Source organism: Fibrobacter sp. UBA2449, from assembly GCF_002342555.1.
Lineage (GTDB): Bacteria > Fibrobacterota > Fibrobacteria > Fibrobacterales > Fibrobacteraceae > Fibrobacter.
Genome location: NZ_DDQF01000006.1, coordinates 66,324 through 123,994 on the forward strand (window position 1 = coordinate 66,324; position 57,671 = coordinate 123,994).

Below are 57,671 nucleotides of genomic sequence, written 5' to 3' on the forward strand. Positions count from 1 at the left end.
CGTGCGGAAACGGTAGCCGCCCGCCTGTTCCACAATCTCGAACGGAGAATTAATCTTGTTCAGCGAATCGTTCGCAGCAATGAGCGCATCCGACACGGTACGGGCATCCAGAAAGTCGCCCAGAATCTCGCGCAACTTCTTGAGCGTCACAATGTCGGGCGACGCGAACACGATAGCCTGGATAATGCGGGCAAGGTCTTCGCTGCTTTCCACTTTCGGAAGTTCTTCTTCGACTTCCTCGGCCTCTTCTACATTCTGCGGGTTTTCACTCATATTCGGTAAGATAGTAAAAAAACACGCCGGATTTTCATTTTCTCGGGCGTTCCCGCCCATATATGTGCGGTCGGGCTATATTTTAGGGGCAATCCGTGGCGTTCCGTCCCCGGATCGCCTCCTAAAACGGCGCCACAGCGCCGCCCCAAGGGGTCACTATCCCTAACGCATTGTTTACTTTATCTGTAAACGCAGGTTTCCATCTCAAAACGTCATCCTGAGCGTAGCGAAGGATCCAGCCCCCAAATGTCATCCTGAGCGAAACGAAGTGGAGTCGAAGGATCCAGACCTGCTTCTTGATAGTTAGTTTGCTTCGAGGGACATTTCGCACGCAAACACATTCACTTCGTTCGAGTGTTTGCTTAGCAAAACGCCCTCTCTCCGCAAAGAAACACGAGTGTGTCTCCGGAGCAAGACTGTTTATCGCAGGAACGTTTCGAAGCGGGTACTGCGAAAGCCTCGTGGCTGTTAGACACTTCGGCTTTCGCGAATTGCGGGTCCGCATTAAACTGCAGGAAGATGCTCTGAAAATTTGTGGTTATTCTTCTAGCTTAGTACAGCGGACGGAGAAACCATGCAATTTAGAGGCCCTACTTTCGATAAGATAATCCAAATGAGCATCAGCAGCATCTGCTGCTGCTTTCGTATCAGGATTAGCAGCATCTTCCACTGGATAATACCAATATGTCCCTTCATTTATACCAGAAAGACTACGATCCCAAACATATCCGGCTCCGACGAGGGAATAGCCGCTATAGTTATAGCCACCGAATCTTATGGCCCGAACGTCTTCGATTCCATGCTTATTGTTGTCCGCATGGAGCACAACATAAAAATCGTCCCGAGTCAAAAGCCGCCAGCCATCCGGACAAATTCCCTGGTGGTTAGGCTGGATCAAATCGGCGCAGCTTTCGGTATTGCAGCGGCTCGGCAGCTGCATCATCTCGGCCCACTGGTAGAGGCCACCGTAGCGGTCGCAATTTGTGGTATCCCTATCGTAGCAGTAACGCTCGATTAACGTATCGTTTGCCTGATCTTTTGTAATACCAACCATCTTGCCGATATTGAGGTTTTCTGCCATTACGGTCACAGAAGCGGCCTCGCCTTTTTTGTTTTTCCCGTTTATCGTAATGTAGTAGTAGCTTCGACCATTGCGTTCATCAACAAAGGTCTTGTAATCGCTCTCTTTAATACGCATCGCATCACCCAAATCAGCCATATGGTCATACGGGACATAGCCGCTGCTACTGGGAACACTTGAACTCGACTGCGGAGTGACGCTGGAGGAGGAGTTCACACTACTGCTGGACGCAACATCCTTACTGGAAGACGAAACAACAGAACTACTAGATTTTACACTCGATGAAGACGACTCCGCAGAACTACTGCTGGAAGATTTTTCGCTCGAACTAGAAGCAATCTTGTCACTAGACGAACTTTCCACTTTTTCGCTTGACGACGATTCGTCTTTTTCCTCACTAGAAGAGGATTTCGCGCTGCTGCTCGTCATGGCGGACTCCGATCCGCCATCTCCCTGCTCCTTACTCGAACTGCTGCTCTTGTCATTCTGGAGGCTCGAAGAGCCGATAGAATCCATAGAACTGCTACTGGATGACGATGTCGTCTCATCGCAGTCTTCGCAAATGGACGAAGATGAATCCTCGTCACGCGGGGCGAAACTGCTGTCGTCATCGCCGCATGCCGCGAGGAATATGCCGAGAACAATCGACATGGAGACATTTCGGCTCCACTTCGCTACGTTCATGACACGTTCATTCATTTTCTCACTCCTTGTCTTTTCGGATGGAACTACCCAACCAGGCTATTGAGTTTCATGCTAAGCATGTCACTTGCAATTATGTCAATATCGCGCTTAAAATCGGCATATGTCAGTTTGCATTTCCATTTGATATTATCAAATGCAGTCTGCGTTATCCCCTGCATTATTTGAGAGACGTCCAACGGCTCTACACCTAATTCCTTTTCACGGACTTCTTCAAAAATTTGACTCCATTCAAATTTTTCATTCAAGCATATTCGATGGATATCCACGATGTCTTTTGCCGACATCCTAAAAATTGCAGTAACTTTGTTCGATAGTATATTCCGGACGGAATCAGTTCTATAGAACAGCGCAGTATCGCATATTTCGCCATAGTGGGCAGCAACGTCATTTACAAAATCAAGTTTCAACCCCATCTGATAATCAGGATGTTTCAGAACGAGAGTCCTGAAATCCGGCGACTTGACAAAACCCGTTTCAGTACTCCAACTATACCCTTCTTCTTTAAGGGCTTTCAAAACAATATCAACATATTGATTAAAAGCGCTGTCGCTGTTGACAAAGAAATCCAAATCATCCGAATAACGGTGGTGATAATATGCCCGGCTAAGGGCGGTTCCACCGGTCAGATACAAAGGTACGTCTGAGTTTTTCACAATACTCAGAACCCCATCTTGGAGCTTGTACAGGTTCTCCTCGTAGAATTCCGAATGCGAAATCGTATTTTTGTCTGAAGTCGCCATTGCGAAGCCCCCTTCGTACCTTTTCCGTATAAAGTTTGGCACAATTTTCAGCCCCATTCCACAACACAATCAGGTTGTGCCAAGGCACGCGTTCAAGAGTCCTCAAAAACAGGGATTCTCGCGAAAAATCACCAACCGAGGAAACGTCTCCTTCCACCAAAGGGAGGAGTTCTTCGGCCTTCACGCTGGAATCCCAGCAGAGGGGTTCAAGAATGCTGATTTTCGATACAGGCTGAACCATGACGATAATATAATATTTTTTTCGGACATCAATCCGACAAAGCACAAAACATCCCGCTAGAACTGGAAATAAAGGAACGGGTTGTAGCTCTGGGTAAAGAGCGCGAGCGTCGCAAGCACAAAGAGTCCGAGCGCGACGGCGGCCTTCCAGGGCTTCACCTCGTTGCACCAGTCGAAACTGCGGAATTTCCAGAACGAAAGCAGGGCCGCCACCGCCATGAACACGATGCACGTGGGCGTGAAGATTTCGGCCGTAAGGATGGCGTCGGCGCCGCTCACCGGCATGAGTCCGAGCATCGCCTTCCACATGCGCCACGCCTCGCCAATGCTATCGGCACGGAACAGCACCCAGCCGAACAGCACAATCACTTGCGTAATGAGAATCTGCACCACGCGGGGCGCCTTGTAGTAGAGCGCATTCTTGTTGTTTGCACGTTCCACAATCATGAAGAAGGCATGGAAAAGGCCCCAGCAAACGAACGTCCAGTTCGCGCCGTGCCACACGCCGCTCAGGAACATGACCATGAACAAATTAAAATACAGGCGTTTCTTGCCCACGCGGTTTCCACCGAGGGCGATGTAGAGGTAATCGCGGAACCAACTCGTGAGCGAAATGTGCCACTTTTTCCAGAAATCCGTGATGCTCACCGCGCGGTAAGGGCCGTTGAAGTTGCGCGGGAAATGGAACCCGAGCATCAGGCCGAGGCCAATCGCCATGTTGCTGTACGCCGAAAAATCGAAGTAAATCTGGAACATGTACGCAAGGCTACCCCACCACGTATTGAGCACGCCCGGAGCGTCCGCAGCAAACACGCGGTCGGCGATGATACCCACCTGGTTCGCAAGGAAAATCTTCTCCGCAAAGCCGAAACTGAAGAACATGATGCCGCGAACGAAGTTCTCGAGCGTGTGCGTGCGTGTCGCAAGTTCCTCGGCCACCGTATTGTAACGCACGATCGGGCCCGCCACGAGCTGCGGGAACAGCGCCACGTAGCAGGCGAACGTCACGAAGTCCTTGACCGGAGGGGCCGTGCCACGCCACACGTCAATCGCGTAGCTCATGGACTGGAACGTATAGAACGAGATACCCACCGGCAACAGCACAGTCATCACCGAGAAAGGCTCGCAGCCGAGCTTTGCCACCACATCGTTGATGACGCCCATGCCGAACATATAGTACTTGAAGAACCCGAGCGCGCCGAGGTTCACGACAATCGCCGCAAGGAGCGCCAGGTTACGCTGCCGCTTGCTAGCGCCAGGCGCAGAGATGAACCGCCCGCTCACGTAAACCACGAGCGTCGAGCCGAACATCAGGAATACGAGCCACGGTTCGAGCCAGCCGTAAAAGATGTAACTGAAAATCGTGATGAAGAAGTTCAGGCCGGAATGCTTGACCCCGGCACGGAACAGCACGAAATACCCGACCAAAAAAGTCGGCAAAAAGTAGAACAGGAAAATCTGGGAAGAGAAGACCACAGCCTACTCGTTCACTTCAATCGCGAGATAGCGCGGGGATTCGTCGTCAAAATACTCGTCTTCCACGGCGCCGTCCCAGTTGCCCTCGAGCGGCACAATCTTGAGCGTGTGCTTGGCCTTCGCCTTGAACTCGCCCACGTTGCCCTTGCTCTTGTCGGCCATCTTGTCCTTGACCTTGCCGCGGGCGATAAGCGGGTTGTACACGCCCACGAGGATTTCCTTCGCGTCGAGCTTGCCAGAGACCACCTTCTGCACCTTGTACTTGAACACGTACACGTAGCTGTAGAGGTCGTTGCTCGGCATCTTGCCCGGGATTTCGGTCAGGCGGGCTTCGACAGTGACGGGGTCAGCCGCGAGCGTGAAGGCAGCCGCAGCGAGAATAGCGATAAAAAACTTCTTGAACATAGGATGAAATATACAAAAAGGAGGGCCGCGACTAAACCAGGGAAGACAAGAATGATAGCGGGGATGACAAGAAAAGAAAACAAAGAACCCCGCTCTTTCGAACGGGGTTCTAAGCTGCTTCACTTGGACTCGAACCAAGGACAACGCGATTAACAGTCGCGGGCTCTACCAACTGAGCTATGAAGCATCGTCTGTTAGACGCCCCCAAATATAGATTTTACTCGTCCGTTGTCAAGGGGATTTTTTGGAAAAAATCATAAATTTTTGCGTTTTTTACGCATAAGGGCGATTTCGGCGGCATAACCGGGGAGTTCGTTCGGGGTTTCGAGGTAGAAAGGCAGGTCGCGGAGCGCCGGATGGTTCACCACGCGCACCAGCGCATCCAGCCCGATAAAGCCAGCACCGATGACCTCGTGGCGGTCCTTGTGGCTTGCCAGCGGGTTCTTGCTGTCGTTCAGGTGCACCGCACGCAGCCTCCCTAGCCCGATAACCTTGTCGAACTGTTCCAGCACCCAGTCCAGGCGGTTCACGATATCGTAGCCGCCATCATGCACGTGGCAGGTATCGAGGCATACCCCGACCTTGTCCGAGAGTTCCACCCGGTCGATAATCGCGCGCAATTCCTCGAAGGTACGGCCAACCTCGCTCCCCTTCCCCGCCATCGTCTCGAGGAGCACAAGCGTCTTCAGGTCCGGGCGCAGAATCGCGTTCAGGTGTTCCGCAATCAGTTCGATGCCCCTTTCGGCCCCCTGCTTCACGTGGCTCCCGGGGTGGAAGTTGTACATCGCTCCCGGAAAGTGGTCCATGCGCCACAGGTCATCCTTCATCACGTCGCGGGCATAGTCGCGCAACCCCGGGTCCGCCGCACACGGGTTCAGCGTGTAGGGTGCATGCGCAAGCGCGGGCCCGAACTTGTTTTCGCGCATCAGGTCCACTAGCGCCGCCGCGTCTTGCTTATCGAAAGGCTTCGCGGCACCGCCGCGCGGGTTGCGGGTAAAAAACTGGAATACGTTGGCCCCTATGGAGAGGGCATCCTCGCCCATCGCCTTGAAGCCTGCAGCACTAGAAAGATGACAACCGATATAGAACGTCACAAACGAATCCTCATGGAGCGGGTTTCGCTTCCGGCCTTGACCATCAGCACGAACACGCCGCCACGACCGAAAACGGAAAGGGAGAGGCTGTTCATGCCCGGCTGCACCTTGCCAAACGCACGCGACAGCATACGGCCCTGCAAGTCGAGTAGGCGAACCTCGGACCTAGACCCGGCAAGTGTTCCCGGAGCTTCGAAAGCGACGTCCAGACTACCAGCAGACCGCACGAAGCGGATTTTCCCGATAGAGCTTGCGGCAACGGCGGGCAACGCCGACTTCGGGACAACACGGAATTCGGCTTTAGCCACCCTGGAAGAAAGTTCCAGCTTCACCGGATGGCCCGCTGCGCACACGCGCTCCATGCCATCAACAACAAGTACCGCGCTATAGCCCATCGCTTCAAGTTCTGCCAGGCCTTCCACGCCGAGCAACGCCGATTGCGGTTTCGCCGACGAAACCGCGAGCGTCCAAGAGACGCTCCCGCCGGCAGGCATGGCCGATGCAGCCCGAACACTCTTCGCAAGTGCACGCGTGCTGTCATTCCCACCCGAAATAGAAAGGTTAACCCCCGGCGCCATCCCTGCCGGCGGCTCGGCGACATCCACGCTACGGCTACCGACCCCGACAACATTCCAGGCATCCTCGCTGCCGTCCTCGCCCTTCAGCGTCAAGCGCACGCTCCACGAACCGCGAGCCGCCTTCCGGAGCGACTTTTCGAGCGAGACAACCGCCACATGCTCGACATGTCCGTAAGTCGCCACGGGCTCCTTGCCGAATACCGGCTCCGTCGACACCGCCCGGACGCTTTCGCTATCGCTATGGACCCAGAACGCGCCAAACGGAGGCAACACGGAAACAGGGTCATAGTCACGCTTATCCGCATTCCACACCCACAGGGGGCTTTCCGCGCCCTCCGCATTCTCAAAATCGGAAGCATCGCCGGTCGAAAGCGCCCACGGATAAGGGTTCGCGACCATGTTCCAGCCGTAGAATTCATGTTCCAACTTCCAACGCAGGGAATCTGCAACGGAATCCGGAGCCTTCATCGGAAGCTCGAGTTCCGACTTCGAATAGGCCCAGAAGCCATCGACCGCCTCCACGGCATCATCCAGCGCATACGGCACATACTGCCAGTAATCGCAGACCTTCGCGCGCTCGTCCCAACGGTAGGCCGTCAGGCCGGCCACACCCTTCACGGAGTCCTTCTCGACAGAACCGAGCGCCACCATCGTCCAGGAATTCGCCATCAGGGTTACGCCGCCCGCAACATTCCATTCCGTCGTCTCGAAGGTGTTCGTATCGAGCGTGACGACCGCCCTGTAGTTCCCCTTCGGAATATCCCGGAAGACGAAAATGTCGAGGGAATCTTCCGGAGTCCTCACGACAAGCGTATCGACAACGGCGGAATCCGCCCCATTGACAAGCGAAAGCTTCATCACGACAGGCGACGGAGTCTCGTTGCGGATGCGGATATCGACCTTCGCAATATTGCCCGATGCGTAGACCTCGATGGATTCGCAGCGCACAACCTGGATCAATGTATCAAGCGCATCGGTTTCTTCGGGAACCACTTCAACTGTGTCGACGCCACCGTCATACGCATCAAACTTCGGGAGCGACACAAGCCACGGAAGGCCATCGTTCCTGTTTTCGTCCCATTCCCAAACCGGGGCTTCACGTTCTTCGGCCCCATTCAGCACATCCCTGAAAATAGCAGAATCCATTACGACCAGGACCTTCTCTCCGCGATATTGCAGGATAAATTCATCCGAAGGCTCCGTAGCAACCACCTCGATCAGTTTCTGCTTTACCTGTGACGCTTCCCGCGCACGTCCCGTAAAATCGACCGCATAGACCGCGTTGACATAGGCACGCTTGTTTGCCGCAGCCGTCACGCCGAAAATCAAGGGCTGACGCTGGCACTTGAAACCATCCAGGTCGAAACCGCCACGATAATAGGCGTCCTGCATCAGGAAATCCGCATTCTTCACCGTGCTGTCGTCACGGCCGAGAATACCCGCCAGATTCATGTATTCCTGCCCCGTCGTGAGCAGCGTATCGCGAAGCACCATGGCTCCTCTAGCGAACACCTCCCGAATCTTGACAGAAGGAACCCTGCCAACATTTCCAACCAGGCCCCCGATGGCAAAAGATCCCGTATCAGCCGGCTGGAAGCGGACATCCATCAACGTATCGCGCTTGCCGACCGCATACGAGCGCTCAATAACGAGGGAATCCGCAGTATCCGTCTCCCCGAGCAGGCCGCCTAAAGAAAGACGCCCGGGAACACTCGTCGCCATCACCCTACCCGCGAAGAAAGAGGAATCCACCAGCAGGAATCCCTTGGAAGCAAACCCCACGAGACCTCCCGCCTTCCACGCCGTCACCGTATCGATAGACGACCTCTGCACCGCAAGTTGCAGGCTCCCGGAATACGACGAAGACCTCACGGCCAGTTTCGCATTCTCGGAAAAACCGACCAGACCTCCCAAGTACAAGGGGGACCGGGCATCATAAAGCTGGTTATGCATCTGCATCCCGATTTTTCCCGATGCCTGCACATTCCTGATTCCGACCGCCAGGGCATCCATGCGGCCGACGAGGCTTCCCGCCGCACCGCTGAAGGTGAAACCGCGCATTTCCGGAGCGGATTTGACATTTTCGATAACGGCAGAGAAGTATCCCGATTCGCTGTGGATGTCGCCTACGAATCCGCCCGCATAGATGCGCTGCACGTGGTTCGCAAATCCGAAGTCCATTTTTCCGTCATACCCGACATTCATAACCGATACCAGCGGGCGCGCCTTCTCGTCGTCAACAAAGGCATTGCCCAGGATACCGCCCACGTCCAGGAACGGAACAAGCAGGCTATCGGTGCCTATATCCACATTGACCGAGCCGCCGTTTACCCAGAAGGTATCGGAATTGACAGCCTTCCATTGCCCGACAAGGCCGCCCACATAAAATACGGTTGCAAAGAAATGGTCCGTATCGAACAGTGTCGAAGAAGACGCCTTGATGCGTCCGTTCACTACCGCATCCGCGGCAAGGAATCCGCCGGACGCAATCTTCCCCGCGACGCCTCCTATATTCACGGCTTCCGTATTCGCATCGAAATCCCCGGCGATAGAAATATCCACATTAAGCGTATCCATGACAAACTGGGTCATGTTGTTCGCCATGCCGACAACGCCACCGAACAGGGCCGTATTGGCATCCACCTCACCGTCAATGCGCCCCTGCTCCATCGAAAGCGAAATGCTCGAGAGCATCACCGTAAGCGAATCCTGTACATAGCCGAGGAGACCGCCCACCGCCTTCTTCGAGCTGCTGTTCACAACAAAATCGCGAACCACGACATTGGAAAGGACCGCCTTACCCCTCTCGGGTCCCTCTTCGGGCGGCGAAACGATACCGACAAGGCCTCCCGCAAACGACGACGCGGAATCGACATTCACCCGGACATTCTCGAACAGCACGTTTTCGAGACGCAGGTTTCCATCGACGCGGCCGGCAAGCAAGCCAAAATACTTTGCGCCCTTGGCATCCGCACGGATATTCCTGAACCTCAAGTTTCGCACAACCAGCTCATGTTCAGCCACATTGAACATGCCGTAGGAATCGGCCATCGCCGTATTTTCCATGCAGATATTGGATATCGTGTGCACCTCGTCGCCCTTAAGGATAAAGGAGCCCGCAAAGTTGACCGCATCGAACGCAGGGACGCACCCCGAATCCGGAGCGGACTCGTCAAATTCGATATCCGAAGTGACGGTTACCTGAAGCGTGTCGTATTCTGCACACAGCACTTTACATTCCAGAATCTCCAGATTAAGCATCCACCAATCATCCGCGGAAGCAACATTCATGTCGCACCGTTTCCCAGATTCGGAACAAACCGTCGCAGCACACCATCCGTTAACGGCAAAAAACGAAAGTATCAGAAACAACAAAAAACGATTCATACCACACATCTCATTGCGCAAAAAAATCAGAACGCATAATTCACCGTCGCCGTGCCGTAGAGGTCAAAGTATTCATCCGAAAGCAGGTCCGGGCGATGGCTGTAGAGCGCCCCGATTGTCCACGAGGATGTCAAGTTCTTCAAGTGCGTAAACCCGAGCGTCAGGGAACCGCCCACATCCATTTCTACTTCGCGCACATGGGCAGAACCCTCGTCGCGGTTCAGGAACTCCTGGCGGAACAAGCCCGTCAGCGACAGGTCCATAAACTTATCCACAATCGGCATCTGCAGGCTTTCCGCGATGCGCCATTCGAAATCGTCCATATTGTCGCGTTCATAGACCTTATAGCGCGGCACCACCGAGAGGCGGTTGCGCACCTTGCCCACAGCAGTCAGGAGCGAAACAGGATAGCTCTGTTCAAAATAGTCGCCACCATGGAAGTAATAGCCGAGAATTCCGAAAGTCTCGTCGCTAAAATTGAAATCGGAGATTAGTTTATCCTGTTCGAATCCAGAATAATCCCGCCGAATGCACCACACTCCACCGACATTCAAGGTGTTGTAGGGTAGCGAGAGGCTAAGGCCCAAGTTAAACGTGTGCTTCGCGATGTTCTCTTCGAACTGCGTCGCCAGGTAAGGCTTTTGGGCAAGTGCATAGTATTTCACCCACCGTGCGGAATCCACCTTCAGCGTATCGTCGCCATCGACGACATCAATGGTCGCCCCGCCGCGTTTCGCAAACCACAGGTCGGAGTAGATTCCCGATGCCGCAGAATAATTCGCATAGAGCCTCTGGTCCGTACTTCTCGTCCTATAGTTGAAGGCATAGCCCGCAACGATTTTCAACCGGCCCGCCACATCAAAATTATTCGCGATTTTCGCGGTATGATCGTAAAGCGTTCGGCTATCATCCTGCTCATGCTTTTTAAGCCAGTCGTCGTCCGCGCCAGGCAAGAGGCCAAGAGCACTCCCTTCCGCAAAGCCGAACACGTTGTAATCTTCCCCATGCGCCGCATTTTCAATTTCAAGCTTGTACTCGGCATTCAGTTTCCAGAAATCCATCACTTTCTGGTTCAACGACACAAACCACTCGCGGGAGTTCTGCAGCAAGTCGGGAGAGCCCGCACTAAAGTAATCTGGGCCAACGAACCGCATGTGGGCATCGACAACCGTATTTTTGAACGCCCAGTGCATGGACGCGAGCCACGCAAAATTCTCGCCGTTCCAATTCTTGATATCGGCATGCGAATCCTCGTCGTCCTTGTAACCAGACAACACGCGTTTCGCGCGTTCCAGGTACGCCTTGAGAGCAGAACGCATCTCCGCCTCGGTCATCATCGCGTTTTCGCCAAAGATTTCTTCCAGTTCGCCACGCGAAAGCAGTTCCACAAGCGTCTGGTTGTTCATGAGCCTGCGGAGCTTCGCATAGTTCGACACGTCAAGCCCGGCATCGGAAAACACCTTGTTCACAGCGCGCTGCATCAGGACTCCCGACGTGTCGGCACCGCCAACTGCAAACTGCGCATTCAACGTCAAGTCGCCCGGGAACATCTTCCATTCCGCATCGGCAAAGAAGGCCCTCGACGATGTCGCCGGCACCGCCGTATTCACGTTAGCGCTGGAACCGTCTCGCAGAAGCGGATCTTCGAGTTCATCCTTGTTCCCGATAAAGCCAAACGTCGCATTGAACCTCCGATTCAGATTCCAACGGACTTTCCCGCCCACAATGAGCTGCTGCGGCTCCGCCTCGCCATCCTCGATGTAGTCCTTGTAGACATCCTTGTTGCGCTCGCCCACGAGTTTCGGAGCGCGCGTCTCGCCACCAAAAGCGCTCAGCATGAACATCGGAATCCCGGCAGAATTGCGCAACAGGTTGAAGTCATAGCTCGCACCCAGCAGGTCGATTCCCGCAAGGTAGGTTTCCCCACCCAGGAGGTACATGTCGCCAAGCGCAATCCGCTGCAGGCTGTCCCGGTAAACGGCAAGGACATTCTCGGGGTTGAAATAGTTCCAGCGGTCCATCGAAAGGTTCGTAGACATTTCAAACAGCTTTCCGTCCGTCGATCGCACCTGCATATAGGCATTTGCGTTTGCAAAGAGCCCCGGCACCTGGAAGAGATTCGGATATTCGTCGCCGTTCTCGTCTTTCTCCGTCCAGACCGCATGATAGCCTAGCGTCATTGCAACGTTTCCGCTCATCGCCCATTGGACTGGGGCTGCCGATTCCGCATGGTGGCTCTTCGAATAGGCTTCCGCTTCTGGATTCTCGGGTGCATCGGGAAGATTCTTCATCACCATTGCGAAATCCTGGGAAAAGTCGCTGTCGTTACCGCTTACCGCATTCTTGAGCTCATCCGAAGGACTGTCGCTCTGCACAAGACCGACCTGGTTTCCCTCGATACTGAGCCTGCTAAAATTCAGGCTGTTCCAGTCCTGCGACACCAGGCCGACCTCGTTACCGCTGATGTTCGACTGGTCGAATTTGAGTTTCGCGCCTTCCTGCAAGACTGCACCAAACTTGTTTCCAAACAGCGAAGCTCCTTCGATTTCGGCCTTCACCCCCGAAGCAAGCCAAAGCGCAACGCCCGCATTGTAATTGAAAGCGCCACCGTTCACCTGCACGGAAGCATCCTTCGCAAAAAAACCGACCCGCCCCGCATTCAAGATATCCACTTCGCTCATGGAAACCGAGCCGCGCTCCACCGCAAGTCCGATTTCCGCACCGTCGATTTGCAGGTACGAAAGGTTCGCCTTGTGATTGCCCGTCACCGAGATTCCGTTCCAGGAGCCACCGTCGACACCGCGGAACACGACCGGGCTATCGGCCTTGCCCATCACCGAAAGCGAACCGCCACGCACATCGAGCCCAGCCCCCTGCCTGAATTCAATCACAGCGCCCGCCTCGACCACGAGTCCCTTGCCCTCGCCCACGACTATCGTCTCGCTTACCGTATAGGGCGACTTGTCCACCGTCAGGAATCCGGAGGTTTCCCCCTTCAACTCCGAAGGCGCAGCAACCGCAAAGACGGATGCCGCAAAGGCAATAACTCTAACAAACCAACTTCCGAACGACATTAGCGAACCTCGAACCGCTTAACCGCCTTGGCCTTGAATCCGCTCTTATGAATCACTTCGATATCGAACTTGTTCTTTGCTCCACGGACAAGCTCGACGGGAATGTCGTAATCCAGCGACTGGATTTGCGACAGGGTCTCCTGCAAGATGACCTTGCCGTTCTGGCGCACCGTTACCCTGTAAAGGAACTGCGGGTCGTTCTCCGGGTTCTTGATCTTGAACTGGAGCGTCTTGCCGATGCGGTCCGCGATTCCCATCGGAGGAGGGGGCACCAGCAGATTCTCGTTCGGTTCTCCGAACACTTCGACAACAAAACGCTGCACCGGATAGCAGCCCATCGATTTCTTTGCCGTAGCGACATTCTTCGCAAGGTCCGTCGCCGTATAGACGTATTCGTGAACGCCAGGGACAAGCTTGACAGTCTTCTGACCATTCTTGGACAACGTCTCTTCCGAAGTCGCAGAGCCGTCCACCGAGAGCGCAAGGAGGGCCTCATCGCCCTGCATTCCGCCAACCGAGAGCTGCGCCTTGCACGCAACGGAATCATACGAGACGAACTGAATCTGCGGAGCCACCTGGTTCACGCCCGCACACGAAGCATTCACGCCGACCGCGACCTTCTTCGTATCCTTGGCCTTCGCCGAAGTAAACACGACCTGTGCCTCGGTCTCGGTCCAGAGTCCATTCGCATCGTTCACGGGAATATTCTGCACAAATGCATGCGGAGCGCCATCCGCCACCGCCACAAGATTAGACGACGTAAAGGTCTTGCCAAGTTTAACCACGAGCTTCGCGTTCGGGTCGGCCGTGCGGTAGTTTCCACTGACGGTAAGGCCAGCCTCGCACACTTCTGCACTCTCCGCATCCAGCGTGAATCCGTTCTCGGGCAAACTTTCCACCGCGGCCTTCTTCATCTCTTCCTGCACAGAAGCATCCGCCGCCTTCACATCCTTCACCATCTCGTCGAGCGCCTTGCCCGACTTCATGATTGCCACGAGGCGGCGCGCCAGTTTCGGGTTACCCGAAGAAGCTAGCTTGAGCGTCACGAGCGAATCCTTTCCGAAAATCGTCTCGCCCGCACCGATAGAAGATGCCGGACCGTCCTCGCCCGTTTGCACATCCAGCTTACCCGTCGAAAGACTCGCAAAAAAATTCTCGCCGCCACCCACGAAGCCATCCGTTCCACGAATGGATGCCGTGTGAACCCCCGTCTTGAAGCGGAACTTGGACTGTTTCTTCTGCTTCTTGATGGCGAACTTGACGAAGCCGTCTTCCACGTTCAGACGCGTATCGAAGGAGCCCTTGCCGTCGGGTTCCAAGAGGCGTTCAATTTCGACTTCCGCATTCTCCGCGATAGACACGGTACTCCCGTCCGGAAGCCCGAAGATAATTTCGGACTCGGCTCCCGTGCGGAGACGGTCAGTCTGGAAAATGGAAGCCCCCACGACAAGCGGAGACCACTTGACTTGCTTTGCCTTCTGCCTCTCGCATTCGCCAAGGGCGGCGCGCACCTTGCCCGCAACAGATGCAGAGAAGGCCAGAGAGGGGATTAGAAAGAGGACCGGAAGCAGGCGGAACGGAGAAGTTTTCATAAGACTCCTTTTGGGGCGTTCGACTTGTTAAAAATAAACCTTTTTTTGCAAAAAAGCACATGCCGCATTTTACAAAGAAGCCTTTTGCAACCCTTTTTTGACACCCCATCCTGCCATCGCCAAAGCATATTTGGAACACCATGCAGTTGACACTTTCCATAAAAATAAATAACCCCTTGAGTATCAAGGGGTTACAAAAATTTCATCGCCAGGGGCGCGCTATTTCTGGTCCGGGCGCTTGTAGCCGAAGCTCTTCAGCAGGTCTTCCTTGACAGAGCGGGTCGCACCCTTCTTGTTGGAAGCCTTGTCCGGTTCATACTTGCCACTGCCCCTCGTCGTTTCGGCGAACGGCGGCACGGAGCAACGCAGCGTGGACTTCAGCTCGACTTCCGTCTTGTAGACATATGCACCCGTCGCATACAGACGACCCGATTCCGTGCGGACATTGCCGTCACGATCCGGCTTCATTTCGAAGTACATCGTGAGGAGGCCCGCATCGTTCACGTAGTCGGGGTTGTCCAGATCCTGCGTGAAGGAGTAGTAATCCACAAACTGGCCGAGGCTAGTGTAAATCCAGATCTTCACGTACATCTTCGTCCTGAAGAGGTTCGCGCGGCTGATATCGGATCCCACGTTCTCGGCGAATTCAGCGTCGCAATACTGGTCCATGTATTCATCGACCGTAATCTTCACGCTGTTTGCGGCATCGACGCCTTCCAGCGGAACCAGGCCATCCTTGCCGACAAGGTCGTCAAGCGTAGCAAGGCCGCCAATCGCGTTCACGGTCGGCACCTTGGTATCAATGCCAAGAGTCGGGCCCAAGTGTCCAGCAAGTCCCGGGTAAGGTTCGTCGCCACTGCCGGGCTTAGATTCGAAATCTCCGCCCACCTGGGTTTCCACTTCCTTATCCGTCTTCGTATTGTAAATGGTAACGGCGAACGTCTCGCCTTCCTCAGGCTCGTTGGACGCATAGTACTCTTCCGTCTTCTCGCGGGTCACCACTGTCACCGGCTGTTCCACAGCGATGTCCACGTCCTTCGCGTTCTTCATGATAACGATAATCGTATCGGACGCCTGGTTGCCGGCCTTGTCGCGGTAGAAGCGCACGATGGCGTTCGCGCCCTTCTCCAGGGCCTGCGTAATGAGGGTGTCCTGCACTTCGCCATTCACCATCCACTTCACGTCCACAAAGTTCGTGTACACCACTTCGCCATCGACAGGCGCAACAATTTCCACGACCGGCGAAACCTGGTCAACCACGATAAACAGGGAGCGGGTCGCAGAGTTGCCGTACTTGTTCGTGTAGGTATAGCTCACTTCGTAGCCGAGGTTGCCATCCTCGTTCTTCACGAGGTTGCCTTCGGCATCGACACCATAGGCAACCGTCATGATATTGCCGTTCGCATCCACGTAATCGTAGGTGACCGTAAAGACAACCGGATTCTCGGACTTGCCATCCTTAGAGTCCTTATTATCCTTGCCTCCCTTTCCAGATTCCTTGCCGCCATCCTTGGAATCCTTGCCGGATTCCTGCTTGGCGTAGCCGCCCGTAGTCTGGACAACCTCGCCCGTCACGGCATCGGCCAAGTACGAGATGCGGACTTCGCGCCCTTCCACCTCGGTCGTGTAGGTGACAGTCATCGTCTTGATTCCGTCGGCATTCTCGATAATGTTGCCCTCGGAATCCGTGTAGTAGGTGACCGTCACATCCTTGCCGTTGACCTTTTCCGTGTAGGTCACGGCGGTAGAATTGCCGTTGACCGGGGTATAGGTCACGCCCGTCGCATGTTCGTTCAGGGTCACACTGGCATCCACAAGTCCACCGAGCGTTTTCTTGAACGTGTTGGACGGGATGTCGACAGCCTCGAGTTCAACCTTCACCGTGAACGATTCGCTCGTGTGGGTAACCGTATCCGTCACCGTCACGAGAATATCGTTCTTCGGATTGTTCACGTAGAACGTGGTATCCTTGGCAGCAGCCTCTTCCACGATGGTGAAGATGTTGGTCTTCGCGTTCGCATCCGAAGCCTTCGAGACCGTCACGACCGGGGTTGCCGTGCTGAAGTATATGACCAAGGTATCCACGCCCGGGAAGTCCTTCGTCGGATCCTGGAAGGTGCGGACAATGATATTCTCGCCTTCGTGGAGCTCGAGATCGCAATCCGGTCCCATGAGCTTGCCGTCAGCCTTCCATTCGATGCACACGTCCGGAGTGTTCACGTAAAGCGTATCGGGGTTGATGACGACCGTATCGCGGGTTTCGGCACGGGTGATTTCCACTTCGGAACTTTCGACTACGTTGCCGACCTTGATGGTCACGGTGGCCGTATCCCTGAATTCGCCGTCGAACACTTCGACAACGAGCGTGTATTCACTCTTCTTCTCGTAATCCAGCGAATCGATCAGCGTCACGACTCCCGTCGTGGGATCGACTTTGAATACGGACGAATCACCACCGACAACCGTGTAGACGAGTTCGCTATACTTGGGATCGTCATCCGGATCAGTCGCCTTGATCGTGTCGACAGGAGTTCCGATCGGCGTGTCTTCGCTAACCGTAATGGTTTCGTCGTCAATCGTCGGCGCTTCGTTCACGTCGGTAATCTTCACGACAATCGTCTTGGTTTCGGAAGCATCCTTCGTGTCGGTCACCTTCACCTTGATCGGGAGTTCCTTGTTCTTTTCGTAGTCAAGTTCCTTGCAGTTGTCGGTCTTCACCGTAACGACACCGCTCTCCGAGACATCGAAGCAGCCGCTCTTGTCTTCGACGAGCGTGAAAGTCAGCACGGTATCATAGAGGTCAAGGTCCTTAGCCTCGATAGTATCGATGACAGTGCCCTTCTCGACGTTCTCTTCGACGACCACGGAATCCGTCACGATCCACGGATCTTCGTTGACATCAAGCAGCGTGATGTGGATAGTGTCGGTTTCGACAAGTTCCGGCATCAGCGTATCCATCAGCGAAATGTAGATGGTGTACTCCGTCGGGTCTGTTTCGAAGTTGAACGTCTTGTTCGCAACCAGGTCGCCATTCGGCAACAGCGTGAACAGCGTATCGGCTCCATCGGCACCGCCCGTCAGCTCGAACTTGTCGTGGATGTAGTTTTCAGGCTTGCTGATTCCCGAAATGGCCATCGTGTCGACATCTTCGCCATGTTCCACATGTCCCACGACAACGCCGGGCTCGTTATGTTCCTTGAATTCGAACGGCCAGGATTCGAAGGTTGGCGGTTCGTTGATGTCAATCACCTCGATAACGCGCTTGAGCGTATCGGCAAGGCCATTCACGTCTGTCACGACAATCGAAACTTCATGCTTCGGATTAATCGTCTCGTAATCGAGCTTGGCGCTATCCTTCACAGTGACGACAACCTTGGTCTTCGCGCCCGTGGTATCCAAAGCGATCGAGAACAGGGAATCGGCACCCGAATTCTTGTCATCCAAAAGTGTCGGAATAAGATGCGTCACTTCGCCGAAATCTTCATCAGCAACGACATAGCTCACAACAACGGTTCCTGTCGGCACGTTCTCTTCGACACCCACGGTAAGGGTCTTCTTACCCTCCGGATCGACACCACGACCTGTGGTATCGCAGTTCGCAATGCACTTGTCGTCGGAATCGTCATCGCCGTCATCATCGTCATCCACGATAATCTTCGGATTTTCATCTTCGTTGGAAAGCTTGATCGTGACCGATGCCGTAGCGGATTTCTCACCATCGGAAACCTTCACATGGAATGTGAACACGGAATCCTTTTCATAGTTCAGCCTGTCGCTATCGGCAACCTTGATGACATTGGAATCCAAATAGAACGGGACGTCATTCTCGAGAATCGTGTACGTGAGTGTGCTGAACGCCTTGTTCAGCACGTCAGGATCCGTAGCGTCGAGTTCGCCCACCACAGAATTGTTCGGGAGGTTTTCGGCGATGGTCTTGGTGAAGTCCTTAACCACAGGAGCCTCGTTCACATCCTGCACCTTGATGATACGCACGATGGAATCCTGGAGGCCGTCCGGGTCCGTAATGAAGACCGTCACTTCATGTTCGAGCTTGACCTTCTCGTAATCGAGCTTCGAGCCATCCTTCACATACACGACCACTTTCGTCTTGCCGCCTTCCGTCTTCATGCCAACCTTGAAGAGGGAATCGACACCCGTATTGTTGTCGTCCTTCAGACTCGGCGTCAAGTTGCCCACGTCGCCAACGTCCTCGTCCGCAACCGCATAGGCAAACACGACCACGTTGGTTGCGCTATTTTCATCGATGCCCACCGTAAGGGTCTTCTTGGAAACCGGGTCGTGTCCGCGGCCAGTCGTATCGCAGTTCGCGATGCAATCCTCGTCGGTATCATCGTCACCGTCATCATCGTCATCGACGACAATCTTCGGAGTCTCGTTCACATCCTTAAGGTTGATGGTGACAAGGGCTGTATCGACCAAGCACATCTCGGTGTAGTTGCCCGTCGAGGGATTCTTCTCGCAGTTCTTCACTTCCACGTTAAAGACAAACGTCGGAGTCGTCTCGAAGTCGAGCTTCGTAGAATCGCCTACCCTAACCTTGTTCGAATCCATGTAGAACGGCATGTTTTCGGTAATGATCGCGTAATCCAGATGGCCGAAATCAGCCACATGCTTCGTATCGGGATCCGTCGCGGAAAGTTCTGTCACGACGGCATCCTTCGCAAGATTTTCGGGCTGCTCCGCGGTCTTGTTCGCAATCGTCGGGGCTTCGTTCACGTCCTTGATATTGATAGTACGGATGAGCGTATCCGTCGCACCGCCGGCATCCTTGACCGTCAGGATAACCGTATACACGGAATCCACAGCTTCGTAGTTGAGCTTGGTACTATCCTTCACCACGACGGTCACTTCCGAATGAGCGTCGTTCAGCTTCACGTCAAAGAGCGTAGCCGCAATGCCGCCGGGCACAGAATCGGTGAGGGCCACAGTCAACTTGCCGGCATCGTTCGCATCCACGTCCGTAATCGCAAACGTATGGATTTCAGTACCGGTCTTCGAATTTTCGGCAATCTCGAACGGGCCGTTGCACTTGGTGTCACCCACAATGCACTTGATTTCCGGAACTTCGTTCACGTTCGTAAGGGTAATCGTCACGGTAGCGGTATCGGCAAGGCAGCGTTCAGTGTACTTGCCCGTAGAGGCGTTCTTCTCGCAGTTTTCCACTTTCACATTGAAGGTGAACACCGGAGTTGTCTCGAAGTCAATCTTTGTCGAATCGTCAACCCTGACCTTGTTCGAATCCATATAGAACGGCATGTTTTCGGTAATGATGGAGTAATCCAAGTGACCAAAATCAGCCACATGCTTCGTATCGGGATCCGTCGCAGAAAGTTCCGCCACAACGGCGTCCTTCGCAAGATTTTCGGGCTGATCCAAACTCTTGTCGGCAATCGTCGGCTTTTCGTTCACATCCTTGACATTAATCGTGCGGATGAGCGTATCGGTCTTGCCACCAACATCCTTGACCGTCAGGACAACCACGTACACGGAATCCACCGCTTCGTAGTTGAGCTTGGAACTATCCCTCACCACGATGGTCACTTCCGAATGAGCGTCGTTCAGTTTCACGTCAAAGAGCGTCGCCGCGGTACCACCGGGCACAGAATCGGTGAGGGCAACAGTCAACTTGCCCGCATCGTTCGCATCCACGTCCGTAATCGCAAATGTGTGGATTTCAGTGCCGGTCTTCGAATTTTCGGCGATTTCGAACGGGCCGTTGCACTTGGTATCACCCACGATGCACTTGATTTCCGGATCCTCGTTCACGTTCTGAAGCGTGACCTTCACGTCGGCCGTATCGGCAAGGCAGCGTTCAGTGTAATTGCCCGTAGAGGCATTCTTCTCGCAGTTCTTCACCACCACACGGAAGGTGTATTCCGGAGTCGTTTCAAAGTCAAGCAGGCTAGCATCGCCCACCTTCACCTTGTTCGAATCCATGTAGAACGGGACATTCTCAATGATGGAGAAAGCCAGATGGCGGAACTCGACATTCTTCGTATCGGGTTCATCGACCGTCATTTCGCCCACGACTTCATCGTTTTCGATATTTTCATCCGGGGTGAAGTTCCTGTTGGCAATGACCGGAGCTTCGTTCACGTCAAGCACCGTAATCTTCTTGTCGAGCGTTACGGAATTGCAACCGGCAACGCCGTTCTGATCCTTCAGGGTCAGAGCAACAAAGAATACAGAATCGCCATTTGCATCCAGTATCGCTTCGAAATCCGGAGAATTCTTAACGCGAATCACGGCGTATGTCTTGCTGTCGCTCTGTTCAATTTTTGCTTCAAACAGGTTGTCGGCAGAAATTGCATTTTCTTCCATATCCGAAAGGACAACCTTCAGAGCTGTCGCAAAATTGGCATCGACAGCATCGACATCCATGATTTCGTAGCGAGCGATTTCCGTTGTCGCAAGCGTGTTTTCGGGCACGTCATAGTTGTCCTTGTCGTCGTCGATAATAATGGGCGGTTCGTTCTCGTCGGTAAGTGTAACCGTCACCGTAGCCGTATCGGCAAATACACCATCGGTCACTCTCACATGGAGCGTAATCTTGTGGTCCGGAAGAGTCGTTTCGTAATCAAGGACGGCACCTTCGAGAACCCTAATTGTACCGGTAGCATCGATCTCGAACTGGGTCGACGTTTCCACAAAGCTATAGTAGAGGGTTCCGTAAGCGACATTTGCCGTATCCGGATCAGAAGCAACGACTTTGCCGACAAGCGTTCCTGCCGCAGAATTTTCGGCAATCGTGAAGTCGCCATCCTCGGCAGTCGGCTTTTCGTTCTCGTCAGTCACGAAAATCGTCGTGAAAGCTGTATCGGTAAGGCTTCCTTCGGCGGCACCACGGTCCGTAAGCAGGAGCCTTACATCGAAGAGGACCTCATTTTCGCCATTTGCCAGCAGGGCTTCGTAATCAAGCTTCGCGCTGTCCTTTACAGTAATGACAATCCTCAGAGAATGGTCCGTCGTATCCTCCACCACAGTGGCTTCGAAAAGGTCTTCTGCAGTCACACCTTCAGACTCGATAAGGTTTTCGAGTTTGGCCGTCAAAGTTGTCCTTCCGTCGTCATTATCCTGGTCCGTAACCTTGATTGACGCAAACACGACTCCATTCCCCGTATTTTCGACAACGTTATATTCGTTTTCGGGTTCCTCGATGTGCGGTGGCTCGTTCAGGTCGTTGATTATGATGACCACTTCAACCGTCTGCGGCAAGAAGCCATCCGTAACAACAACATGAATAATCCAACTGGATTTTGTTTCAAAATCAAGAGCATCATCTTCAGAAACCGTAATAACGCCCTGATTGTCGATTGCAAACGGAACATCCGTTTCAACAAGACTGTACTTGAGCACACCGAAGTCTGCGCTCTTTACATCCGGGTCTGTCGCAAGCAGCTTGCCGACCTCGGTTCCAGCCTTGGAATTCTCGTCCACCGAGAACGTCGTATCACGAACAACCGGAGCTTCGTTCTGGTCGACAATCTGGAGCACGACAACAGCATAGGCTGAATCTTTGCCCACACCGCTGGTCGTAGCAGCATTGTCGACGACCTTCACCTTGATGGCAAGCACGCTGTCGGCCGATTCGTAATTCAATACAGCATCACTCTTTACAGAGACAACGCCCGTTGCGGGATCCATCTCGTAGAGCGACGTAATCTTATTGTAGTTGGCCTCGGTGAATGTTTCATCAAAGGCGTTATCGAAAGAATATGCCAAAGCATCACCTTCGATATCCGCACCGACGATGGAACCGGACTTCACCTCGTGGTCAACTTCGCCGATCTTAATCGTATCGGCAGTCACAGTCGGGGCATCGTTTACAGCCTGCAGGTTGATAGTCACCGTGTTGGCAGCAACGGCAGAAACATCCTTGCTGATGACCCTATAAGTGAACGAAGCCTTGTCATCTCCATACGCATTTTCTTCGCCATGATAGACGAGTTTGCCAATATCTTCGTTAGAAATAACCAAACCTGCTGCAATGACGTCAGCATCGACTACAGCACCGTCGTATGTCAGCGTTCCGACAACATTGCCATCCTTCATCGGCAAGGATTCAATCTTTATCTGATATTCATCAAGAGCGGCGCCATTTCCCGTCATAGCGGGGAACTTGATAAACGGGTTATCGGCATCTTCAACGCCAACAAATATGGTGTCCTTGCCCTTGGGAGCCTTGTCATCGTCTTCGATTTCAATGAGGAACACCCCTTCGCGCTTCTTGTTCGGAAGCACAGCCCCATCCATATCAAAGACGCGAATCTTGAAGAATTCAGTCCATTCTTCAACTAGGTCATTTGCAACTGTCACAGAAATGCCCTGTGTCGGCAAAGTCTGCCCCTTAGGGAATTCAACTTCTCCATAAACGGTCGAAACAACGCCATTACATACAGGCATACCCGAGAGCACCATGTCATCCAGGCTAGCCCATGCATTCGAGGAATCCGGATCAGTATCCTTATTGTTCGCCTGATCACCATCAAATTCGAAACAGTACTTGAAGCTGACCTTGGTTATAGGAGCCTCATTCAAAACAACAGAAAGTGGTTGCGCTCCAGGCACACCTTCATAAACAGTACCCCAGCTGCGAGCTTCAGGGTTGATGTCAATCCAAGGAGGATCGAACGGCATATACTTAAAATCGCCATGAATATCGGCCTGGAAAATCAACTGGTTCGCAACAAGCTGTCCCGCTAGTTTGAAGTGACCACCAACGGTCATCATTCCCGTCGTCATCCATGTACCCTGGAACGACGCATTAATCCAATAGTTCCACTTGATATCCTGATTCGTATAGAACAGCAGATTTCCAGAATATTCCGTATTGCTCAAATAGGAAAAATCATTCTTATTCGTCAAGTCCCATGCACCATTTTCAAATTTGGTTCCTTCCGTAACATACACGACCTGGATTTTCATGTCGTTTGCAGAATTATCAAACAGGAAACCGTCCCTTGAAAAAATGCGGGTCAACTTTCCACCAGGGGGCATAATCACAAACAATTTCTTCCCAGTCGATCCACCTGCCCGGAATTCAGTAATGTACATATCGTAAGTGTCATACGCATTATGATTCACGGAATCGGGAGGAACGTGTATGTATTTTTCCTCATTCGCATAATTAGAGGTCATCAAGAACGCACTTCCCCAACTAGCAGGTTCCGCCAGCAACGGAACCGACAAATCCTCTAAAGGCGGAATGGTATCGGGGCACGCCGAAAAAGCGCCCGCATGTTTAGAAAGTTCATAGGAATCCGAAAAAACATGACCCGCTAAAAGATTATTCCAGTTATTTAAAGAGCCATCATTATACTGTTGGTAAACAGTTTCTCCAACGCACCAATCACCCTCCATCACGTTGTTCGACTGAGACGACACCTGTACAGACTTCTGTACCCTAACCGGACCAACAGACAAGGTGTCCCCACCACCATTGATAAATTTGACGCTATCACCCACAAGAGTCGGACCACCTAGATGATGGTACATACTCTCAAACGTAAGCTTTCCCTTGGTGCCATTATAGCCTTTATCATCCGTAATGGACACATCTCGGAAGATATGAATTGAATCCGTTCCCCAGATTTTGTACTTCATTAGGGAATCCCAACGATCTTGGGAAACATCATGGCTAAGCCCTTCAAAGTACAGCGGAGCCACGTCCGCAGCGAAAGTGGTTGTTATTCCAATTAGGAATATTACAAGACCAAATATTTTCTTCTTCATATTATCCACCACAGGATAAGGTTTAGACCAAATCCCCACACACAAGTAAAAATACTAAAAAAATCTTACATTCAAAGAGTGGCAAGGTGGAAATCGGAACAAATCGGGCCGTTTTTCGGCCACCTGGAATATCGTGTGAGCCAAATCACACCAATTTGTAAAGTTTTCAAAACAAAAAGAAAAACCCGGGGAAAACCCGGGCATCTTCAATTTTTAGACCCCACTAGTCCTGTTTCGGACGCTTGTAGCCGAAGCTCTTCAGCAGATCTTCCTTGACGGAGCGGACAGAGCCCTTCACGTTCGAATCCTTGTCCGGGCTATACACGCCGCTTCCCTTCTTCGACTCGACCATCGGGGGCAGCGAACAGCGCAGCGTGCTCTTCAGTTCGACCTCCGTCTTGAAGACGTAGGCGCCAGTCGCGTAGAGCCGTCCCGACTTCGAGCGGACGTCGCCGTTGCGGTCCGGCTTCATTTCGAAGTAAAGCGTGAGGAGTCCCGCATCGTTCACGTATTCCGGATCGTTCAGGTCCTGCGTAAACGAGTAGTAGTCCACAAACTGGCCAAGGCTCGTGTAAATCCAGATATTCACGTACATCTTGGTCTTGAAGAGGTTCGCCTTGCTGAAGTCCTTGCCGGCGCTCTCGGCAAACTCCGCATCGCAGTACTGCTCCACATACTCGTCGACGGAGATCTTCTCGCTGGTCTTGGAATCGACACCCTGCAGCGGGACCATGCCGTCCTTCGAGACGATATCGTCAAGAGTCGCAAGTCCGCCCGTCGCTGTCGCTATAGGCACCTTCGCATCGATTCCGAGAGTCGGTCCCAAGTGACCGGAAAGTCCCGGATACGGCACATCCCCGCTCCCGTCCTTCGTCTTGAAGCTTCCGCCCACCTGGGTTTCCACTTCCTTGTCCGCCTTTGTATTGTAGATGGAGATGGCGAATGTTTCACCCTCTTCGGGTTCGTTCTTTGCATAGTATTCATCCGTCTTCTCACGAGTCACGACCGTCACAGGCCGCTCGACCGCGATATCCACGTCCTTCGCATTCTTCATGATGACGATAATCGTGTCGGAAGCCTCGTTCCCCGCCTTGTCGCGGTAGAAGCGCACGATGGCGTTTGCACCCTTCTCGAGGCCCTGCGTAATGAGTGTATCTTGCACGATAGCGCCACGGCCGTCGCCCATATCTACGGTCCACTTCACTTCCACGAAATTCGAGTACACGAGGTCCCCATCGGCAGGCGAGAGGATTTCCACAACGGGAGCCACCTCGTCGAGCACGATGAAGAGCGAACGAGTCGCCGAATTGCCGTACTTGTTCGTATAGGTGTAGCTCACCTCGTAGCCGATGTTGCCATCGCCGTTGCGGACTATGTCGCCCTTTTCATCCACGCCGTAAGAAACCGTAACGACGTTGCCGCTGGCATCCACGTAGTCGTACGTCACCGTAAAGACAGCCGCATCCAAGGACTTTTCATCCTTCGTACCCTTGCCATCCTTGCCGGACTTTCCGGACTGACCGTCCTTGCCCGTTTCGGAAGTTTCCAGGGCCGCGCTCGCAAAGCTTCCCGCAGAGTGGAAGACCTCGCCCGTAACCGCATCGGCTTCGTAAGAAATGCGCACCTCGTGGCCGTTCACTTCGGTCGTATAGGTGACAGTCATGACCTTAGCCCCGTTCCCGTTCTCGAGAATATTTCCCTTCAGGTCGGTCTTGTAGCTTACGACAACTTCCTTGCCGTTCACCACTTCCATGTACGATACGACGACCGTATCCCCGTTTACCGGCGAGTAGGTCACTCCGGAAGCAGGATTCTCGTTCAAGGTGAGCCCCGCATCCACGATACCCGATAGGGTCCCGCTAAACGTCTTTTCAGGCACCTTCATCGTGTCGAGTTCCACCTTCACCGTAAAGGATTCCTTCGAACCGGTCACCGTATCCGTCACGGTCACCCTGATGTCATTTTTCGGGTCGTTTACATAGAAGGTCGGGTCGTTAGCCGCCGGTTCCTCGATAACCGTGAATATGCTCGCCCATGCGGCCTCATCCACAGCCTTCGTCACCGTCACGACCGGAGTAGCCGTGCTCATGTAAACCACCAGCGTATCTGCTCCCGGGACATCCTTAGTCGGATCCTGGAACGTGCGGATGATGATGTTCTCGCCCTCGTGGATATCGAGGTCGCAGTCAGGGCCCATGAGCTTGCCGTCGGCCTTCCATTCGATACAAAGGTCCGTGGTGTTCACGTAAAGCGTGTCGGGATTCAAGACGACCGTATCGCGCATCTCGGCACGGGTAATCTGAACTTCGGACTTCTCGACGACATTCGTCACCTTCACCGTCACGAGCGCCGTATCCGAAAGCAGCCCATCGGTCACGCGCACCTTGATGGTAAGTATGGAATCCGTCTCGTAGTCGAGTTCCTTCTTGAGCACGACAGTGCCATCCTCCTTCACATCGAACACGCCGCTCTCTTCCACCAGTTCGTAGGTCAGCGTGCTGAACGCCTTCGCCGTATCGGGATCGGACGCAACAATCTTGCCAATGTCGCTACCGACAGCGGCGTCTTCCTTCACCGCGATGGTCTGGTCAGGCACATCCGGAGTTTCGTTCACGTCGTTCACCTTGATGGTCACGGTCGCCGTATCGGTATAGCCGAACTTGTCGGTCACGACCACGGTCATCGTGTATTCGTTCTTGGTTTCGTAATCGATGGTACTGTCAGCCTTCACCGTAATCTCGCCGGTCGCGGAATCAATAACGAAGGTGTCGGTCGGATCCTTGATGCTGTAGGTAAGCACATCGTCTTCATCCACATCAGATGCAGTTACGAAACCGACGCTCGTCCCCGCGGGCACATTCTCGTCGACCGACAACGTGGGAGTCTTGTCATCAAACTTCGGCGGTTCCGGCGTATCGTTGAGTTTCACCGTAATTGCGGCGGTATCGGAGAGACCGTCCTGGTCGGTAACAACCACATGGAACGTAAACACGGAATCCGTCTCATAATCCAACGTGCCGGATTCCTTCACCCTGATGATATTGGAATCCAGTTCAAACGGCACGCCCGTTTCCACGATCGCGTAAGTAAGTATGCGGAACTGCGCCGCGGTGTCGAGGTCAGACGCAACGACAGCCCCTGCGGAATCGCCCTTCCGGGAATTCTCGTCAATCGCGAACACAGCATCCTCAATAGAGGGCGCCTCGTTCACGTCGTTCACCTTGATGGTCACGGTAGCCGTATCGGTAAGGCCTTCCTTGTCCGTCACCACCACCTTCACCGTGTACGAGGCCTTGGTTTCATAGTCGATGGTGCTATCGGCAATGACCTTGATCTCGCCCGTAGAAGGAACAATCTTGAACGTACCGGTCCCATCGATAATGGAATACGTCAGATTTTCCGTGCCATCCACATCGTCCGCAGTCACAGTGCCTACGCTCGTATTTGCCGGAGCGTTCTCGTCCACCGTAAGCACAGGGATGTTGTCCCCAAAGTGAGGAGGTTCGTTCACGTCGGTAAGCTTCACCGTCACGAGGGCCGTATCGGTATACTCGCCATCATAAACAACCACATGGAACGCGAGCACGGAATCCGTCTCGTAATTCAGCTTGCTCGGATCCTTTACCTTGACGATGTTCGAATCCATCACGAACGGCACGCCGCTTTCCACAATCGTATAGGCAAGCTTCGTGAATGCCGCCGCCGTATCGAGTTCCGTAGCGACAACCGGACCGACAACCGTACCGGAATCGCAAATTTCAGGAACTTCGAGGTTTGTATTCGCAACAGACGGAGCCTCGTTCTTGTCGAGCACGCGAATCGTCACAGCGACATTGTACGAAAGCGTATCGGCAAGCTTCGTCGTCGAAGCCATGTCACGCACATGCACCGTCACCGTGTATGTCGATTTAGTCTCGTGATCCAAAACGGCCTTCTTGACAGAAATCTCGCCCGTAGAGGAGTTTATCTGGAAAATATCGGTAGCACCGCCCACCAGGGTATAGACAAACGCATTGTCATCCACATCCTTCACGACGAGCGACCCAGTCGCTTTTGCACCGACTGCAGAATTTTCAACAATGGTAAATTCGCTCGCCGTAGCACTCGGCTTATCGTTTACTGCAGCAAGATTTACCGTCATGATAGCGGCACCCGAGGTGGAGTTCATCTCGTCACGAACCTTGAACTGGAAGGTGGTGGCAGGAGTCCCGAAATCATCCTTCTTGCCCGTGTACTTGAGGTCGCCGATGGAATCCACCGGAATAAACTGGCCCGCAGTAACGTTGCCGCCCTTGTAAGTCAAAGTACCCTTGTTCGGGAGCGTGGCCACAACCACGCCCGTTTCCGCATAGCCCTTACTCGAAGAGTACGAGAAGTCGCTCGTCTTGAAGGTGTACGCCACATCTTCGGTACCCGTCACGCTAGAAGCACCAGCAACCGGCGGGTTATTCGCATCTACAATGGTCAACGTAAAGTGACCCTCACGTTCATTGCCTTCCAACACAGCACCTGCAAGGTTGAATATCTTCATGTGCAGGTATTCTTCACTTTCTCCGATGCCATCGATAAACACGTTCAGGTACGCCTTGTTCTCATCGTAGGGAGTGAGGCGATGTGCAGGGATAACCACATAGCCGGAGTCATGATGGACAACATGGCTTACATACACACTATCTATTATAGGCATAGAGGTATCGTCATTTTCATGGACGTAGTTCCACGTGGTATCACTCCATTCGCATACCGGGAACGGAGCCTTTGCCGTCCTCTGGAAATCCTCCAGCGTTGCCGTCGAGAGATTCAAATCGAAGCAGTAGTTGAAATCGACAGACGTGTTCGTTACGGTATCGAGAGATATCGGAATTTCCGCATCGTCGTTGTTTTCGGGGAAGGCTCCGTTCTGGAGCACTTCCGGGTCAATTTTCAGTATGGGTGGGTCAAACGGCACATAGCGGAAATCGCCCACGATATCGGATTCGAACCACAGATTATTTGCCACAAGTTGGCCAGCGAGTGTAAAGTGGTTTTCAATGGTGAACTTACCTGTCGTCATGAAGGTTCCCTGGTAACTCGGCTTGACCATAGATTTCCAGTGAACATCCTTATTTGTATAGAACATCAGGTTACCAGCATATTTCGCATTACTTATGTAGTTACTATCGACAAGAGCGCTCACATCCCACTCTTTGGTGGTCGTATTGTAAACGGCGTTCCTATCGACATAGACAACCTGAATCACCGCGCTGTTTGCACTCGGCTGAATATTGAAACCATCGCGCACAAAGATTCTTGTAAGGCGACCACCATGCGGCATTACAACGTACAAGTACTTGTGTGCGCTGTTGTGCATATAGATATTTTCAATATACAGGTCATACGTGCCATATTCGTTAATATAAGCGCTTTCCGGCGGAACATGGATATAGGCAACTTCGTCAATACCATTGGACATATTGATACCTGGAGCCCATTCTGCAGGTTCAGGCCAAAGAGGCACACGCAAGTGAGTATCTACCGGAGGGACCTCCACCGGGCAAGACTGGTACGTACCCACTGCAAACGGATAGGCCACGTATTTGTAGTATTCCGTAACAGGGACAAGGTCACCCGTTTCAGGATTCTCAACATTATAAGTGTAAGTAGAATCGGCAGTCGCAGCATCCGCAGCAACCACACCCGATGTACCATAGACGCCACCCTTGACCATTGCAGCCCAGTTGGTCAGTGTATTATCGTAAGCCTGCGAAGAACGTGTTCTGATAGAGCCCTGCACGCAATAAGGTCCTTCATAGATGGCTCCAGAAACCGGACCAGAATTTGCCGCCCAATCTGCAATTGCAAAATCGCCAAGAACCCTTACCGGGCCTCCACTCAGGGTATCATTATTGGGAGTCGTGCCATCATCCGAGAGATGCAACCCCTTTCCCGAAAGAAGCGGCCCGCCCACATGATGAGCTCCGTTGAAAAAGGAAATATCGCCCGTTGCAGTGCCGTTATAGCCATTTTTATCCGCAATATGCACCGTATGCTTATTGAACGTCAATCCTTCAGAGCCCCACAGCTTGTATTTCATCAAGCCGTCCCAATATTCCTGCTGGGCATCAGCATTCTCACCAGCCGATGAACCGAGGCTTTCAAAGTAAAGCGGTGCAACCTTGGCCGCAAAAGCAACACCAAATAGGCTGGACAAAAGCACAGCCAAATAAACCGTTTTTTTCAATCCTTCAAACATAATCGCCTCCTGAAAAACAGGACTTTCAAAAAATGTTCTATATAGGCACGAAATGAAACGGAATTTTTACATCCCACAAAAGTAATATATACAAAAATTTACAGGATGGAACATTTCGTCTCTTTTTTTGTGCACAAAATCTCATTTTTTCAACAATTTTTCAACAAAATGGCGAATTTCGCTCAAAAAAGGCATTCAAATTTCTTGTTCTTTGCAGAAAATTTTCTATATTTAAGGTTCCTAGGCCCTGCGCAATGACTATTTGCGGGCAACTCGCCAGGGCGAAAGCAGCAACGGACTTGTGAATTTTTATGTGCTCAGGTCGCCTAGGATTTCTTTTTGCAACCCTCGGGTTGCACTTTTTTTAACTAAAGATCCCCGCCTGCGCGGGGATGACGAAGCAGCAATGATTCTCTGGACCGTTCGCCATACCAAGCCCTACAACCCGAATGACGTCTGCTACGGACGACTCGACTTCGACGTATCCCCCTCTTTCGAAGACGAGGCAAAAAGCGCCCTCGAAGACTTCCTGAAGGCCGGCCCGCACCCGACGCGGCTGATTAGCAGCCCGCTCCTGCGCTGTATGCGTCTTGCAGAAAAATTTTCACAAGCCACGGGACTTGCAATCGAGAGGGACGACCGGCTCATGGAGATAAACTTCGGCACGTGGGAAGGCCAGAAGCTCACCGCCGTCCCCCGCACCGAGATGCACACCTGGAAAAGCGACTGGCGCGGGTACAGGTTCCCCACGGGCGAAAGCTTCCACGACGTGGACAAACGCGTCGAGACGCTACTCGACACGCTCGACGACAACGGCGAATTCCTGTGGGTAAGCCATGCGGGCGTAATCGCGGCCTTGCAGCACTTTGCCTGCGGACTGCCGGACGAGGTCTTTGTCGAAGGGATGTTCAGCTACGCGATGGTCACGCGATTCGAGTTCACGCGCAACAGCGAAGGGCACTTCCGCGGGAAATTCACGACCGTGCATGAAGGCATCAAGATGCCGCCGCTCAAGATGGGCGACTAACGCTAGAAGTCAAACGAGACCAGCGCCTGCGCGCCACCCGTAAAATTCGGGAGCAGTGCAAAGTGCATCGGGTTATCGAAGTCGCTCAGCAAAGCATCGACAACCGCATCGCCGAGGGAATACAGGTAGATAAGCGCCAATCCCCAAATGTACTGGTTCCTGTTCTTGCGGTAATAGGTCACGCGTTCCTTCACGCGTTCCAGTTCCTCCTTGCTGGACTGCTCGCTTTCCAGGAAATGCTTGCGATCGAGGTAGTATTCGACCATATTCTGCGAGGTGCGGATACTCGCCGCCGCCCCGATGAGCCCCATATAAAGTAAGCCCGCCTTGCCAAACTCGCCATTGTACATTTGTCCGAGTCCCGGAATAAGCCCAAGCAACAGCGCCGTCGTCATGCTGCGGAGTTCCACGCTCCTGTAGTTGTTATTGTACCAGATGCCGAAAGCGTCCATCATCCCATACAAGTGAAGACCGAACAGCCAGGCATTCTCGGCGTAGCGCAGGTCCTCCTGCTCCATCTTCTTGTCGCTCTTCTCGCGCACGCGGTTTGCATACTCGTTCCGCTTGTTCTGGTAATAGGCCAGGCTGTCGCGGTTGTCCATTTCGCGTATAATCTTCGTATACATCGATACGGAATCGCGGAAGGGTTGCGCCTGTTCGAGCACGCGGTCCTTCTGCCAAGCCTTGTTGATATACACTTCGTAAAAGAGCAGCGCCTCGATACCCGTGATGAACCCGCCCCGAACGTAATGTTCCGTATAGTAATGCCCTCCGCCCGGCAAAATACTCAGGAGCATGGTAAGTCCAAGCGAATTGCGCTTCGTGGGAATATCCCACTCGTTCACGGGAAGCGTGTCTATGGATTCAATACCCGTCTTGCCCTTCACCAGCGGGTCACCCACAAAAGAGGACGAATCTGGCTGTACGGAATCCGCCGGAACCGTCTGCGCAGCCGATACGCCAGCAAAAACGAGGCTCGCAAGCAGGATTATGGCAGACAGGTATTTAAACATCGTAAAGAAATATAGTTAAATGCGAGAAACCGGGTGCGCAGGGCGACTCCGAAAAATATATTTTTCAAGAAAATTTCAGGTTTTATCTACAATGTCATTTTATGACACACAATTATTCTAAATTACGGAGTATGGAAATGAAGAACGAACAAGCCGTCACGGACGCAAACATCGAAGGCATGGAAATCGAGGCCAGCGCACTCGAAGCAAAAATTGCCGAACTGGTCCGCGCCATCAAGGTGACCCTCATCGAACGCGGCGAGATGATGGCAACAGCGGAATCGTGCACGGGCGGGCTTGTAGCGTCGAGCATCGTGAACGAGCCCGGTTCTTCAGAAGTCCTTGCAGGCGGAATCGTCGCCTACCAGAACGAGATCAAGGAAAAGCTCCTCGGAGTCCGCCACGAGACCCTCGAACAGTTCGGTGCCGTAAGCGAACAGACCGTCCAGGAAATGTCCAAAGGCGCACTCGAAAGGTTCGGCTGCCAGTGGGCTGTATCCACCTCGGGCATCGCGGGGCCGGGCGGGGCCGTCCCGGGCAAGCCCGTGGGCACCGTCTGGATGTCGATTTCCTGGAAAACAGGCAACAATTGTTTGCAAAATGAGGCTTTTTGTAAAATTTTCGACGGTGACAGGCACAAAGTGAGGCTCAAAACCGTTTTTATAGTGCTGGGCAAGCTACTTTTTTTGTTAAATAACCAAAAAAGCACTTGCACAAGTGAACACTAAATAGTATATTTAGACAAGAAAAACAAAAAATGGAGTCCAATATGGCAAAGAAAAACACGACACCCACAAGCAACCTTTCCGCCGACAAGGCAAAGGCGGTCGAAGCCGCCATTGCGCAGATCGAAAAGAACTATGGTAAAGGTTCCATCATGGCTCTCGGACAGCAGCCCGTCGAAGAGATCCCCGTCATCCCGACCGGGTGCATCCAGCTCGACATGGCTCTCGGCGTGGGAGGCTTCCCCCGCGGCCGCATCATCGAAATCTACGGTCCCGAATCTTCCGGCAAGACGACGCTTACCCTGCACGCCATCGCCGAAGCCCAGAAACTCGGCGGAGTCGCAGCCTTCATCGATGCGGAACATGCCTTCGACGCGGTCTACGCCCGCAAGCTCGGTGTCGACATCGAATCCCTCCTCGTTTCCCAGCCAGACACTGGCGAACAGGCCCTTGACATCGCCGAAACGCTCGTCCGCTCCGGCGCCATCGACATCATCGTAATCGACTCCGTGGCCGCCCTCGTGCCACAGGCCGAAATCAACGGAGAAATGGGCGACAACCACGTGGGTCTGCAGGCTCGCCTCATGAGCCAGGCGCTCCGCAAGCTCACCGGCATCCTTTCGAAGTCCAACACCTGCATGCTCTTCATCAACCAGCTGCGCATGAAGATCGGCGTGATGTTCGGGAACCCCGAGACCACCACCGGCGGCAACGCCCTCAAGTTCTACGCCACCCAGCGTATCGACATCCGCCGTATCGCAGCCATCAAGGACGGCGAAGAGGTCATCGGCAACCGCACTCGCGTGAAGGTCGTCAAGAACAAGGTCGCGGCCCCGTTTACCCAGTGCGAATTCGACATCCTCTACGGTTGCGGAATCTCCCGCGAAGCCTCCATCCTTGACCTTGCATGCGAGCTCGACATCATCCAGAAGAGCGGAGCCTGGTTCAGCTACAACAACGAACGCATCGGCCAGGGCCGCGAGAACGCCCGCCTGTTCCTCAAGGACAATCCGGAACTCTGCTCCGAAATCGAGCAGAAGATCCGCGAGAGCATGAAGGACGTGGAACTCTTCAAGCTCGGCGAAAACGACGCGCTCGAAGCCGACGACGACGCCGAAATCAGCGCAGTCGAAGAAGGCTAGTCGATAGCCCCGAATTCTTCCTAAACCAAAAAACTCCGTTCCCTCCTTTAGCCATTGGGAGGGCCCGGAGTTTTCGTTTTTTTTAAAGTTTTAATTTGGCAGCAAGCAAAAGCCGTCGCTTTTTTATATCTTTAGAATCATGAGATTCCTTATCGCGTTCGCACTGGCATTCGCCCTACTTCCGGCATCCTACGGCCAGGACCTTTGCGTCCACAAGCTTTTCGAACGCTCAATGATAGCCAATCTCGAAGGATGGTTCATCAACGTGCAGCACTCGCGCGCCCGTATCGACATCGAATGGAGACACCACGAGCAAGAGCAGGTCGACACGTTCTTCATCCACCTGCCCGACCGTCCCTCCTTCAAGTACATCACGACAAATGACCTACGCTATATCGAACAGGATTTTCCGAAACTGAAGCGCCAAATGGCGATGCACCACCTCCGCGACGAAATCGCAAACACGCCCATCAAATACGACGACCTGGAACTCCTTGCCCACGGGAACTTCCTGTGCAAGGATACAAGCGAACAGAAACCGAACATTCTCTCGACCGCATTCTCGAACATGTGGTGGAGCATCGCCCTCGACACGCTGCCGCAACCGAACTCGGTCACCATGCGCGGCGCCCGCAAAGAAAAGAGGGTCATCCAGATCAATTCATGGAAAAAATTTTCCGGGCTTGATCTTCCTGCACTTGCAACCGTGGAACACCCGAACTACAGGGGCAACATCTGGATCCGTTCCATCTACCCCATCGAAGACCTGGCAAAGGATCCCCTGCGCGAAAGCATATTGAATACGGACCGCGCCTACCGCACGTTCTTGTGGATCGGGAACGAGAAGTAACCCTGGTACTGCAGCTGTACGATAAACTGCTGGCTCAGGTCGCCATCGTAGAACGAGTCCTTCAGCCTTTTCCAGAAACCCAGTTCAAGGGTGGCGCTATGCAATCCGTCTTTCCAGGAAAGGTGCGGGCCAAGTTTCACCATCATGTAGCGAAGGGATTCCTTCTCCACCACATCGCCATTGCGCAACAGACCTGTACTAAACACGGACGTTTCGACAAGGGCAGCCACGTGTTCGCTTACCGGGATGCGGCCGAAGAATTCGAAATCCAGAACGAAGTCTCGGCTGAACACCGGCATGTTGAGCCTATAGTCATAGCTTTTTCCCTTGAAATCCGTGCTGATATCCGACAAGATATAGTGCATGTTCAAACCTATGAGCGCCGATTTCGGGAAAAAATACTCGATTTTGACAGCGATGTCGAAAAGCTGGGCGTAGTTAAAGCCGTCGTCTTCCCCGCTCCAGACGTTATCGACGATGTAGTCCGCATTCCACGTTTCGGCGATGCGACCTTCACCGATGACATCGGAGGTCACCATTTCAAGATTGCTTCTCAGGTAGAAAAAACTCAAGTAGGTGGCCATGACCTCGACCTGCGGATTGGTCTTGAACGGCCGGAGCCCCAGCCCTGCCTGGTATCCCGCATAGAAAGGCGAAATTTCCAGGGCGCCTTCCATCTTCAGGAACGTGGGCGTCTTTCCCATTTTGTCGCCATAATTGAGTTCACCGACCGGTTCCAGCCATGTGTAATGGACATCCGCAAGCAGCTGCGGCAACCACTGTCCCCATACAAAAGGGGTATTCCCCATGATACTCCAGGAGAGGTTCGGCCCATAGCGAAAGCCATACTGGGCACTCTGGTCAAAACCGTCGCCCATGGACAGGACGAACGCGAAGACCACCGTAAGCAGCGAAATACGTATTTGACGACCAAAAAGTCCCATTTCATTGTAAAATCTAAAAAATATTCGTCCATTTGCGCAAGAAATTCTTATTTTGTAGGCACAAAACATATAGGAGACCCTATGAAAATTTCTCATCTGTGCGTGCTTGCCCTGAGCGGACTGCTCTTTTGGGGTTGCGCAAACAAAGCTTCCTCCCCTATTCTTATCGAACGTGGTGTAGGCCAAAACGAATACGAACGCGAGTACTTCGTCACGAAGGAAAGCATGGGCATCGACAAGCGCCTCAAGGACGTGTTCAAGCAGGGTTACATCGAAGAAGGCATGACCAACGACATGGTGAACCTGCTCTGGGGCCCTCCCGACCACGAAATGGAAACGGACACCAGCAGCGTGTGGGAATACTACACACCTGAAGGCAAGCTCATCACGCGCCTCATCTGGAAGCACCCCGACCAGGCACGTTTGAAGGGCTACGAGAACGAATGGATCTTGGAAAAGATCGAAGGCGACCGCTATGGCGGCTCCCCGGCCCCGACTTCCAGCCGTTCCAGCAACTACAACTAGCCCATTTTACGGCCAAAGTTTTAAAAGTCGCCTTTCAAAGGGCGGCTTTTTTTACTAAATTTAGGCGCGTTAAATTTTAAACCTCTCAAGGAGTTAATTATGCGTCAGTATATCATTGCTGGTAACTGGAAGATGAACAAGACCGTTAGCGAATCCGTTCAGCTCGCTAAGGATATCGTGGAAGCCGTCAAGGACGTGAAGAAGACCGAAGTGGTCATCGCCCCGACTTACCTCGCTGCCGCCAAGGTCGCCGACGTCATCAAGGGTACCAACGTGAAGCTCGCCATCCAGGACATCCATTGGAAGGACCAGGGCGCATTCACCGGTAAGGTCTCCGTTGACATGGTCAAGGAAATCGGCGCCGAATACATCATCATCGGCCACTCCGAACAGCGCCAGTACTTCCACGAAACGGAAGAAACCGTGAACCTCAAGGTCAAGAAGACCCTCGAAGCCGGCCTGAAGCCGATCATTTGCATTGGCGAAACCCTCGACCAGCGCAACGGCGGCATCCTCAAGGAAGTCCTCGGTCTCCAGATTAAGGGCGCCTTCAAGGACGTTTCTGCCGAAGACGCCGCCAAGTGCGTTCTCGCTTACGAACCGGTTTGGGCAATCGGTACTGGCGTTACCGCTACCGACGAACAGGCTCAGGACACTCAGGCCTACGCCCGCTCCGTTGTTAAGGAAATCTACGGCGAAGCCGTTGCCGAAGGCATGCGCATCCAGTACGGTGGCTCCATGAAGGGTGCCAACGCTGCCGGCCTCCTCGCCCAGAAGGACATCGACGGCGGTCTCATTGGTGGTGCAGGCCTCAAGGCTAACACCTTTAAGGAAATCATCGACGCTGCCGAAGCTCGCTAATTAAAACTTTAAATTCAAGGTAAAACGACTATGACAACACTCTTTTGGATTGGTATCGTCCTGCACGTGTTCCTGTGCCTCTTCCTCATGTTGCTCGTTCTGGTTCAGAACGACAAGATGGGCGGTCTCGCAGGCCTCGGCGGCATGACTTCCCAGTCTGCATTCTCTACCGCAGGTGCCGCGACCTTCATCCAGAAGTTGACCCGTGTCGTGGCCGTGATCTTCTTTATCGTCGTCTTCCTCCTCGGCCTCATCACGGCCAAGCAGGACCAGACGGTGGAAGAATCTGCCATGCAGAAGGCGACTCGTGAAAACGCCGCCCAGCAGCAGGCTCCGGCTCCGGCCCTCCCGGGAGACTTCGCCGCTCCGGCAGCACCGGCAGCTGAAGTTGCTCCTGCAGCTGAAGCCCCCGCTGCTCCGGCTACCGAAGCTCCTGCTGCGCAATAAGGATTTTGTTGACGCAGGCGGTTTTGGCCGCCGCGTCGGCTATCCTGCGGTCGTGGTGGAATTGGTAGACACGCTAGCTTGAGGTGCTAGTGGGAGCGATCCCATGACAGTTCAAGTCTGTCCGACCGCATTACGAAGTCCGCCCTGCATTCGAAGGGGCGGATTTTTATTTTAAAAGAGCGGCATCCTGGCCGCATCGGAAAAGAAGGTTTACATGCAGAACAATATAGTCGCTCCTGTTGGCATTTTGGGTTTTGGCGTCGAAGGCCAGAGCACTTTCAATTACCTTGTACGTAACGGCGTTAAAGAAATCGTCGTGATGGACAAGAACCCGGTGAAGTTACCGGACACACCCGCAGACGTAAACGTGAAGGTTTTCAGTGGCGAAGGCTACCTGGACGGACTCAAGGACTGCGTAACCGTCGTACGCTCGGCAGGCGTGTACCCGATGAGTCAGGACCTGTTCAAGTTCCAGATGAACGGCGGAATCATGACGAGCCAGATTCAGCTGTTTTTAGAACAAACTAAATCCAGGAAGGTCGTAGGCGTCACGGGAACCTTGGGCAAGGGTTCTACCGTGAGCATGATTAGCCACATCTTAACCAAGTGCGGCGTAGAGAACGAAATTGGCGGGAACTTCGGCGTGCCCGCGCTCGACCTGCTCGAGACAGAGACGCCCAACCGCATCAGCATTCTAGAACTTTCCAGTTTCCAGCTGATGACGCTTTCGCTCTCGCCCGACGTGGGCGTGGTACTGCGTGTTTCGACCGAACACCTGGACTGGCACAAGAGCGTCGAGGAATACCGGGACGCGAAGGCCAACCTCGTCCGCTGGCAGAAGCGCTCCGGTACCTGCGTGTACCTGAAGGATGCAGAGCCCTCGGCAAAGATTGCAGGGGAAAGCCCTGCCGGAACGAAGTATGCCGTATGCCACGCTAACGAAGACGGTTTCGGCGACGGAGACGCCGTCATCGACGGCGCCACCCTCGCCATCGACGGCGAGAAACTTTACCTTTCGGACTGCAAGGTCCGCGGCATTTACCAGCTCGAAAACATGGCGGCGGCGACCCTCGCTTGCAAGGCATTGGGAATCAAGGTGGCCGACGCGTTCGAAGCCCTCAAGAGCTACGAAACACTCCCCTTCCGCATGGAATTCAAGGGCGAAAAACGCGGAATCGAATTCTACAACGACAGCTATGCCACCCGCCCCGACGCGACGATCGCCGCAACCGCCAGCATGAACCGCCCCTTCGCGCTCATCCTCGGCGGCTCCGAGAAGAACGCGGACTTCACCGAACTCTCGAACATCCTCGTGAAGGAGCGCCCGAACCTCAAGCGCATCGCCCTCATCGGCGCGACGGCAGAGCGCATGCTCGATTCCCTGAAGCAGGCCGGGCTCGATTCCGCGGGCATCGCGGCAAAGATCTTCCCCACCCTCGAGGAAGCCTTCGCCGACAGCCTAGCCATCGGCAAGGGCGGGACGGTCATCATGAGCCCCGCCTGCGCAAGCTTTGGCCTGTTCAAGAACTACAAGGTGCGCGGGCAAGTGTTCGACAAACTGGTCGCGGGCGTTTAATTTTTAATTTTTTCAAAAATTTTCACCCCTACCCCTTTACAAACGGCGCAAATCAATCTAAATTTGTTGCCGTTCCGCTAAGGGCCACGCGGTCGTGGTGGAATTGGTAGACACGCTAGCTTGAGGTGCTAGTGGGAGCGATCCCATGACAGTTCAAGTCTGTCCGACCGCAGAAGAAACCCGGCTGAAAAGCCGGGTTTTCTTTTTGCTTTTAATTTCTATCTTTAGCACCAAGATAAACAACTTATATTTATTTCATGAACCGTTTCGAGCTCCTAAAGACCTCCAAGAAGTCAAAAGCCCGCCTCGGCGTGGTCCACACCGACCACGGCGACGTGACGACCCCCATCTTTATGCCGGTGGGCACAGAAGCGACCGTCAAGGCGGTCACGCCCGCCCAGCTCAAGGACATCAAGGCGGAAATCATCCTCGCGAACACCTACCACCTGTACCTGCGCCCCACCACGCCCCGCATCGCGAAGGCGGGCGGCATCCACAAGTTCATGGCTTGGGATGGCCCGGTCTTGACGGACAGCGGCGGATTCCAGGTATGGAGCCTGAAGGATTTGCGCAAGATTACACCGGAGGGCGTCGAGTTCAGGAGCATACTTGACGGTTCAAAACACTTCTTTAGCCCCGCAAGCGTCATGAACGCCCAGCGCGAAATAGGCGCCGACATCATCATGGCGCTCGACGAATGTACTCCGTTCCCGAGCACGGCAAAGGAGGCGGAACATAGCCTCAAGTTCACCCTCAAGTGGACCGCAGAAGCCATGCAATGGCTCAAGGAGCACCCGCCCATCCACGGGTACGACCAGCAGTTCTTCGGGATTATCCAGGGCGGCATGCACAAGAACTTGCGCAAGCAGGCGATTGAACGCATTGCGGAACTCGGGCCCGACGGTTTTGCGATGGGCGGCCTCTCCGTAGGCGAGCCCACCGAGACGATGTACGAGATTGCGGATTTTTGCACCGACATTCTGCCGCAGGACCACGCCCGCTACGTGATGGGCGTGGGCACGCCGTGGAACCTGCTGGAGCTCATCGAGCGCGGCGTGGACATGTGTGACTGCGTGATGCCAACCCGCAACGCGCGCAACGGCATGCTGTTCACGAGCGAAGGCGTACTGCGCTACAAGGCGGCGCGCCATGCCGAGGAATTCGACAAGCCGGTGGACCCGAATTGCGACTGCTACTGCTGCAGGAACTTCAGCCGCGCGTACCTGCGCCACCTGCACCACGCCGGAGAATCGCTGGGCTTTACGCTTGCCAGCATCCACAACCTGCATTTTTACCTGCACCTGATGCGCGAAGCCAAGCAGCACATCGCCGACGATGATTTCGAAACTTGGAAAAAAGCCAAGTGTGAAATACTCCAAAGAGACCTACAGTAGTCTTTAGCTTTTGGGAAAGGAGGGTGTGTTAGGGAGGGGCTCGTATGACGGCCCCTCACGGCGCAACAAACAAAAGCACCCGGCTCTTTCGAACCGAGTGCTTTTTGTTAGGAGGAGAATCTTTATCGGCGCTTCGACAAGCTCAGCAACCTTTATTACATCATGCCGCCCATGCCACCCATGCCCGGGTCCATGGCCGGAGCAGCCGGCTTGGGTTCCTTCTTCTCGGTAATCACGCAGTCTGTGGTGAGGATCATCGAGGCAATGGAGGAGGCATTCTTGAGGGCCGTGCGGGTCACCTTGGCCGGGTCGATGACGCCAGCCTTGATGAGGTCTTCGTAGGTGTCGGTCTTCGCGTTGTAACCGAAGGCGTCCTTGCCTTCCTTGACCTTGTTCACCACCACAGAGCCTTCGAGGCCAGCGTTCTGCACAATCTGGCGGAGCGGTTCTTCGATGGCGCGGCGGATGATGGCAGCACCGGTCTTCTGGTCGTCGTTATCGAACTTGAGGGAGTCGATGGCCTTCTCGGCACGGATGAGGGCAACGCCACCACCCGGAACGATACCTTCTTCGACGGCAGCGCGGGTTGCGTGCATGGCGTCGTCGACGCGGTCCTTCTTTTCCTTCATTTCAACTTCGGTAGCGGCACCGACCTTGATCACGGCAACGCCGCCGGCAAGCTTGGCCAGGCGTTCCTGGAGCTTTTCGCGGTCGTAGTCGCTGGTGGTGGTTTCAATCTGCTTCTTGATCTGACCGATACGGCCCTTGATGGAGGCAGCATCACCGGCACCTTCCACGATCGTGGTGTTGTCCTTCGTGATGGTGATGGACTTGGCCTGGCCAAGGACGGTGACCGGAGCATCTTCGAGCTTCGCGCCCGTGTCTTCGGAAACCAGCATACCGCCAGTGAGGATAGCGATGTCTTCGAGCATGGCCTTGCGACGGTCACCGAAGCCCGGGGCCTTGACGGCGGCGACCTTCAGGGTGCCACGCATCTTGTTCACAACGAGCGTTGCGAGAGCTTCGCCATCCACGTCTTCGGCGATGATGAGGAGAGACTTGCCCTGCTTTGCCACGTGTTCAAGCATCGGGAGCAAATCCTTCATGGTAGAAATCTTCTTGTCGTACAACAGGATGTACGGATTCTCGAGGGAGACTTCCATGCTGTCGGTGTTGGTGACAAAGTAAGGAGAGAGGTAGCCGCGGTCGAACTGCATACCTTCCACCACGTCGAGCACCGTGTCGGCGGTCTTGGATTCTTCGATGGTGATGACACCGTCGTTGCCGACCTTTTCCATAGCGTTGGCGAGCAAGTCACCGATTTCGGGGTCGTTGTTCGCAGAGATGGTAGCGACCTGGGCAATGTGTTCCTTGCCGTTGATCTTCACGGCCATCTTGCCGATTTCCTTGATGACGGCGTCAACCGCAGCGTCCATGCCGCGCTTGATGTCCATCGGGTTTGCACCGGCGGCCACGTTCTTGAGGCCTTCGCGGGTGATGGCCTGGGCCAGCACCGTAGCGGTGGTGGTACCGTCACCGGCGGCATCAGAAGTCTTGTTCGCGACTTCCTTGGCCATCTGGGCGCCGAGATTTTCATAGGCGTCTTCCAGTTCCACTTCCTTAGCGACAGTCACGCCGTCCTTGGTCACGTTCGGGGCACCGAAGGAGCGGGCGATCATCACGTTGCGGCCCTTGGGGCCGAGAGTTACCTTGACTGCGTTGGCGAGCTTGTCCACGCCCTTCATGAGGGATTCGCGAGCCGCCACATCAAACTTGAGTTGCTTTGCCATTTTGTTTTTCCTTTTTTATAAACTTTTTTTGATTAGAGCGTCGCGATGACGTCCGGTTCCTTCACGATGAGGTAGTTTTCGCCATCAACGGTGACTTCAGTGCCGCTGTACTTGCCGTAGAGCACCACGTCGCCCACCTTGACTTCCATCGGGACGATTTCGCCCTTGTCGTTCTTGCGGCCCGGGCCCACGGCCACGACCTTGCCCTGCATGGGCTTTTCCTTGGCGTTATCCGGAATGAAGAGACCCGAGGAGGTCTTCTGTTCGGCTTCTGCCGGCTTGACAACGATTCGATCTGCTAAAGGCTTGATCATTTTACTTTTCCTTTTTTGCGGGCAGTCGCTTTCGCGACACCCTTTTGTTTAAATCTTGGTCCAAGTTGGACTATTTTGTTCGCTTGAACAAAAGCAAAATCTGTGCCAAACAGATTTTTTCCAAAAAAGACCTTTTTGGCAAGATTTTTGCGTCAAACAGGTGGAAAAGTCAAATATCAGCCAATTTTTTCGCACGCTCGCGTGTTTTATTTTGAGACATTCTTGCAAGAGTGTTTTAAAATGAAACATTCCGCGGCTGTCAGCTACGATTCCAACAGATTTCGCCCCGATGTATTCCTGATATATTCGGCAGCCTTGCTCCGCTCCCGAAGCCGACGATTCTTCGCCATGTATTCCGCCTCATAGATGGCCGAAAACCTTTCCAGCAGTTCGACCGGTGTCATATCCAGTCCCATCGCCAGCGCACAAAAAGTCTCAAAAGAGGGAATCCTCTTTCCGCACTCCAACATTGATATAAATTGCCGAGTAAGCCCCGAAATCTTCGACAGCTGACGCTGCGTGACCAACGAATCCCTCCTTATGCCGATCACAAGTTTTCGGAACGCACTACAAAACACCTCATGGTCATCTAATTTCATACAATAAAGATATAAAAAACTTGCAAATACAAAAGTATACATATGTTCCCAAATGTAAAAATTCCCATGACCTTTTGTTAAAGAAATATATTTTAGACTCCCCTTTTATTTTTAAAAATCATTACTATATAGGGGCCGCTTTGCAGGACCTGCTTTACGCAAGTCGTTTTTTCTGCGGGGAAGGGCTATCGGGAGGCATTTTCGCGGGGATTTCGCCTCGAAAGAACAAAAAAAAACGACCTGCTTTACGCAAGTCGTTTTTTCTGCGGGTGCCAGGACTCGAACCTGGAGCCTTTTGGTTCGTAGCCAAACGCTCTATCCAGTTGGGCTACATCCGCGTGACGTGCCCAAATATAGAATTATCGGTTGAATTGTCAAGGGATTTTTCTAAATTTGTTGAATAATTTTTTATATCCAAGAATTAACGATGAAAAAAGTCAAGTCCATCCTAGCCTATTGCCTGACCATCGCGAAGAAGCTTTTCTCCGACAAAAAGTTCGACATTTGCCTCGCCATCCTCTGCTTTCCCATAATTCTCGGATTTGTCGCAGTCGTCATCGTCTATAACCATTACCTGCCGGAGCTCCCCTCCCTCGCCCAGCTAGAGCAAATAAACCCGAAGCTCGTCACCAACATTTACGACATGAACGGGAAAATTGTGCACAAGTACTTCGTGGAACGCCGCGAATGGACCTCGTTCGATTCCATCCCCGAAGACGCAATCCACGCCGTCATGGCGACCGAAGACCGCGCCTTCTACAACCACTGGGGCATGAACGTCTGGGCCATCCCGCCTGCAGTCATCAAAAGCAAGTTGAGCGGCAAGCAAATGCGCGGAGCCTCCACCCTCACCCAGCAGTTGACCAAGCTCCTGTTCCTCACGCCCGAACGCTCCATCTCCCGTAAAATCAAGGAAGCGATAACCGCCATCCGCATCGAGCAGACCTATACCAAGCAGGAAATTCTCGAGTTCTACATGAACGAGGTGTACCTGGGAGGCGGCAACTACGGGTTCCAGGCCGCAGGCAAATACTACTTCGGCCGACCGCTCGACAGCCTCACCATTCCGGAATACGCCGTGCTAGCGGGCATGCTCAAGGCGCCCGAATCCTACCGCCCTGACAAGCACCCCAAGGCATCGCTCGAACGTCGCAACACGGTCCTTTTCGCCATGTACGACGCAGGCTACATCAGCAAGGAAGACTACCACAAATACATAGCGACCCCCATCGCGCTCGCCGAAAAGGAACCTGAAACGGGCTCCGGCCTCTACTACTACGAAGAAATCCGCAAGTACATGGAAAAGAAGTACGGGCAGAACTCGCTCTACGCTGACGGAGTTTCCATCTACAGCACCATTGACCCCGACATCCAAGAACTCGCAGACAGCGTCATCCAGTCGACAGTCAAGAAATACCGCAAGGAATTCCAGAAGAAGGCGGCCAAGAACCTAAAGCTCGCCGACAAGTACAACATGGAACTTGACAGCGTTCTCGTCCACTTCGACAGCGTCTACACCCTGTTCAAGAAGGACTACCTGAGCAAGGACACTTCCGCAAATATCAAGAAATGGCGCTACCCGCCCGAAATCCGCTACCATGACGTGGAAATGGCGGCAGTCGTTATCGAGAACGAGACGGGCGCAATTCGCGCAATGGTCGGCGGCAGCGACTTTAACACATCGCGATTCAACCGCGCCGTCCAGTCCCTGCGTCAACCTGGGTCGTCCTTCAAGCCGATCGTCTACTCCGTCGCCATGGACAACGGCGCTTCCCCCTGCGACTCGGTGAACGACGCTCCCATCACCATGACCGACGAGACTGCGGCAACCGGCATGTGGCGCCCGCACAACTCCGAAAAGAACTTCGAAGGCATGATGTCGCTTCGCAGGGCGCTTTACCGTTCGAAAAACATCCCCGCCATCCTCACCGCCTCGAAATACGGTTTGAGCAACGTGGTGAACTACGCCCGCGCCTTCGGCATCCGCAAGGCTCCGCTCGTAGCGGTTCCGAGCCTCGCCCTCGGGTCTGTCGGAGCGACGCTCCTCGAAATGACCTCGGCCTACACAGTATTCCCGAACGGAGGAACCCGAATCGAGCCCTACATGATCGAATCCATCGAAGACAAGAACGGCGAAGTAATCGAAAAGAATTCCAAGGTCGAAAGTGTCGTGATGAAGCCCTCCGCAGCCTACCTAATGGTCGACATCCTGAAAGACGTAAACGTCCGCGGAACCGGATTCAAGGTCGCACAGAGCGGATTCAACCACCCGAGCGGCGGCAAGACCGGAACAACGAACGACTACACCGACGCCTGGTACATCGGCTTTACGAAGCATTACACCATGGGCGTCTGGGTCGGTTTCGACCAGGCCGTCTCCATGGGCGTCGGCCATACGGGCGGCAACTACGCGCTTCCCGCATGGATTGCCGTCATGACAAAGATTCACAAGGGTCTTCCGCAGAAATCGTTCCCCGTTCCGAGCGGAGTCATCAGCCGCGGCGTTTGCAACGTCACGGGTAAACTCGCGGGTGAATTCTGCACCGAAAAGACATACTGCCTCTACACCACCAACAACTATCCCGACGAAGTCTGCGATGGCGACCACTACAAGGTGAAAACCAAGTCCGCCGACGACGCAACGCTCTTCAGCAACAAGGGTGCCGCAGAAAACACGCAAGGGCCGAAAAAGCCCCGCAAAATGTTCTAGCGCATGACCGGCAAGATAGCCTCAATCCCTTATTTTTAAAGGGATTGAAAAGCTTTTTTACCCTTAACAAAAAACTGTTTTTTTTCTATCTTTACGCCACCATGGAATGGCCGCGCGACATAAAATCTCTCACGACTGACGAGCTCAAGGCTTGGCTTCGCGATGTAAACGAGAAGCAATACCGCGCCGATCAAATCCAGAAATGGCTTTTCTGCCAACAGGTAAAATCCTACGACGAAATGGCGAACGTGCCGCCCTCGCTCCGCGAAAAACTGGCCGAACAGTTTTCCATCCGATCCCTCATCGAGGAACAGCGCATGGAATCGGTCGACGGTACTGTCAAGTGGCTCTTCCGGACACGCGACGACCACCACATCGAAACCGTGATGATTCCAGCCAACGGACGCTTCTCCGTATGCGTGTCGACCCAGGTGGGCTGCGCCATGAACTGCGCTTTCTGCCGCACCGCAAAGATGGGCTTCACCCGGAACCTCGAAGCGGGCGAAATCCTCGAAGAAATCCTCAATGTGAACTGGTTCCTGAAAGAAGCCGGACTCTTGAACGAAGAAGGCAATGTCGCCCAGGTCACGAACATCATCTTCATGGGCATGGGCGAACCGCTCAACAACCTGGAAAACGTGCACAGAGTCTGTTGCACCCTGCACAACCAGAGTCTCTTCAACATGGGCGCAAAGCGCATGACCGTGAGTACAAGCGGCGTTGTCCCGAAAATCAAGGAACTTGTCGACCGCAATACGCCCTGCTGCCTCGCCGTAAGTCTCAACAGCACGAACAACGAATACCGTTCGTCCGTGATGCCGGTGAACAAGACCTGGCCCATCGAGAAACTCCTCGAAGCGGTTGACGAATACATCCGCCGCACCGATAATTATGTGACGTTCGAGTTCGTGCTCATCAAGGACATCACCTGCACCCCTAAGGCCGCAAAGGAATTGATCCGCATCTGCGCCCCCCGCCGAGTGAAGGTGAACGCAATCGTGCTTAATGACGGTGATGACCCGAGCTTGCACGCCCCCACGCCCGAAGAGGTCGAGGATTTCCTCGCCGCCGTGCGTGCCGCCGAAATTCAAATAACGATCCGCAACCCGCGCGGCCGCGACATCCTCGCCGCCTGCGGGCAACTCGCGTACAAAAAGGAAGGTAAAGAATGTTAACGCAGAACCTCCCGGAATTCTGGGACAACCTCTATGCCGATGGCAAGGACTACTGGAATTTCAAGAAGGCGACCCCTGCCCTGCTCGAATTTTTCAAGCACCCCTCTTGCCCGGCTACCGGCTCCGTGCTGGTTCCCGGAGCGGGTTTCGGTTACGATGCAGAAGCTTGGGCCGAACGCGGCCACGAAGTGCTCGCCGTAGACTTTGCGCCTACGGCCGTTGACGAACTCGACCACCTGAGCCGCAAGCACAAGAACTTGCGTTCGCTCGACCTCGACCTCTTCACGCTCACCCCCAAGGACCCCAAGCGCGGCGGCCAGCAGTTCGACATCGTGTACGATTACTGCACTTTCTCCGCCATCCATCCGGGGCGTCGCGACGAGTTCTTCGAAGTCTGCTACAAGATGCTCAAGGACGACGGCGTCCTGATCCTTTTCCTCTACCCGCTCATGAACGGCAAGACGCTGCAGGGCCCTCCCCATGCAACGAGCGAAGGCGAACTCATGGCGCGCCTCGGCGGCGTTTTCGATGTGGTGGAACGCATCAAGCCCGTAAATAGCATCCCCGGCCGCGAAGGTAAGGAAGAAATCTGGCTTTTGAAGAAATGCCTGTAATCTAGAACGGCTCAACGAGCCTATAGACAAAAAGCTTGCGGCAAAAGACGAGAGACTGGAAAAGCTCTCGTCTTTTTTTGTGCGTCCAATTTCTCCATTCCTATTTTTTTCTAATTTTTCCTCAAAATTTTTAATGCGGCATGGCCGCCAAACAAAAACACAAGGATTAAACTATGGCTCAAGATTTATGCCCCTGCGGATCTGGAAAAGAATACTGCGAATGCTGTGAACCCATCATCAAGGGAACTGCCCTCGCCCAGAGTCCCGAAGCGCTGATGCGCTCACGCTATACAGCCTACGCCAAGCACGAAATCGCCTGGCTCAAGGACTCCCTCGAAGCTAGCCAGCGCAGTGACTTCGACGAACCGAGCGTAGAAGCCTGGAGCCGCGACTCCGAATGGCTCGGCATCGAGATCAAGCAGACCAAGACCGAAGAAGAGAAGAACATCGGCTGGGTCGAATTCGTCGCACGCTTCAAGCAGGGAAACATCACCCGCAACCACCACGAACTCGGCGAATTCCACAAGGTGGGCGGCGCATGGTTCTTCTACGACGGCCGTGCAGTGAAGCAGGAAACCGTCCGTCACGAAGGTCCGGTTGTCGGCCGCAACGACCCGTGCCCGTGCGGTTCCGGCAAGAAGTACAAGAAGTGCTGCGGCGCAGGCAAGTAATCAACCTTCAACCTCAATCCGATAGAAAGATGTTCAAAGTTTTCGTAGATGGTGAAGCAGGGACCACTGGCCTGCAGATTTATGAGAGACTCGCAAAGCGCACCGACATCGAAGTGTTGCGCATTTCTCCCGAACTCCGCAAAGACATTAACGAACGCAAGCGACTCATCAACGAGTCCGACGTGACGTTCCTGTGCTTGCCCGATGCAGCAGCTGTCGAAAGTGCCGCCCTCTGCGAAAATACGAACACCCGCGTGATTGACGCTTCGACCGCGCACCGCGTGAACCCCGCGTGGACCTACGGGATGCCGGAACTGAGCCCCGCACAGCGCGAAGCCATCGCGAAGGCCAAGCGCATCGCGAACCCCGGCTGCCACGCCTCGGGCTTTATCCTGGGCGTACACCCGCTGGTTGCCGCAGGAATCCTCCCGAAGAGCGCGAACCTCGCCGCCTACAGCATCACCGGTTATTCCGGCGGTGGCAAGAAGCTCATCGCCGAATACGAAGAAGCCGCAGCCCTGTCGCACGCAGCCGGCGAATCGAAGGCCATCATGGCGCCCGCCCCGTACGCGCTTGCGCTCGCCCACAAGCACCTCCCCGAAATGAAGAAGTACTGCGAACTCGAAAACACGCCGTTCTTCAACCCGGTGCTCGGCCCCTACTACAAGGGCATGGCGGTCACCGTCGCCATCTTTGCAAACGAGCTCACCAGGAAGGTCGGCCCCGAAGGCCTCACCGAAATCCTCGCCAAGCATTACGAAGGTTCCCGCTTTGTGAAGGTGATGCCCTATGAAGCAGCCCCCGTGCTGTTCAACGGCCGCCTTGACGCCACCGTTTGTAACGACACGAACAACGCCCGCATCCAGGTGTTCGGCAACGAGAACGTGATGCAGGTGACGACGATTATCGACAACCTGGGCAAGGGCGCCAGCGGCGCCGCCATCCAGAACATGAATATCGCGCTCGGCCTCGACGAAAGCATCAGCCTGGTCTAGGCAACAACCGGCAACGATTATACAAAAGCCAGCCCGATTGCGGCTGGCTTAAATGTTTAAATGCAAACAGCGACTTAATCTTCACTGAAGGTGAACGGAATCGTCACAGTCGTGTTACCAGACTTGACCTTGCTGAAAGTCCAGCGACTCACGGCGTTCTTAATTTCGCCGTCAAATTCGCCATACCCGGTCGTAGAGGACGCAATGGAAATACTGATAATTTCACCACCCGGAGCAATCGTGAACTTCAGGGTAACCTTACCCTGGAATCCCGGTTTTATCTTCAGGAACTTGTTATAGATGTGGCGCAGGCCCGGAGTACGCTGACGTACGACCTTCATGATGTCAGCAGCGGAACGAGATCCACCACCGGCACCCATCTTGACATCATCTCCAGACGGAGTCTTGATATTTCCCTTGGCCTTGGTTGCACTACCGCCACCGAAGAGACCTGCTAGGCCGTCACCAATACCACCAGCCCCACCTTCTGCATAGCCCTCATTGAAGCCGTCACCCGTCTTGTTGTGACCTGACAAGGAAGAATTAAACAATCCCTTTTCATTAATTACATCCGAATAGTCAGAACACAAAGTCCAAAACCATTCCAACGTCTTGTTCAGGAAGACGGGATTCACTCCGCCATCATAGATAAATTGGTATGTCAACCGCATGACGCCATCCCCATTGTCACGTCTGAGAAATGAGGCCTGCGTCAAAATTTTATCAATATTGAACTGGTTTGCCGTCTCGATAGCCAAGGATTCATCCACATCCTGGGTTCCACCCCACGTTGCAGAAAGCTTTACAAGTTTCTGGTTGGGATATACAAAGATATAGCCCTTGTAGGTTCCATTTGTAATAAAGAGGTCGCCATCCTCATCAATCCGGCCCTGAGTTTCACCTTCCAGGAGTTTCAACAGGTTTTCTGTATTGACGTCGCTTTCCTGCAATCTTTTGCCAAGTCCGAGAGTCGCCGGGCGATTACCCGGATCGATTTCGGACGACCGATTTCCATACCGGTAATCAGAATGTCCCGATGCAGCAAAAACTGCAACCACCGACAAAAGAAGGAAAGCAACGATTCTCCTCATAACCAACCCTCTATTCGGTCAAATAACCGTTCTTCTTGAACTTGGGATTCAGGGACGGCAGGCACTTCTTGATTTCGCCCAGGGACTTGACACTGCAGACATTGCACTTTTCACCGGACGCACCACAGAACTTGGGATATCCACCACCATCGTCAAGATAAGGGTCGTCTTCCTTAGTGCAGTTACACTTGAGCTTAAAGCTCTTCTTGTGTATAATCAGGAAATCATCATTCGAAGGGCTATGTCCGCATATATGATGCAAAGCATACTGCCACACGGAAAAATCGCTCTTCTCGATTATAGGCTCGTAGAACTCGCGACCTTCCATCTGTTCCCAGTCGCATTCCTCGCCCTGAACACAGCGAACAGACATGGCGCCCTTCTTGCTGTAATTGTTCTTGTCGCTCTTTTGCGCCTTGAAGCTAAAGTAGGCATAGTTTCCCTTGTCCTTGCTCGCCGAGCCATCCGTCCAGAAATCGGCGCGGAGGCCTTCGAGTTCGTATTTTCCCTTACTGTTACGGAATCCGGCCGGCTGCACCTGAAGCGTCTTCTGGTAGTCCGCATCGCTCAGGGAATTCCAGTCGCTTTCCGAAGCGATCCTCCATCCGTCCGGGCAGGCGTTCTGAGCCGCATCGAACGTGTAGAGGCGACCGTACAGTTTGCAATTGGACTCGTCGTCATCGTAGCAGAAGCTGTTCTTCGTCTTGAAGTTCAGGTTCTCGGCCATCCAGCTCGTCCCGTCGATTTCAACGACCTTATACCTGCGACCGTCACGGGAATCGGTTAGCGACTCAGCAATTCCGCTCAAAGCCGCCACAAGAACAATCACCGTAACCAAGGGAATTCTTTTCATACCGATTTACTTTTTTAACGTTTTTTCTTTTTAGCCTTGGTCAGGACATCGATAACCTGGTTGCGGTATTTTTGCTGTTCCTTTGTTCCCATCGGGAGATCCCTTGCCTTTCTCATCGCCGAATCATCGACAATGGCACCGCCGCTAATTAGCACCTTGATGATATCGATGGGCTTTGCGAATTCCAAGGCTACATTTAAGGGCTTCTCCCACCAAGAATTCGTCGGTTCAGCGTGGAATCCGTTCTTGAGCAACGTAATCAGCACACGGTGATTGTCGTTGTTCCTGACCGCAATCCTGACGAGAAGATTCTTTTCCGCTTCATTGTAGCCCTGCGCCATCCCTGCGCCCAGCAACAGCGAGACAACTTCGGGGCCATTGTTCGCCACGGCGTCCTGCAAGGCATCCCAACCGTTATTTTCGGAGTCGCGGGCATCGATATCGGCCCCTGCTGCCATGAGCATTTTAGCGAAGGCCGGATTTGAATTAAACTTGGCGGCCATCAGGAAGGGAGTCATTCCGCTCTTGGTTTGCGCATTCACAAAAGCGCCCTTCTTGATGAGCACCTGCATGGCCTTGAGGTCCCTACCAAACAACGCCACCGCATGAAGCGGGGTCCAACCGTCGTCACCCTTGACCTCGTTCACATCAGCACCGTCCCTGATAGCATCGAGAACCATCTTTTCGGTCAGGTTCGAGTCTGCACAGAAGCCAACAAAATCCCCACGGAAGGGAGCACGGGCACCGGCCTTCTTCAACATATTGATGATATTCGAGTTTTCCTTGTATTGAGCAAACTCAAGAAGCGTAAACCCACCCTCACGAACAACATTCACGTTTGCTTTCGCATTAACAAGGACACGAACCATATCTTCGTCGGAATTGTCCACAGCAGCGGTCAACGGGGTTGAGTCATCACTGCCGCAATTCTGGTTGACGTTCGCCTTTGCCGCTATAAGGGACTTCACGACAGCGGCATTTCCCTGCTGATACGCAGCTATACACAGCGGATTTGTAAACGAGCCATCTTCTCTCTGAATTTTTCTGTTCACGTCCGGCTTTTTCTTGAGAAGCAAATCAACTATTTCCTTGTTCTTATAAACAATAGCGAATTCAAGAGCATTGATTTTCCCGCCATTCTTAAGCGTCGCCACATTAGTCTTGGGATCATACCCCGCTTGCAAAAGGGCCTGGACAATGCCCACGTTCCCTTTTTCAATAGCAACCCGCATCGGGTCAAAATGTTCGCCGTCCCAAATTAAGTTGTTCAAATCCACCTTGGCCTTGAGGAAAGCCTGAATCACAAAAATCGGAGATTCTGCCCTAATGACGTCTGCAAACACGGACTGAGTCTTATCCATATTAATGTACCCGTTCGGATCCAAGCCTGCCTGCAAAAGCATTACGGCCATCGTATCACCAACCGGGATCTCTTTATTGGACCACACCAAGCCCCAAAGGGGGACTGCCGCATAGGCCACATCATTAGGATTGACCCCCGTCTCAAGGATGTCCTTCAGTTTGTCCGTGGATCCTTGAGAGATAATGACATCCGACAATACAGATATCTGAGACTTGCCTCGTGGCTTAAAAAAGGCAAGCGCAGGCTTGGCTCCCGCCGCAAGCAAGGTTTTCACGACATTCTGCCTATTCGTAACTCCAAATGCATATCCAAGAGGCATGGCACCGTCCAACGCAATATCATTGACCAAAGCACCCTTCTCGATTAGCTGCCGGATGATTTCATCCTGATTTTGGGCAAGGTCGGAGTTCAGTTCCGCCTCGTCGCTGCCTTCTTCAGCATCCAAATACTCATGTTGCAAAGCATAGTGCATAATGCCGCGTCCGCGATGATCCCACCTCTTGACGTCGGCACCTTGCGAGAGCAAATAGTTAAATGCCTTGAGGTCACATTCCTTCGCGGCCATCATCAGGAGTGTCGCTCCTTCGGCATTCCTGATGTTGTCGATTTTTTTGTCTTTCAACATTTCGCCGCACTTGTCCATGTTAGAACGATTGAAGCAGGCCTTCGTAAACTCCTCGAAGTTCTTCTCGAGCTTCGCGGGCACAAAGTCCTTGCATTCACCGTCCTTTGCAATGAACTGAGGAAAGCGATTCTTTTCCTCATCGAAACAGCTGATGAAGGCGTCCAGCTGGGGTTCAAACAAGCCACTCTTGGGCTGCTTGTCTTCCGCAACCGCCTCCTTAAACAATTTCAAGCACTTATGGTGCTGCTTGAGCCATTCACCGCGTTGAGCCGCACAATCTTGAGCAAAAGCGTGCGAGGCGAAGGCCGCGACAAGCACAACGGCAAAATGTCGAAAGCGCATTTTTATTCCCCTTGCTTTTCGTTGTCCTGAGAATCCTTAACAAGCGCCTTTTCCAAACGCTTCAACGAACGCTGGAGCGAGAAGAGGGCCAGGGCGATGATAATGATGAGAATCGCGAGGAATCCATCTTTGACATATTCCTTGCCCTTCGGGACAAGTTCTTTCTGCGATTCGGCACGTTCGTTGGCTTCACGCAGAGCCTCTTCCCTCTCCGCATTGTAGTCGCGGAGAAGCCTGTAGTTTTCGGCCACACGCTCGTTCGTTTCTGCAAGGAACGCTTCGTAGAAACAAGTCATGTTGTAGTAGAAGTCCGAACCTACATGCAGCTGAGTCATGGAAAGGAACTTATCCGTAGCCTTGTGCCATTCGTCCCTTGCATAGCCATTGACCTTGTAGGCAGGATTGGCCTTGAATTCCTTCTTGAATTCCTTGTATTCAGGCATGCCGACCTTGAAGATCATGGCAAACTGTTCATAGCCAGCATCACCCGCGATCAGTTCTGCGCCAAACTTTGCATAGGTTTCGTCGCTCACATAGTAGAGGTTCAAGAAATCCTTGTATGCAGAGCGGGCCGTCCTGAACGTCTTGAGACGGTCCTGCCCCGGAGCAAGTTTCACGAGCCTGAGCAACTTGTCAAATATCGGGCGACCCGTTTCGGCATTCTTGAGCATGAAATCGGCGAACTGGTCGAAGAGCTTATCCACATCCATGGTAATGGATGCATCCGCAGCATTTCCAATAACACCATCGATAGTTTCCCAAAGGGTCCAGAGTTCCTCGACTTCAGCCACGCCTTCGAGCCAATTCAAGGAGGTTTTCAAGATAGCGGGGCGGACCGCGACCTGGTAGCGCATCAGGCGGTCTGCCAAATTGTCCGCAGTCACCTGCTGGCTCACACTGTCAAACGGATAAATTCTCTGCAGCTTGGCATGAATCTCGGCACCAGCCTTGGTGTCGATCTGGCCACTGACATAGCAGCGGGAAGGATAAATCCAATCACCGAAATCACCGTATTCGTAGTGACCTTCGCTATGTTCGCATATCAGCTTCTTGCCGGGACGGGTGAGCTTCACGGAAGGCATGGCCTCCTGGAGCTTTGCAAGAGAGACATCCGGCGGCAGGGCCTCGGACTCTTCATCGCCTTCGCGAGAAACAACACGGCGAGCAGCCGGCTTTCTGGCACCCGAGGTCCTTGCAGGTTTCATATTCTGAGCACATTCCTGAACCTGCTGTGCTGTCACTTCCTGCTGTTCAACCATCTTGGGCGCAGACACGCTACGCTTGATAACCGGAGTCAGGCCCCAAATAACCATAATTACGCCCACAATGCAGACGATTATGGCAACCGCCGTGCCGACATGCCCCACAATATGGGTTGCCGGGAAATCGTACTTTTCCTCGATCTGGGTCAGGCGGTCCGTGCTCTTGGGCTTCAGGTTCAACCATTTTTGGTTAATCTTGCCAAAGAAACGGCAGATAGCTGCAACGAATTTATTGTTTTTCATAGGTCATCCTTTGTTAACATATCTTTTTAAAAAATATAAAAAGAAATTTACAAAGACGTGTCAACGAAAAAAAAAGGCAACATTTCGTTGTTATTCTCTCATTTTTACGAACAACCAGCCCGTCAAAATCCATCAAAACGTCATTTTTTGCACCTTATCAGCAGATTTTGACCTTCATGGACTACGACATCCTCCTTTTATATATATTGCAGACGAGGAGAATTATGTTTAGAGCCTTATTCATTTTATTGGCCACGGCAGCATTTTGCTACGCCCAGGCAGGCGCAAGCGTCGAAGTTCCACCATCCTTTTTCACATCCGATTCCCTGGAAGCGGAAAGATTGGCCCTAGAAACCCGAACAGATTTCAACGAGCACTACCGTAACCTGATCGAGCAAGAGAAGAAGGATATCAACCACAAAACAAATCTCGCCATTCTTGGCGGAATGCTAATTGGCGGCGGCGGGGTCCTTACCGCCATGTACGCCAAAGACGGTTTCGATTCCGATGGCCAGGAATCGCTCAAAGAGGCGCTAAGAACGGAACTTCTGATCGTTTCTATAGGTTTAACAGCCATCGGAGTTGTGGGCCTCAGTTACAACCTATACGCGCTTTTCAACAAGGACGGACTCTACAATCAGTTGGAATCATACAAAAAAGCGCACGAAATCTACAAACGCAGGCGCGACGAACAACATAACGGCACAAAGCTCGCCCTCGCACCAACGTTCAACATAGCCAACTCCGCGGCGGGGATGAACATGCTAATCCTTTTTTAAAAAAGATTTCATTTATCTCCATGCTTTGCGACTTTATTATTTTTAGGCAAAAGGTCGCATTATGAAAAAAACATTCGCATTTTTGTTTGTTGTCGCAATCGTCTGCTTTGCCCAGGACCGTCACCAGATGGGTAGCAATTACTACGCCTACCCCACTCCGACTGCTAAATACACCAAGGCACCCGCAGGCTACAAGCCATTTTACCTGAGCCACTACGGCAGGCACGGCAGCCGATTCCACCAGCCGGCCGACCACTATCATGCGCTGTACAATACGCTCGCCAAGGCGGATTCCTTAGGCAAGCTCACGGACCTCGGCAAGAGTTTGCTTGAACGCGCCAAGTTCCTGGACGAATACGCCGCCCCGCGTGCAGGCGACTTGACCCAGCTCGGCGTGGCCCAGCATCAGGGAATCGCAAAGCGCATGGTCAAGAACTTCCCTGAAGTTTTCAAGAATAACGCCTATGTAGAAGCCTACGCCAGCACCAGCGTACGCTGCGTCGTGAGCATGGCAGCATTCCTCGAAGAACTGCATGCGCTAAAGCCCAAGGTCGAAATTCACCAGGAATCGGGCAAGTACCTGATGAGTTTCATCAGCCCGCTCGACTTCGGGAAAATCATCGGTGAATCGAACACCCCCACCTGGCAAAAAGAAAACGAAAAACTCTACAGCCACGTGAATCCGACTCGCATGATGCGAACGATTTTCAATGATTCCAACTACATCCAGAAGAATGTAGACGCAGGCGACCTTTTCAGCAAGATTTATGAAATCGGCAACAGCCTGCAAGGGAGCCCCGAAATCGAATTCAACTTTGACGACCTGTGGACCGAAGAAGACCTCGCCGCCCGTTGGCATGCGCAGAACGCCTGGTGGTACAGCGTGCTGGGCAACAATCCCTTCGCAAAAAAGCAAGGTCTTGAAAATGCGCGCCCGCTCCTGAAAAACGTTCTGGATGAAGCCGACAAGGTGATTGCTGCCGACACAGCCAAAACAGACAAAACCGCAGGTAAGAAGCCCGCGAAAAAGACCACCGCGACGCTCCGCTTCGGCCACGATACGGTGATTTTCCCGTTCGCCGTACTGCTGCAATTGGAGAACGGCACGCAG

The 57,671-nt window shown here is 53.3% G+C and carries 36 protein-coding genes, 4 tRNA genes and 1 other RNA gene (2 of these 41 cut by a window edge); 19 read left to right on the top strand and 22 right to left on the bottom strand.

The genetic code is table 11. The annotated features are described in order from the left end of the window. From scpB to B4B27_RS03735, 12 genes are all read right to left on the bottom strand, one after another. A protein-coding gene (scpB, locus tag B4B27_RS03680; protein ID WP_073113677.1) for an SMC-Scp complex subunit ScpB crosses the window boundary here: on the bottom strand, positions 1 to 273 show its beginning. The gene continues 435 nt to the left of window position 1, outside the view; 273 of the gene's 708 nt are visible here — the first part of the coding sequence; the start codon lies at positions 271 to 273; its stop codon lies off the left edge, out of view. A gap of 538 nt (positions 274 to 811) precedes the next feature. Then, positions 812 to 2,053, bottom strand: a complete 1,242-nt coding sequence (locus tag B4B27_RS03685) for an FISUMP domain-containing protein (RefSeq protein ID WP_290723777.1) — start codon at positions 2,051 to 2,053, stop codon at positions 812 to 814. 29 nt (positions 2,054 to 2,082) lie between these two features. After that, complete coding sequence (locus B4B27_RS03690; RefSeq protein WP_176495044.1) at positions 2,083 to 2,799, bottom strand: nucleotidyl transferase AbiEii/AbiGii toxin family protein; 717 nt, start codon at positions 2,797 to 2,799, stop codon at positions 2,083 to 2,085. 297 nt (positions 2,800 to 3,096) lie between these two features. Next, the gene (locus B4B27_RS03695) at positions 3,097 to 4,515 is read right to left on the bottom strand and encodes an MBOAT family O-acyltransferase (protein ID WP_290723781.1); all 1,419 of its coding nucleotides are present in this window, start codon (positions 4,513 to 4,515) and stop codon (positions 3,097 to 3,099) included. Positions 4,516 to 4,518: 3 nt separating this feature from the next. After that, on the bottom strand, positions 4,519 to 4,920 hold the full coding sequence (locus tag B4B27_RS03700; RefSeq protein ID WP_073113672.1) for a hypothetical protein: 402 nt from the start codon (positions 4,918 to 4,920) through the stop codon (positions 4,519 to 4,521). A gap of 114 nt (positions 4,921 to 5,034) precedes the next feature. Further along, positions 5,035 to 5,107 (bottom strand) — tRNA-Asn (locus B4B27_RS03705). A gap of 67 nt (positions 5,108 to 5,174) precedes the next feature. Further along, complete coding sequence (locus B4B27_RS03710) at positions 5,175 to 6,014, bottom strand: deoxyribonuclease IV (protein WP_290723784.1); 840 nt, start codon at positions 6,012 to 6,014, stop codon at positions 5,175 to 5,177. Further along, positions 6,011 to 9,883, bottom strand: a complete 3,873-nt coding sequence (locus B4B27_RS03715; RefSeq protein WP_290723786.1) for a hypothetical protein — start codon at positions 9,881 to 9,883, stop codon at positions 6,011 to 6,013. Before B4B27_RS03715 ends, B4B27_RS03710 begins: the two co-directional genes overlap by 4 nt. Before the next feature lie 122 nt (positions 9,884 to 10,005). Beyond that, complete coding sequence (locus B4B27_RS03720; protein ID WP_290723788.1) at positions 10,006 to 13,053, bottom strand: right-handed parallel beta-helix repeat-containing protein; 3,048 nt, start codon at positions 13,051 to 13,053, stop codon at positions 10,006 to 10,008. Further along, positions 13,053 to 14,645, bottom strand: a complete 1,593-nt coding sequence (locus B4B27_RS03725) for a FecR family protein (protein WP_290723790.1) — start codon at positions 14,643 to 14,645, stop codon at positions 13,053 to 13,055. Before B4B27_RS03725 ends, B4B27_RS03720 begins: the two co-directional genes overlap by 1 nt. 219 nt (positions 14,646 to 14,864) lie before the next feature. Further along, positions 14,865 to 23,663 (bottom strand): cadherin repeat domain-containing protein, encoded by an 8,799-nt coding sequence (locus B4B27_RS03730; RefSeq protein WP_290723792.1) that lies wholly within the window; start codon positions 23,661 to 23,663, stop codon positions 14,865 to 14,867. 958 nt (positions 23,664 to 24,621) lie between these two features. Continuing rightward, entirely contained in the window at positions 24,622 to 30,630 is a 6,009-nt protein-coding gene (locus tag B4B27_RS03735) for a cadherin domain-containing protein (RefSeq protein WP_290723794.1), read from the bottom strand. 238 nt (positions 30,631 to 30,868) lie between these two features. On the opposite strand from B4B27_RS03735, the gene ffs reads away from it, so the two are divergent. Together ffs and B4B27_RS03745 are read left to right on the top strand one after the other, a co-directional pair. Beyond that, positions 30,869 to 30,965: signal recognition particle sRNA small type (gene ffs, locus B4B27_RS03740), an RNA gene on the top strand. Between the two features lie 71 nt (positions 30,966 to 31,036). Beyond that, a complete protein-coding gene (locus B4B27_RS03745; RefSeq protein ID WP_290723797.1) occupies positions 31,037 to 31,657 on the top strand; it encodes a histidine phosphatase family protein in 621 nt (206 codons plus the stop codon). Positions 31,658 to 31,659: 2 nt separating this feature from the next. On the opposite strand, the gene B4B27_RS03750 is transcribed toward B4B27_RS03745, so the two are convergent. Beyond that, a complete protein-coding gene (locus tag B4B27_RS03750; RefSeq protein WP_173382400.1) occupies positions 31,660 to 32,670 on the bottom strand; it encodes a DUF5683 domain-containing protein in 1,011 nt (336 codons plus the stop codon). 137 nt (positions 32,671 to 32,807) lie between these two features. Here B4B27_RS03750 and B4B27_RS03755 point away from each other — a divergent pair, with 137 nt between their 5' ends. The 3 genes from B4B27_RS03755 (at position 32,808) to B4B27_RS03765 (ending at position 35,387) form a co-directional block, all read left to right on the top strand. Further along, the gene (locus tag B4B27_RS03755; RefSeq protein WP_290723800.1) at positions 32,808 to 33,398 is read left to right on the top strand and encodes a CinA family protein; all 591 of its coding nucleotides are present in this window, start codon (positions 32,808 to 32,810) and stop codon (positions 33,396 to 33,398) included. A gap of 41 nt (positions 33,399 to 33,439) precedes the next feature. Continuing rightward, entirely contained in the window at positions 33,440 to 34,537 is a 1,098-nt protein-coding gene (gene recA, locus B4B27_RS03760) for a recombinase RecA (protein ID WP_173365248.1), read from the top strand. A 139-nt stretch (positions 34,538 to 34,676) separates the two neighbouring features. Next, on the top strand, positions 34,677 to 35,387 hold the full coding sequence (locus B4B27_RS03765; protein WP_173382397.1) for a hypothetical protein: 711 nt from the start codon (positions 34,677 to 34,679) through the stop codon (positions 35,385 to 35,387). Here B4B27_RS03765 and B4B27_RS03770 read toward each other — a convergent pair. Beyond that, positions 35,351 to 36,331, bottom strand: coding sequence for a hypothetical protein (locus B4B27_RS03770; RefSeq protein ID WP_173382396.1), 981 nt, complete (start codon positions 36,329 to 36,331; stop codon positions 35,351 to 35,353). The two genes, B4B27_RS03765 and B4B27_RS03770, sit on opposite strands and share 37 nt — an antisense overlap. An 81-nt stretch (positions 36,332 to 36,412) precedes the next feature. On the opposite strand from B4B27_RS03770, the gene B4B27_RS03775 reads away from it, so the two are divergent. From B4B27_RS03775 to tgt, 7 genes are all read left to right on the top strand, one after another. Beyond that, positions 36,413 to 36,856 (top strand): hypothetical protein, encoded by a 444-nt coding sequence (locus tag B4B27_RS03775; RefSeq protein ID WP_173382395.1) that lies wholly within the window; start codon positions 36,413 to 36,415, stop codon positions 36,854 to 36,856. 99 nt (positions 36,857 to 36,955) lie between these two features. Further along, positions 36,956 to 37,717, top strand: a complete 762-nt coding sequence (gene tpiA / locus B4B27_RS03780) for a triose-phosphate isomerase (protein WP_290723808.1) — start codon at positions 36,956 to 36,958, stop codon at positions 37,715 to 37,717. Positions 37,718 to 37,747: 30 nt separating this feature from the next. Continuing rightward, complete coding sequence (gene secG, locus B4B27_RS03785) at positions 37,748 to 38,164, top strand: preprotein translocase subunit SecG (RefSeq protein ID WP_173382953.1); 417 nt, start codon at positions 37,748 to 37,750, stop codon at positions 38,162 to 38,164. Between the two features lie 46 nt (positions 38,165 to 38,210). Continuing rightward, positions 38,211 to 38,294: transfer RNA gene (locus B4B27_RS03790), tRNA-Leu, on the top strand. An 84-nt stretch (positions 38,295 to 38,378) separates the two neighbouring features. After that, positions 38,379 to 39,740, top strand: a complete 1,362-nt coding sequence (gene murD / locus B4B27_RS03795) for a UDP-N-acetylmuramoyl-L-alanine--D-glutamate ligase (protein WP_290723812.1) — start codon at positions 38,379 to 38,381, stop codon at positions 39,738 to 39,740. Positions 39,741 to 39,828: 88 nt separating this feature from the next. After that, positions 39,829 to 39,912 (top strand) — tRNA-Leu (locus B4B27_RS03800). Between the two features lie 85 nt (positions 39,913 to 39,997). Continuing rightward, complete coding sequence (gene tgt, locus B4B27_RS03805) at positions 39,998 to 41,134, top strand: tRNA guanosine(34) transglycosylase Tgt (RefSeq protein ID WP_097034993.1); 1,137 nt, start codon at positions 39,998 to 40,000, stop codon at positions 41,132 to 41,134. Between the two features lie 155 nt (positions 41,135 to 41,289). Here tgt and groL read toward each other — a convergent pair whose 3' ends face one another. From groL to B4B27_RS03825, 4 genes are all read right to left on the bottom strand, one after another. Further along, positions 41,290 to 42,924 carry a chaperonin GroEL gene (gene groL / locus B4B27_RS03810; RefSeq protein ID WP_072809725.1) on the bottom strand — a complete coding sequence of 545 codons (1,635 nt, stop codon included), beginning with the start codon at positions 42,922 to 42,924 and terminating at the stop codon, positions 41,290 to 41,292. Between the two features lie 32 nt (positions 42,925 to 42,956). Continuing rightward, positions 42,957 to 43,238, bottom strand: coding sequence for a co-chaperone GroES (gene groES / locus B4B27_RS03815; protein ID WP_072809723.1), 282 nt, complete (start codon positions 43,236 to 43,238; stop codon positions 42,957 to 42,959). Between the two features lie 263 nt (positions 43,239 to 43,501). Then, on the bottom strand, positions 43,502 to 43,837 hold the full coding sequence (locus B4B27_RS03820) for a helix-turn-helix domain-containing protein (protein ID WP_290723821.1): 336 nt from the start codon (positions 43,835 to 43,837) through the stop codon (positions 43,502 to 43,504). 264 nt (positions 43,838 to 44,101) lie between these two features. Next, positions 44,102 to 44,175, bottom strand: a tRNA-Arg gene (locus tag B4B27_RS03825). A gap of 89 nt (positions 44,176 to 44,264) precedes the next feature. Here B4B27_RS03825 and B4B27_RS03830 point away from each other — a divergent pair. The 5 genes from B4B27_RS03830 to argC all read left to right on the top strand — a co-directional run bounded on the left by B4B27_RS03830 (position 44,265) and on the right by argC (position 50,002). Beyond that, positions 44,265 to 46,547, top strand: a complete 2,283-nt coding sequence (locus B4B27_RS03830; protein WP_290723823.1) for a penicillin-binding protein 1A — start codon at positions 44,265 to 44,267, stop codon at positions 46,545 to 46,547. A 101-nt stretch (positions 46,548 to 46,648) separates the two neighbouring features. Next, on the top strand, positions 46,649 to 47,722 hold the full coding sequence (gene rlmN, locus B4B27_RS03835) for a 23S rRNA (adenine(2503)-C(2))-methyltransferase RlmN (protein WP_290723825.1): 1,074 nt from the start codon (positions 46,649 to 46,651) through the stop codon (positions 47,720 to 47,722). Next, the gene (locus B4B27_RS03840) at positions 47,716 to 48,336 is read left to right on the top strand and encodes a methyltransferase (RefSeq protein WP_173382603.1); all 621 of its coding nucleotides are present in this window, start codon (positions 47,716 to 47,718) and stop codon (positions 48,334 to 48,336) included. The genes rlmN and B4B27_RS03840 overlap by 7 nt, the downstream gene beginning before the upstream one ends. A gap of 173 nt (positions 48,337 to 48,509) precedes the next feature. Further along, positions 48,510 to 49,007: a YchJ family protein gene (locus B4B27_RS03845; protein ID WP_173365366.1), complete on the top strand. Its 498-nt coding sequence runs from the start codon at positions 48,510 to 48,512 to the stop codon at positions 49,005 to 49,007. A gap of 29 nt (positions 49,008 to 49,036) precedes the next feature. Continuing rightward, positions 49,037 to 50,002: an N-acetyl-gamma-glutamyl-phosphate reductase gene (gene argC / locus B4B27_RS03850; RefSeq protein ID WP_290723830.1), complete on the top strand. Its 966-nt coding sequence runs from the start codon at positions 49,037 to 49,039 to the stop codon at positions 50,000 to 50,002. A gap of 74 nt (positions 50,003 to 50,076) precedes the next feature. On the opposite strand, the gene B4B27_RS03855 is transcribed toward argC, so the two are convergent. Genes B4B27_RS03855 through B4B27_RS03870 form a run of 4 tightly spaced genes read right to left on the bottom strand, consistent with a single transcriptional unit; the run spans position 50,077 to position 55,781 of the window. Continuing rightward, a complete protein-coding gene (locus B4B27_RS03855) occupies positions 50,077 to 51,093 on the bottom strand; it encodes a TonB family protein (RefSeq protein WP_290723833.1) in 1,017 nt (338 codons plus the stop codon). A gap of 10 nt (positions 51,094 to 51,103) precedes the next feature. Next, positions 51,104 to 51,946 (bottom strand): FISUMP domain-containing protein, encoded by an 843-nt coding sequence (locus B4B27_RS03860; RefSeq protein WP_290723836.1) that lies wholly within the window; start codon positions 51,944 to 51,946, stop codon positions 51,104 to 51,106. A 14-nt stretch (positions 51,947 to 51,960) separates the two neighbouring features. Beyond that, positions 51,961 to 54,276, bottom strand: a complete 2,316-nt coding sequence (locus tag B4B27_RS03865) for an ankyrin repeat domain-containing protein (protein ID WP_290723839.1) — start codon at positions 54,274 to 54,276, stop codon at positions 51,961 to 51,963. Positions 54,277 to 54,278: 2 nt separating this feature from the next. Next, complete coding sequence (locus B4B27_RS03870) at positions 54,279 to 55,781, bottom strand: hypothetical protein (protein ID WP_290723842.1); 1,503 nt, start codon at positions 55,779 to 55,781, stop codon at positions 54,279 to 54,281. Positions 55,782 to 55,957: 176 nt separating this feature from the next. Between B4B27_RS03870 and B4B27_RS03875 the strand changes: the two genes are divergently transcribed. Next, complete coding sequence (locus B4B27_RS03875; protein WP_290723845.1) at positions 55,958 to 56,560, top strand: hypothetical protein; 603 nt, start codon at positions 55,958 to 55,960, stop codon at positions 56,558 to 56,560. 61 nt (positions 56,561 to 56,621) lie between these two features. Further along, on the top strand, positions 56,622 to 57,671 hold the 5' portion of the coding sequence (locus B4B27_RS03880; protein ID WP_290723848.1) for a histidine-type phosphatase. The gene runs 270 nt beyond the window's last position; only the first 1,050 of its 1,320 coding nucleotides appear in the window; the start codon lies at positions 56,622 to 56,624; its stop codon lies beyond the right edge, outside the window.

What these genes read in the sequence shown, in the direction of transcription:
- B4B27_RS03690 (WP_176495044.1), bottom strand. Translation starts at nt 2,799, where the DNA reads ATGGCGACTTCAGACAAAAATACGATTTCGCATTCGGAATTCTACGAG.
- B4B27_RS03725 (WP_290723790.1), bottom strand. Translation starts at nt 14,645, where the DNA reads ATGAAAACTTCTCCGTTCCGCCTGCTTCCGGTCCTCTTTCTAATCCCC.
- murD (WP_290723812.1), top strand. Translation starts at nt 38,379, where the DNA reads ATGCAGAACAATATAGTCGCTCCTGTTGGCATTTTGGGTTTTGGCGTC.
- rlmN (WP_290723825.1), top strand. Translation starts at nt 46,649, where the DNA reads ATGGAATGGCCGCGCGACATAAAATCTCTCACGACTGACGAGCTCAAG.
- B4B27_RS03875 (WP_290723845.1), top strand. Translation starts at nt 55,958, where the DNA reads ATGGACTACGACATCCTCCTTTTATATATATTGCAGACGAGGAGAATT.
- B4B27_RS03720 (WP_290723788.1), bottom strand. Translation starts at nt 13,053, where the DNA reads ATGTCGTTCGGAAGTTGGTTTGTTAGAGTTATTGCCTTTGCGGCATCC.
- B4B27_RS03735 (WP_290723794.1), bottom strand. Translation starts at nt 30,630, where the DNA reads ATGTTTGAAGGATTGAAAAAAACGGTTTATTTGGCTGTGCTTTTGTCC.
- B4B27_RS03855 (WP_290723833.1), bottom strand. Translation starts at nt 51,093, where the DNA reads ATGAGGAGAATCGTTGCTTTCCTTCTTTTGTCGGTGGTTGCAGTTTTT.
- B4B27_RS03745 (WP_290723797.1), top strand. Translation starts at nt 31,037, where the DNA reads ATGATTCTCTGGACCGTTCGCCATACCAAGCCCTACAACCCGAATGAC.
- B4B27_RS03840 (WP_173382603.1), top strand. Translation starts at nt 47,716, where the DNA reads ATGTTAACGCAGAACCTCCCGGAATTCTGGGACAACCTCTATGCCGAT.
- groES (WP_072809723.1), bottom strand. Translation starts at nt 43,238, where the DNA reads ATGATCAAGCCTTTAGCAGATCGAATCGTTGTCAAGCCGGCAGAAGCC.
- B4B27_RS03845 (WP_173365366.1), top strand. Translation starts at nt 48,510, where the DNA reads ATGGCTCAAGATTTATGCCCCTGCGGATCTGGAAAAGAATACTGCGAA.
- tgt (WP_097034993.1), top strand. Translation starts at nt 39,998, where the DNA reads ATGAACCGTTTCGAGCTCCTAAAGACCTCCAAGAAGTCAAAAGCCCGC.
- B4B27_RS03750 (WP_173382400.1), bottom strand. Translation starts at nt 32,670, where the DNA reads ATGTTTAAATACCTGTCTGCCATAATCCTGCTTGCGAGCCTCGTTTTT.
- B4B27_RS03775 (WP_173382395.1), top strand. Translation starts at nt 36,413, where the DNA reads ATGAAAATTTCTCATCTGTGCGTGCTTGCCCTGAGCGGACTGCTCTTT.
- B4B27_RS03685 (WP_290723777.1), bottom strand. Translation starts at nt 2,053, where the DNA reads ATGAATGAACGTGTCATGAACGTAGCGAAGTGGAGCCGAAATGTCTCC.
- B4B27_RS03865 (WP_290723839.1), bottom strand. Translation starts at nt 54,276, where the DNA reads ATGCGCTTTCGACATTTTGCCGTTGTGCTTGTCGCGGCCTTCGCCTCG.
- B4B27_RS03860 (WP_290723836.1), bottom strand. Translation starts at nt 51,946, where the DNA reads ATGAAAAGAATTCCCTTGGTTACGGTGATTGTTCTTGTGGCGGCTTTG.
- B4B27_RS03715 (WP_290723786.1), bottom strand. Translation starts at nt 9,883, where the DNA reads ATGAATGTTGCTTCCGCGGATGATTGGTGGATGCTTAATCTGGAGATT.
- groL (WP_072809725.1), bottom strand. Translation starts at nt 42,924, where the DNA reads ATGGCAAAGCAACTCAAGTTTGATGTGGCGGCTCGCGAATCCCTCATG.
- tpiA (WP_290723808.1), top strand. Translation starts at nt 36,956, where the DNA reads ATGCGTCAGTATATCATTGCTGGTAACTGGAAGATGAACAAGACCGTT.
- recA (WP_173365248.1), top strand. Translation starts at nt 33,440, where the DNA reads ATGGCAAAGAAAAACACGACACCCACAAGCAACCTTTCCGCCGACAAG.
- B4B27_RS03770 (WP_173382396.1), bottom strand. Translation starts at nt 36,331, where the DNA reads ATGGGACTTTTTGGTCGTCAAATACGTATTTCGCTGCTTACGGTGGTC.
- B4B27_RS03765 (WP_173382397.1), top strand. Translation starts at nt 34,677, where the DNA reads ATGAGATTCCTTATCGCGTTCGCACTGGCATTCGCCCTACTTCCGGCA.
- B4B27_RS03700 (WP_073113672.1), bottom strand. Translation starts at nt 4,920, where the DNA reads ATGTTCAAGAAGTTTTTTATCGCTATTCTCGCTGCGGCTGCCTTCACG.
- B4B27_RS03830 (WP_290723823.1), top strand. Translation starts at nt 44,265, where the DNA reads ATGAAAAAAGTCAAGTCCATCCTAGCCTATTGCCTGACCATCGCGAAG.
- B4B27_RS03820 (WP_290723821.1), bottom strand. Translation starts at nt 43,837, where the DNA reads ATGAAATTAGATGACCATGAGGTGTTTTGTAGTGCGTTCCGAAAACTT.
- argC (WP_290723830.1), top strand. Translation starts at nt 49,037, where the DNA reads ATGTTCAAAGTTTTCGTAGATGGTGAAGCAGGGACCACTGGCCTGCAG.
- B4B27_RS03755 (WP_290723800.1), top strand. Translation starts at nt 32,808, where the DNA reads ATGAAGAACGAACAAGCCGTCACGGACGCAAACATCGAAGGCATGGAA.
- secG (WP_173382953.1), top strand. Translation starts at nt 37,748, where the DNA reads ATGACAACACTCTTTTGGATTGGTATCGTCCTGCACGTGTTCCTGTGC.
- B4B27_RS03730 (WP_290723792.1), bottom strand. Translation starts at nt 23,663, where the DNA reads ATGCCCCCTGGTGGAAAGTTGACCCGCATTTTTTCAAGGGACGGTTTC.
- B4B27_RS03870 (WP_290723842.1), bottom strand. Translation starts at nt 55,781, where the DNA reads ATGAAAAACAATAAATTCGTTGCAGCTATCTGCCGTTTCTTTGGCAAG.